The organism is Lentibacillus halophilus (genome assembly GCF_039522485.1).
Taxonomy (GTDB): domain Bacteria; phylum Bacillota; class Bacilli; order Bacillales; family Amphibacillaceae; genus Lentibacillus; species Lentibacillus halophilus.
This window is the reverse complement of the sequence record NZ_BAAADM010000030.1, coordinates 92,174-137,052: the sequence shown is the minus strand read 5'-3', so window position 1 is coordinate 137,052 and position 44,879 is coordinate 92,174. Positions and strand designations below refer to the sequence as shown.

Here is a 44,879-nt window from a genome sequence, read left to right as displayed (position 1 = left end):
TAAGTATCCACTGCTGAATCCAGTGTGTTTGTATCTTCCTCACTTACAAGGTCTTTCTGAGCGTCAGTAAGATTCTCATAAGCTTCCTGTGCATCTACAAGGGCATCGCCATTTTCAAGTGGGTTGCCATCAGGAAGGCTAGTAATCTTATCTGCCACTTTGTTAGCTGCTTTTTTATCTTCTACTGTTGGATCAAGATCTGTTGCAGCTGTTTTGAATGTCCACTCACCATCAGCATACTCTGCTGTGACTTCAGCATCACCATCGTCGAATGCGAAGCTGTCCACATCATATGGTACATCAAACGAACTGCCTTCAAATGACACATTTTTATTGGAAATATTTTCGACTTCAGTAACCTTTTCATATTTAGTTTCAGCAGATACTTTATCATTAACATCTTTAACTAGATTCTTTACATCACTAACAGATTCTACAGTTTGATTACCAAAGGCAATAAGGTAGTCAGATGCGTTATCTTCATTGAAAGTATCCATATTAAATTTAGCATCATCTTCATTATCCGAAGTGATATCAGCTAATTTTTGAAGTGTTGGTTTAACTTGTTCTGGTTTATTAGCATCACTTAAAGAATCAATTGTATTTAAAATGGCTTCTTCTTGTAGATCCTGGTACGCATTCTCCGCATCTGTTAACTTGTCGACGTTTTTAACTAATTTTTGTTGAGCATCTGATAAATCATCATAGGCACTTCTTGCGTTTTCTATTTGCTCTTTATGCTTTGTTTGTACGCCTTCAGCTTCAGGCAGCTCTTTGATTAATGAGCTCACTTCATTTGCTGCTTCAAAGTTTTCAATTTTGTCAGCCTCTGTGTTAACAAGATCACTTAGAGCATCTTTAATATCGCCATCAGATAGTGACCCAACAGCACCTTCAGCTGACGTTAATTTGATATTTGCATCAAAAATGTTGTCGGCTGTTAATTCACCAGTTTTATCTTGTAATGAATTGATGTGAGATGTCGCAAGGATAATATCATTCGCTGCATTAGAACGATCCATCAAGTCATCATGCTGTTCACCTATTACCTTCTGGATGGCGTTTGAAGCCTCGCGGAATGCTTCTGATGCCTCCTGACGCTTATCACCATCATTTACAAGCGTTTCAACTTTATCTGTTGAGGCAACCAAGTCTTCTAAGTCACTTGTTGCTTGTTTTGCATTATCTAAAGTTTCCTGGAGATCCTTAATTTTAGCTTCAGCATCGTCTAACTTCCATACGTTACGGAAGTCGTCTTCTTTAACAGATTCATAGCCTGTGGCTTCATTTAGTGCTTTACGCGCTTCATTTACCTGCTCTTCATCATTCAATGTGATGTTTTGCTTGATTGGTAAGTTGGTTAATGCAGTTTTAGCATCAAGACGTGCTTGTTCTTTTGCTTCCATTTTGTCTTTAAGCTCATCAATTCTGTCTTGAGCAAGCTTAAAGTGGTCATAGTTGCCGATGTCTGATTCTTTAACACCGATGTCTTTGGCGTCTTTAACTTTATCAGCTGCATTTTGTACTTTTGCTGCATCATCTTCTAAATCATCTAATGAAAAGTTAGCAGGATCACCGATTTTACTAATAGCATCTTGTGCCGTTTGGATTGCTTTTTCTTTTGCTTCTTGAGCAGCTTCTATCTCAGCAATCTTGTCTTCCAATTGGTCCATTGGATACGTGTAAAAGACGACGTTACTATCAAGGTTGTGCGCTTGCTTAACAAGATCTTTTGCGTCGTTAACTTGATCTTTTGCGTCTTGTAAATTGTCAGCTGTTACATCTTCGGGTTTAGGTAACTCATTAATAGCATCTTGTGCTTTATTGACGGCTTGATCAATTTTTTCATTCTTTTCTGTTACTAACGCTGTAATCTTGTCTTCCAATTGGTCCATTGGATACGTGTAAAAGACGACATTTTCATCAAGTTCTTTGGCATCTGCCACAAGTTCTTTGGCATTTGCAACCTCATCTTGAGCTTCTTCCAGATTATCTTGCGTTACATCCTCTGGTTTTGATAAGTTATTAATCGCGTCTTGCGCTTTATTGACAGCTTCGTCTATCTTTTCCTGTTGTTCCGACTGCACATCAGAAATTTTACTTTCTAATTGATCAATTATTTTCGTATCAAAAGATGCGTCTCCATCAAGTTCTTTAGCATCAGCAATCAGCTTATTTGCCTCTCCTACTTGATCTTGCACATCTTCAAAATTCTCTAATGTGACATCTTCAGGATTAGGTAAAGCGTTGATGGCCTTTTCAGCTTGGTCAACAGCTTTGTCGACATCGTCTTGTGCATTATCGACGAGTTTCTGGCCTTCTTGAACAAATGACATATAATGATCATACGTATCGTCATCCATACCTAATGCTTTAGACGTTTCAAGGTTCTTTTCGGCTTCAGTTACAACGGATTGCATATCTTCCACTGTTTCTGCATTATTAACAGCTTGCACTACGCCACTGGCTTCACTCTTAGTGAGGGTTTGGAATTGGCTGACTTGACTGTCAAGTTTCTTTTGAGCATCATCGTTTACAGAGTTCTGACCCTCATCTGTCAAGTCATTAAATGCTTTTTGTGCGGCTAAAATGGCGTCACCATTTTCAAGTAGATTGCCTTCTGTTGTTAAGTCTTCAATTGTTTGTTCTACATTAGCAATATCTTCCTCAGAGTCACTTTCAGTATAAGTAACTGTCATACCTTCGATATCGAAGTCATCACTTGATACAGTGTATTTTGTACCGGAGACTAATGAATTATCTTTAGATAAAACAAAAGAAGCCTTATTTCCATTAAGACTTTCAGCTTTGTATGTAGCTTTCGTGGTGTTTTCATCAACTGATAATGCGATTGTTGTATCTTCAAGGTCTGTTTCTTCTAAAGAAGCATCTTCAGCAAATGTTACTTCAACTGTTGTAGCGTTAATCGCACTTACAGATTCAACTGCTGGTGACTCAACAGTTACTGTTTTAGTAGTAAATTCAGTGACATGCTCTCCATCTTTCATACCCATAACTTTTACTGTATTTTCACCAGCATCAAGGGCCTTGGTTGTTAATTCAAAGTTCCCTTCTTTATCAAGGTCAACAGAAGCATTGTTTAATACTTCGTTGCCATCAGCATCTTCCACGACAATGTGAGCTGCCGTACCATTATTAACTTGGCCAGAAACAGTTACTGAATTATCATCATTTACATTCGCACTCACCGAATCAACTGTTATTTCTTTTTGTACTGGATCTAATTTTTTAATAGCTTCTTCAACGGAATCACCGGCAGAAAGATAGACAAGAAGAGTCGAATAATCATACTTATCCCCATTAATTTCAATTGTATTAGGGGTTTCAGCTAATGAGCCATCCGTATTGAAGTATTTGTCATATGCATCGTTATTAGGTTGTGTTATTAAAATATTTAAATAATCATAACTTTGATTATCTAAGGAGTTAAATGTAACTTGACCAAATTCTGTATCATCCGATTCTGCAGAAACGGGTGAAATAAGACTCGTACCAGCTACTGCAACAACTGCTGCTGCTGAAATACCTTTAAATGAATTTCTCATATTTTATAAAAAACCTCCTAGATTTTATGAACAGATATATCTTGTAGAGAAGTAATCTTGAATTATTATCAAGATTACTTCTCAAATTTATTTAATAGTGACTAATTACTTTTTCGGGTTAATCACTACAAGTTCTGCTTTATTGATTTCCTCTTCACTATGTCCACTGATTGTATCACCAGCAGTAGAGAACGTAGGAGCAAGACCTTCCTTATCGTAATAGTCAAGTTCTACTGTTTCACCATCTTCAAATTCTATAGTGACTTGGGAATCCTTTGAAACATTATCAAAATGTTTATTTAAATCATCCACTTTAACCCCTACTGTAAAGCTATTACCAACCGGTTCTTTTTCAATGTTAGCTCCGGACTCTTTAACAGTAACTGAATCGCTATTCTCACCTTATCCACATCTCTATTAAGTGGTTTATAATGAGCCTACACCGTACAAGCGACTTTCATCACATACGGCGTGCCATCAGTTTTATTCGATAAACTTTCTTAGGGAAATAAGTCTTCGAATAATGATTACTGACTGGGTCCCTTCGTTACGGCTAGTTTTATCCTCATCGTATGTTACCACACAACTACAAACGGCTAACCATTGTCACTACTACGAACCCGCTGCCATCTTATTAGCATCACTGGTGCTAACACACCTCTTCTAATAAGACTTCAAACGTTCCATTGTTTCCATCCCTTCGTTTGATGACCGTAGATCTCCACTATTCAGGGATGAGCAAGTCCCGTTTAATAGTTAATTGTGCGGAACTCCGTTCCACCATTTCAGATGGAAGGGTGAACACTAAACCCCTAGCTTAATTTTTCCTAGTATTCACGGCATCACCCTGGATCAACATGGATTCGTCGCCTGATCCTAGTCACCTTTTAAGGAACCCCGCCTCACTTTTGTGAGTACGTCTTCACCTGACTTCGCCCCTTTGGTCTGTTAGAACCGCATTGGACGCAGGAGGATTAGGTCTTGCCGGTAACTATTCGGCAAGAATAGGAATTCCACCCATACACTGGAAAGACAATAGTTTAAAAGAAATCCCCAAGAAACTTATACATCTTCACCATTGAATAATACAATGTTGTCGTTTCTTGGGGTAGTTTCTTCACTCATTTCGCCTTAATAGACTTATAGAGTACCGTTTCGTTTATTTTTCTTCAGAGGTGTTCTTGTTTACAGTAACTGTAACTTCTTGGTTATTATCGAATTCAACAGTTGGATAATTATCTCCATCTTTCACTTTTACTTCAGAGATGGAAATAGTCGTTTCGCCTTCGTTGGTAATCACTGAATTGGATGCCTCATCTGCATCGTTATTTTTCTTAATCACATTTTCATCGTTTGTAGTGAATTCTACATCATTAATATTCGCGGAATCAGCTTCAGTTCCTTCAATTTTTGTTATATTGTCAAGTGCTGAAGTTAATTGATAAAGACCAGCGCCACTATCTAGTTCAATTTCGGGTTTATTTGAAGTAAATTGAACATCTGCTGATTCTTCTGCTACAGTTACTACAAATTCAACATCGGTTGTAGCGTTGCCGTCGCTAACTTCGACAGTTACAGTTGATTCGCCTGCTTCTTCAGCAGTCACTTCCAACTCACCGTCAACAGTGTCAGCAGATACACTTGAACCGTCGACATCTACTGATTCAACAGTTAAGTCATCACCATCTGCATCAGTAGCAAGCTGATCAACAGTAAGTGTTACTGAACCGTCTGCTTCTAGTTCTTGATCGGAAGCATCAGCCTCTGGTGCATTGTTATCCGATCCATCATTAGAATCGTCACTATTGCCCTCATTAGCAGGCACGTCATCAGAGTCAACCGAGCCAGTCATAACAACGGCGTCAGCAAACTTGCTGCCTTTGTCAGGAAGAGCAATCGTTACTTCGTCGCCTTCTTCAACATCGCGAAGGTTCTCGTCTGAGTAGTCGGATGCATCAGAGTCGGTTGCATCGTAAACGTTGCCGTCATTGGCAAGTTCATACGTTTTTTGCGTGCCATCCATTTCAATCCGGACTTCATTGTCGCTGACACTGACGCCGTCCTTAACAACCGTACCTGTAACTAAACGATCATCTTCATCGTTTGTATCAAGATTGGTGAATCCAGTTACAAGGTCACCGGAGGAGCTTATGCTGATTTCAACAACGCTGCCTTCTTCAACATCAAAGCTTGGATCTTTCTTGTCGACGTCATACGTGACATCTTCACCATTAACCAGTGCTCTGATACGAGTGATGTCGTCATCGGACGTATCAACACGCTTAATGAGGGCTGTTTCGTCTGTATCATCATCGACGACATCTTCATAAGAAACAATGTGGGTGACGTAGCCATCTTCATCAGAGTAGACAACCGCGTCGGAAATATCGATGCCTTTTTCTTTAAGATCACCCCATGTCGTCGCACTGACGTCTTCGGTGTCCGGATCGCTATATTCGCTTTCTTTTGCATCCGATACATCATAAACCAATGTTGAGTTCTCAAGAAGATTGCCGTTTGCATACTTGGAATCTTCATCGATGGAAGACTTCAGGTCTGCAGTGTTCTTAAAGAATTCAAGCTCATCAATGTTGTTATTGTCATCTTCCACGAGATTGATGAGATTTCCGTTGTCCTTGAGGTACTCAGAAACGCTCATAACATCGCCAATGACGTTATCATCTTCATCCAATGCGATGATCGATGCATTACTCAGATCAGCACCTACATCTTCACGATCAACCGCTACGAAGCCATCCTTACCTTCAATGCCCAATGCAAATTCATCAATTTCGGTGCCATCAAAGTCTTCATCAACTTCGAATTCTTTCTTTTCACCATCCTGGATAGCTGTTACCTGATCAAGGGAGCTGACTTTTAGATCATAAAGCTTGGATGATCCTTCAGAGTCGACACCTTCAACTTCAATCATGCCATCGCCTTTGTTATCGATGTACGGTGTCAAGTCGCCTTGGAGATAGAGTGAATTATAATTCTTTTCAAAGTCGCCGACTTCACCAGTTACATAGACGATATCATTTTTATGATTCATGTGAAGTTTCACAGCGCCAGCATCCTGAAGCTGCTTAGCATCGTCATCATCAATGGTTTCAAAGTCGCCATCTTCATTTAAGAATTGAATGCCGCTGTAACTATAGTTTTTGCCGTCAACATCGAATGAATCATCGTAAACGTTGTCGATTTCGCCCTTAACAGTATTGGTGTTAACTACGGCAAGGCCATCGCCACTGTATGCATCTTCGTTGAAGAATACAACGTCGCCTTTTTCGATGTCATCGATGGAAATTTCTTTGCCATTTTTAACAATGGTGTAATCCTCAAGATCCAGATCATTGGAATCTTTTCCAAGGATGTAATTGTCATCCACTTCGTCAACCAGAACAGGGTCATCTGTGAAGTCGAATGCATAAACGCGTGCTACATCGCCGTTGTCATCAAAAATGACTTTAGCATAGTCATATTCGTTATTAACAAGGGCTTCAACGTCTTCCTGACCGTCAGCCTCAACGTTGCCATCGTCCGAGTCAGCACCGTCATTAACGATGAATTGTACATCTTCAGCAAGGTCAAATTCTGTTCCCTCATCAACGGTCTCGATTTCATCTTTTGCTGTTACTTCAATAGCGTCATAAACGACTTCTTCATTTGTGATAAGGTTGAAGTCCTGTACATTGTCGTCACCGTCATACCAAATAGCGATTTCTTGACCCAGTGCTTCCTGGAAGTTGAAGTCCATGTCTTCAGGAACGTCCAGATTGACTTTCGTCTGAGCACCTTCGCCATTATTTTCATTGTATTGAACGGTTACGTCACGCTCGCCGGAATCAACGTCTATGACACGGGCGTTATCATCATCATCGAGATATTCCGGACGAGTGAAGTTTGTCTCTAAATCACCGATTTGCAGCGTGTATTCAGTCAGACGCTCAACTTCATCCGGAGCATTGTCGCTTGTGTTGTCATAAAGCATGATTTCAGCCGACTTGCCATCAGCTGCAAGGTCAACACTTTGAACACCCGCACGATTCAAGCTAGCTGTTTCATATAGAGAAACCTCAGACTTATCAATGGAAGCCATTGGTTTGTTGAATTGGACTTCAAGCACATGACCATCGTCTGTAAGCGCACTTACGTTAGTGATCTGTTGTTTAGCGGATTCCGGATTCAGTGCACCATGAAGCATGGTAGCGAATGCACCGCGGGAAATCTCTTCGTTTGGACGGAAGTTATCCAGTTCAACTGTCAGGCCAAGATTGGCCATTACTTGCACACTGCTTTCATGGGATGGGCTAACGTTGCTCAGGTTAACGTCAACATCCTCACCATTGTCATCTTCGTCCAAGCCTAATCCACTGACAAGAACGGTAGCCATTTGTTCACGGCTGATCTCATCATTCGGGTTGAACATGCCATTGTTGCCATCGAAAGCGCCTGCTTCCGTTACAGCAGCAATTTCTTCAGCATACAGGCTGTCCGCACCGACGTCGTCATACGCTTGCAAAGCGCCCTCAACGTCAGCCGGTGTGTTCAAATCCAGTGCTTGGAAAAGCATAACAGCTACTTGTTGACGCGTAACATTGTCATAGACGCCGAATGAGCCGTCTTCATAGCCGGCTACAATGCCCTGTTCGGCCAGAGCCATAATCCCTTCGTAGTGTGAGTCACCTTCCTGAACGTCAGTAAAAGATACTGAATCTGCTGATACAGCAGGTGCAACAGCTGCGACCGCAGCGGTTGCCGCCAAAGATGACGCAGCAAACTTACGATAATTCTTCTGTTCTGCCATAAAGCGTTATCCTCCCTTTAATTAATCACATTATTAATACTATCTTCCGGACCATATACATTCGGATATGTAAAACCCAGAAAATAGAATTTCACCTAGCAATCTATTGATTCCATTTCAGTATAGACATTTCTGCGATTCTTGTCAACAATAATCAAACGACTTTCTAAGCTGCTTGCTACACGTTCATAGTTTCATATGGGGTGGCACCCGAACCGCTAGGCTGATTGCTACTTTACTAGACTATTGGAGTCAATGCAAGCTTGTTGCGTGCTTTTCATTATTTACCTCCCTTACCATTGTCATTCCGGTGTTTTTTGCCAATTTCGATTTCAGCTTATGCCCGTTTATTAAGATCATCACACCACAGGAATATATGTGGTGTGATGATCGGTTATGACTCTTTTTTTTGGCGTTTTCGAACAACATGCAACAGGAATCTCGGGAGAACGATCTGCCGTTTCCATCGCCACGGTTCGACAATCAATCGGTACAGCCATTCCAGCCCCAGTTTGCGTGTCCAGGCCGGTGCGCGTTTTGTATGCCCTGCGATAACATCGAACGAGCCGCCGACACCCTGGAAAACAGATGCATGCAGACGGGACTTGTTGTCGTTGATCCATTGTTCCTGCGCCGGACTGCCCTTGGCGACAAATACAATGTCGGCCTGTGACTGATTGATGGCCTCAATAACAGCGTCGTTGTCATCGGTGTAGCCATGCATCACACCGGCGACGTGCACATTCGGGTCATCCTTCTGCAGTTGCGCTTTGGCTTCTTCTGCGACACCCGGTTTAGCGCCGTACAGAAAGATCCGCTTCTGCTGTCTGGATGCCTCCCGGATAATGGCCATCATTAAATCAACGCCGGTAATCCGATCGGTGATACGACCGCCCTGTAACCGGGAGGCGAGCAGCACGCCGATGCCATCCGGTATTTGGTAATCGGCGGCATTAATCAGTTCCCGTAAATCGGCGTTTTGCTCTGCCTTCATGATCTTTTCCGGATTAACAGCAACGATAAAAGAATGCTGTTGCTCCTCAATCCGGTGGAACAGCTGCGGGATGAGACTATCGTATGTTTCATTCGATACATCGACGTTCAATATGGTTTCTTTGTCAGCCATTGGTTTCCTCACCTGTTCTTTGTATCTCCCAGACGGATGAAGTCAAATCCGGCGGCACGCCATGTTGCTTCGTGGAGACAATTTTTCGTATCGAGAACAATTCGTTCCGTCATCGCTTGGCCTATTTCCGCCGGGTCATAGGCCTTGAACGCATCATGGTCCGTTACGACGACGACGATGGATGCGCCGTCGATCGCGTCTTGAAGGTCTGTCACCTGATGCGGGACGCGAACATCGGTCATGTGCGGATCATACACCGTATAATCGATCTGCATCCGATTGAAGTGTTCCATAATCTTAAGCGACGGACTCTCCCGCATGTCGTCGACGTTTCCTTTAAACGACAGGCCAAGTAGCGCGACCCGTGGCTGATCCAGCTGATACTCGTTATGAAGGATGTGCCAGATTTTGTCCGCTGTGAATGCCGGCATGTCATCATTGGTATGTCGTGCCTGTGTAATCATGCGGGCGGTGTCGGGATGCCGTTCGGCCAAAAACCACGGATCGACTGCAATGCAGTGCCCGCCGACACCGGGACCCGGCTGATGGATGTTGACCCGGGGATGGCAGTTCGCTAATTGGATCGCTTCCCAAACGTTAATGCCCATCGCCTCACTCAGCTGCGCCAGCTCGTTCGCGAAGGCGATATTGATATCGCGATAAGTGTTTTCCATCACTTTCGCCATCTCAGCTGTTGTGGCATCGGTCACGTGTATGGCCCCCTGAACAAACGACTGATAAATCTCTTTCGTCCGTTGTCCGGATGCGTCGTTAATGCCGCCAACAATCCGGTCGTTGGCTTCCAATTCTTTGAAGATCTTTCCCGGTATCACCCGTTCAGGGGAATGGGCGACGTATACATCACTGCCGATGGCCAAGCCTGTCTCTTTTAACTCCGGCAGCATAACGTCTTCCACGGTCCGCGGTGGGACGGTGGATTCCAGCACGACAAGGTTGCCCGTCTGGACATACGGCACAATGCTTCGGGTGGCGGATCGGACATAATCAAGGTCAGCGGTTTTATTGTCCATAATCGGTGATGGAACGGCAATAATGAACACGTCCGCTTCAACCGGTGTCGTACCAAACGTCAGATGGCCACTGTCCACCGCTGCGGTGAGCGCCTCGTGGAGCCCCGGTTCCTCGATATGCAACTGTTTCTGATGAAGGTTACGGACTGTTTCCTCGTTGACGTCCATCCCGTGTACGTGAAACCCGTGTTTTGCGAAAATAATCGACGTCGGCAAACCGATGTAACCCAAGCCTATGACACAGATGTTTTTCACGATGTCTGCTCCTTTCCGTTTGTTGTGCCGGATAGCGAGTCACTCCGGCCGCGCCTTACTGTCTCCATCCAGGCAAGCAGGGCGAAGAAGAACATAGGGAATACCTGGTTTTCCCAAACATTATAGACGGCACCGACCAATCCGGTGAATATCCAGACATACAACATGACATGTGCGAGCGTCCGGTCCACTGGGCGCGTTTTGGCCATTCGATAAGCCATGTTCAGCATAAAGATGGCAAACAGTATCGTCCCGATGGTGCCGGTCTGCACGATAATCTGAATATATTGGTTGTCCGAGTAAAAATCAGTTCCCATATAATCATAAATATCGTTGAGCCCGTAGTCATCATAAATCGGTGATGAATAAACAAGCGCTGCCGAGTCACCGAACGTACCAAAGCCTGTTCCGATCACAGGGTAATCCGACCAGATATCCAGGCCGACTTTGACGAAGAAAATGCGGCCGGTGTTCAAGCTCCGTTCGAATTGTTCCTGATCAAACGACGAACTGAACCGGTCTCCAAGCGAGTTGCTTCCCTGTCCTTGCTGACCGGCATCCCCCCACATCGACACTATGAAGCGATCCATATAGTGAACGGATGAAAACACGAGCACAAACCCTGCTACGGCAGCAATGACAACTTGTTTGGTTAAATGTTTATCTCGTGCCAGGATTAAATAAATCACACCGGCTATGACGATGCCGATGATACTGCCCCGGGAATAAGTCAAGAGCAGCGTGCCGACTTCCAGTATGAGCGGTATGTACCATGCTTTGTTTTTGGTCACCCGCAGCAAGGCAAAGCTGGCTGCGATCGCTATGAACATATACAAGCTCATGGAGTTCGGGTTGGACAGCAAGCCGTAAATCCGTTCGAAATTGGCCGGTGAAATAAACATTTCTTTCCATGCCTGTGGAATCAGCCATTGTCGCTGTGATAGTTTTTCCACAAACCCGTGCGCGATGAGTACCATGGCGACACCGGTGATGACTTTCAGGACGTTGAGCATCTCCCCCCGGCGCCACGACAGGCGTTTAACACCGTAGTACAATAGATACATGGTGAGAAATTTACGCAGTTGAAACACGATGGCGACGAGCGAGACGCCTGTTGTCAGCGCCGCTATCGCACCCACCAGACAGAATAATAGATACGCCCATTCATACCATTCGAGCCGGATGATGGATCGATAGTCTTTTTGTTTAATCGCATCGGTGAGCACTCGGATGACCAGGACGAGAATGCCGACATCGCCTGCGTACGTCAGGCCATCACTGATCTCCACGAGAAACGGCCGGAACGGAAAATAAAGGATGAGCAGTGGTATGAGTAGTTTCGGTTTATACCATGTTACAGCTGCGAAATAGATGACTGATAGAGCGATGGCAAGACTTTTGGGCAGGAATAGGCCGACCAACAAGACGGCCACCGTGGCTATCGTAATTTGTATTAGTTGTTTGTTATCATCCATCGATGTTCAACCCCACATTTTTTAAATCGTTTTTTTGAAACTATACCTCTGTTATCATAAAGGGTTGCTGTCCTGTTATGCAAGAGGAAAATGCATGCACGTGGCTATGAATCATAGGTTAGGACAAAACCAAAACATGGTGGAATAGGTTTTAACGGCCGCTCCGGAAAAACACTTCGCTTTCCGCGGGCGCTGATAAGCCTCCTCGTGCTTATCGCACTGCGGGGTCTTATCTAGGCTTTTCATCCCGCTGGAGTCTCCGTGTTTTTCCTACGCTAAGTGTAACATCCGGGCCGAATCAGATTAGTTATCAATCGTCATTCGGGTTTTTCGTTATGCTACGAAAAAACACTCCGCTTGTGTCGTTATGCAAAAATCCGAACCAATTCAATTGTTATGAATTGCCGTTCGGATTTTCGTTAGCGAAACGTCGTTTGTCCTAGTTTCTTAAAGGCGCTTTTTTCTGACGTTCATGAGTTTCAGCAACGGCCGGTAGTTGTCACTGATCAGTCCGGTGGCTTCGACGACTAGTTCGACAAGGAGGATCAGGCCGAATAGAATCATAGTCGACCCCCAAATCGTTGCTTCCGTGAAGATAATCGCTGCGGTGCTGAAGATGCTGCTCAGCGCGTAAATCATAATAACGGTTTGCCGGTGCGAAAAGCCGAGCCGTAATAAACAATGATGCAAGTGCAACTTATCCGGCGCTGATAACGACTGGTTGTTCAGAAAACGGCGGATAATGGCAAACAGTGTATCAAGAATGGGGACGCCCAAAATGATAATCGGCACAATCAATGAAAAGATCGCAACATTTTTAAACAGTCCGATAACGGCGAACACACTGATCATGTAGCCGAGAAATAGCGCACCGGTATCCCCCATAAATAGTGTCGCCGGATGAAAGTTGAAAATGAGAAATCCAAGCGTGCTGCCGAGCAGTATAAAGCCTAACAGTGCGACGAGCGGATTACCCATGGCGATACCGAGTCCGGAGATGGTCAGTATAACGATGGCCGATACACCTGCGGCCAGTCCGTCCAGGCCATCAATCAGATTAATCGCATTGGTGATGCCGACAATCCATAGAATCGTAATCGGAATGGCGAACATGCCAAATTCGATCCGGTCAGCGAGCATACCGAACGGCAGTGTGACAAAGTCAATCTGGACCCCACCCAATACGGTTGTTGTTGCGGCGAGCAGCTGCCCGCCGAGTTTAGCCTTTGCCGACAGTTCATATAGATCGTCGAGGACACCGACGCCTGTAATGATAACGCCTCCGACCAGTACCGGCCAGGCGCTCATTGTCTCAGGCAGAAACAGGAGAAATCCGAGCAGGAATGTAAAAAATATGGCAAGCCCGCCTAAACGGGGCATAATGTTTTGATGCACTTTCCGGTCGTTTGGCTGGTCAACCGCCCCGATACGGATGGCTAATGTTTTGACGAGTGGTGTCATGAAAAATGAGACAATGATACAAACTGCTAGAGCGACGTATACCATGTCAGGATCCTCCCACCTTTTCCCTTTTAGAATCATTGATTTGTGCTTTATATATGTACTAGTTTTATAGACGTTGTGCGTGATTGATACGTTTCACTTTTATAGCAACCTTTTTTCATTATACCGTTTATAAAACAGAAATCAACATGTATCATGTTACAATTTATGTACAAGCGTGAAACAATGGCTTCCAGTGAGCGACGTGCGGCGTACGGAGATGACGGACATCGCGGGCCGCTTGAGCCGGATGTGGCTTACGTTTCTTAGTGTATCAGACGTGTATCAGAACGAGTCAACGTCGCCCTGGGTCAGCCACCAATCGCTAAGGTGATGACCGGTGTCTGCGCCCAAGTCGTTCACTACCAATGGCATCGGTCGGTCATGTTCTTTCACGCCGATACGTGCAAAAGCGTGGGCCGCTGTCGCATCAGGAGACGCCCACAGCTGGATAACGTCGGCTGCGGCGAGGGTTGCCACGGCGCCTTTGGCCAGGTATTCCCAGACGGAGGCGTCGTCATAGGCCAACGCGTCCACGACGTGTCCGATCACCGCCTGCCCCTTTTTGAACGGGACGGTTTCCGTCGTCAGCACGACATAGCCTTGTAAGTGGCCGTCCTTGCTGAGAGCGATCAATCGATACGTCGCCTCCGGATGACGGAGGTAGCGCCATTGGAGGTACGCCGCATCCCGCTTCAGCATGACCGGTTTCATCTGTTGACAGGCGTCCGCTAATTCGTCGAACTGCTCATCACACGTAGTGACCTCCCTCAACGTCCACCCTTCCGGCAAAACGTCGCCGCTCGCATGGCGCCGTTTCCAGCGTTTATACCATGTTCCTAACGTCTTGAGCGGCTTCAGAAACGAGAACACGCACGCCGCCAGGGCGACAGGGTCAAGGATCACCCGGTGCCGTGCGACATCCCCGGCATGCACCGCGTTCGTCGTTTTTAGCAGCTGCTCTTTAGCTTGTGCAGCCGGGAATCCATACAGCAGTTTGATCCCTTGATCGGTCGCAGCGGTGAGCATGGCGTCATTCAACTGGCGGTAAATGCCGCGCCCCCGGGCATCAGGGTCAACCATTGTATCGACGCGCAAGGCGATGGGCTCGGTGACACCGTTGATATAGGCATCGCTCACCCATAAAGCGATGTGGCCGAGCAGCGCCCCGTCGTCCTCATACACAAAAATAAACGGATTCAGCGCATTCGGAGGATCTCGGAACTTCCACGCCCATTCGTCCCGGGACCGGTCTTTCTCGAATACCTTGTGATATAACGCTTGTATTTGCGGCTCATCGCCGGTTTGATACGCTCGAACTGTCATCGCTTAAGCTCCTTACTGCTTCAGGCTCTGTGCATACAGCCGCCGTTTCCGGTTGATGTTTTTATAGATGGCCCATAGCAATGTATCCGTCCGGTTGGCCTGTTTAAATAGATGGGGAAACGCATGTTTATACGCGCTCAAATAGTCACAGTGTTGAATAAATGCGGCGACGGACGGCTCGAAAAAAACTTCCACCGCCCGAGCGTCCGCACGCGTCAAATGGGATTTCAGCCTGTTCAGTTCCAGAAATCCGTCAAAAGCAATCGCCTGGGATGAAAATGTGCTGATGGCTCGTTCTTTGTCCGATACGGTCGTGGAGATGTCCATAACAGCATTAATATAGTCCGGTGGTATGGGACAATTAATTTCGTATAAGCGAATGGTCACATCCGGCGTGTCAGTCGCTTTCAGGACATCGGCCAGAATCCGGGCCGTTTCGGTATGGTCCGGGTGGGCATCAATAAACGATGGGCAATAGATGACATCCGGCTGCAATGAATCGATCATGTCGTGAAAAAGAGCTCTCGCTTCGTCACTGCTCGTCACCGCTCCGTCGGGGAGGCCGAGATAACGAATGTCTGTGATGCCGAGAATGTGCTGCACCTGCTCCATTTCCTGCATACGCACAGACATGAGGCCTTCTTTGCTGAGGTCACTGACACTGTTGGATCCGTCTGTTACGAAGACACAGTGCACGTCGGCGCCTTCATTCGCATGCCGTCGAATAACGCCGCCCGGTCCAATGGTTTCGTCATCCATGTGGGGGGCCAATACGAGCACGCGCCCGGCCTGTTTCGTATCAGAAAGGGTTTTTGAGCCGCTGTAATGGCGCTGCAGCACATATCTCGTCAGCGGCCTATTTATGGGTTTCAGAATTGTCATCAATAGTTCTTTTGCCTTCATTTAAGAGACCCCTTTATGCCTTTCTCTTTGTCTTAAACAAATGATTAAGAAGAAACCGCAACGCTTGGGAACGGAGCACGTAAGCACTGATGACATAAACAACGGCACCTGTGAGCGCAATAACGATGATCTGTGTGAGATGATGCCAGTCCATCAGGTGCAGCAGCGGATAGACGACGGCGGCCATGATACCGGTTGCTGCCGTTATTTTCATACATTCGACGGCCAAATACGTCAATCGCAGGCCGTTCACCACTTTATAAAACACGATAAATTGGGTGCCGACATAGGTGAATGCCATGATTGAGGCAGCCAGCGGAATACCGCGATAGCCGATCCAGCCGGTCAGTATCACGTTCAAAATAATATTCAGCCCGATGGACAGGCTGCTGATCACCAGGATAAGGTGTCCTTTTTTTAACGAATAAAAGCCTTTGTTAATCATTTGATTTAAACTGAAAAACACGACCGACCCGACATACAGATAAGCAACGTGGGTCGTCGCCATGGTTGCCTCCGCTGTAAATTCCCCGCGTTCATACAGCAATGAAATAATATTCGGCATTAATATGAGCATACCGATGACCGATGGCAGGAGAATCAAATACATTGATGTCAGCCCTTGTTCGATGCCGCGCTTGAACAGGTGACGGTCATCTGTCGTAATCGCTTTGGAAAGCAGCGGAAAAACAATCGTCCCAATCGTGACACCGAAAATTCCCTGCGGCATGTGAACAAGGTTTTTAGCATAGTTAATATAGGTGACCGCACCCTCTTCAAAGTAACTGGCAAACATCGTACCGACCATTAAATGGACTTGACCGATCGCGGCCGACAGTGCAACCGGGATAAACACCCAGTAAAAACGCCGGATTTCCAGCCATTCCAATCGGGGCCGGAATGCCATCATGTTCCGCGATAAAACGATTGAGAGCATCACGATCAAGGCGACCACCGTGCCGGCGACGTAGCCGATCGCCAGTGAATAAGCGCCGATCCGTTCTGCAAACAGCAACGCACTCCCGATCGAGGACGCGATAACAATGATTTGCGATATCATCGACATGCTGAAGCGGTTTTGCGCGTCAAAAAAGGATTCGAGCACCGCATTCATGCCGATGAACAGGATGGACGCAAAGAAAATAGCGGAAATGCGGATGGCGATGTCGGTGGCTTCACCGCTGAAGTCCGGATAAAACAATGGAATATAGACCGGGGCCAGTGCCACACCGATCAGCGCTGTCACCAGACTGAAGACGATGGTGCCTTTGAATATTTGACCAAGGTGCCAGTCGCCCCGCTGTTTGTCCAACGCGTCGATATAACTTGGTACGAAGGCGTTCTTCATACCGTTTCTCATAAACAGAATGAACATATTCGGAATGATGAATGCCGCCAAATACGCATCGGCTACAAAACTATCACCGAAATAGTATGCGATAACCATGTCCCGGATGAGTCCGGACACTTTTAACAAAAGCGATGCCCCAATAAAGAGAACACTTGCGAGTCCCAGCTTCGATTTCAAACAACCTACCTCTTTCAGGCGTCATAGATATATCGCACTTATTTTATCATATTTTTAGGTCATGCATAAGGGAAAATGACATGTAAAAAACAGGGGAGCCGGGACATAACTAAACAAATCACTTCTAAACACGAACAATATAGTTAAGACGTAGTCACCGCTCCGGAAAAACACTACGCTTTCCGCGGGCGCTGATAAGCCTCCTCGTGCTTATCGCACTGCGGGGTCTTATCTAGGCTTTTCATCCCGCTGGAGTCTCCGTGTTTTTCCTACGCTAAACGAAAAATCCGAACTTATTCAGATTTTTCGCGAATCATAGTTCGGATTTTTTGAATAAACGTCTTCTGTCCCAGCCTCCACTGTTCAGGACGTGTGTGCGGGGATGCCTCAGCGGGTCAGACTCTGAAAATAGGCATCCGACCATTTATACAATTGCAGCATATCGGTATAGTCGTCTTCGAAAGACGCTGTCGGGTCGGTGGTGCCGTCGACGCCTTCGTCTTTTTTGATGTCATATGTTCGGACGTCGTGTTTCGCCGTTTCCGGAACAAACAATACATCATCATTGAAAAACGCGCCGGTCGGTAAATAATACCGCATGCCGAGCAAATTGCTGTCATATTGCAGAAGATCCTGACCGAAATACAGTCCTTCCGGCTCGACACCGACCATATTGAGAAGGGTCGGCATCATGTCGAGCTGGCCACCCACCGTATCATTCGTCTTGTCGCTCAGTGCCGGTTTGCCGGGGACGTCCATGATGAACGGAATGTTGAAGCGATCAAGCAGTGAATACGGATGACCAAGAAGATCATCCAGCAGTTGCACGTCTTTGTCCGTGACGAGTTGCCCGTGCACGCCGGAGTGATCGCCGTACAATGTGATCACCGATTCATCCCAAATACCGGCCTGCTTGAGGTCATCCATAAAGTCACCGAGGACACGATCCGCATAGTGAACCGACTGCAAGTAATTGCCTGTCAGCGTTCCCTGGAATTTTTCCGGGAGATCCAGTCCACGCTTATCCTCCGGCATTTTAAATGGGGTATGACTGGTCAACGAAATCACATGAGCATAAAAAGGTTGCTCGCGGTCAGCGAATGTCGTTAATTTGTCCATTGTTTTGTCATAGAAATACTCATCGGAAGGCCCAAAGCCGATGACGTGTTTATTGTCATAAAGGTTGTCGAGATGATAGGCGTTGTCAAAGCCCAATACCGGATACATCGTCGACCGATTCCAATAGTCGCTCTCGCCGGCATGAAAGGTCGCTGTCCGGTACCCTTTTTTGTTCAACAGCTTGGGCAGAGCGGGGATGGCTTTGTCTGCCAATTCCTCGGATGTCGGTGTATCGCCGACCGGATAAATCGACGTATTCATCATGAACTCGGCATCAGACGTATTGCCGGAGCCGATCTGCTGATACATATGATCAAAGTAAAGACTGTCGTCCAGCCACGCGTTGATATTTGGGGTGATTTCCTGGCCGTTCACCTCGAGATTAATCACAAAATCCTGCAATGATTCAATTTGTAAAACGATCACGTTCCTGTCACGGGCGATACCGTGGTAGTTATGCTCCGAAAACGGGACGGGTTCATTTCCTTTCAGACGAATGATGTCATTGACGGAAACATCGCTTAACACGTCGTCAGGGTCGACCCCGCCGACAGAGTCCCCATATAGTTTAATAGCTTGTGCGTTTAACATACCATGGTCCTCGGAAAACAGCGTCTGATCCAATATGCGTGCGTCTTTGTTCGCTGCGAAGTTTAAGGAAGCAATGATTAGGCAGGCGGCGAGCACGGGGATCAGAAATGCTTTCGACAGCCGGCGATTAACCGGATAATGGCCCCACTTCCGGAAGACAAGACATATTGCGAGTATAAGGAAATCCGCAAAGTAAAGCATGTCCTGACGCGCCACAAGCATCATAATACTATCACTGACCGAGCCGACCTGGTTGACTTGGCCAAGGTCGTGATACGTTGGAACGGTCCCGAAGTAGCGTTCATAGACGGTCATGCTGAAGAAAAGAACGGACAATAACACATCCAGCGCCACATAGATTGGTAGCTTAGCTTTGCCGCCCAGCCACTCGATCAAAACGAATAGAATAAGTACGATGCTCAGTTCATACCAGAATGTATGTAATATATTAATATCACCGAATACGTGATAGCGGAAAAAGAAAAATTTCAGAGCCACCATAATGGTGAAAAAGCTAAAATAAGATATCAACACGCGTTTAACCTGCCCCATGACAAAAACTCACCTCTACTGAATCATAATAGCGCACCATAGATTTGTAAAGAATTTTGCCGGTGCCTGGCACGAACACAATTCAGAATTGTCTTGGTGCCTGGCACTTGCATAATTCAGAATTGTTTTGGTGCCTGGCACCTGTTAGTATTAATCGTAATAAGGGGGATGATGATGAAGAAATCTGTGGCTATTTTTATCGTTTTGGCTATTGTTCTAGTGATATTTTTTGTGGCGATCGAGTTTATGGGTACGAATGAAACGGAGACGACAGAAGGTTTTGACCATAATGGCCGTGTGGAGCAGGTGTCCTCGATCAGTCAGGATCGGTTGAACCGGCAAGCTGAGGTGGACAAGCGGCTTAAAAATGAATACACTGATGGGTCGTATTCGTTTCAGGATCCGTTTATTGAATTGGATCCGTACGACGCCACGCCTCTGGCAGCGTTGGCGAAATTCAGCACGCCGGAGCCGGCAACGATTAAGGTGACTGTTGAGGGGAAAGATGGCGGTGGCGACATCCAGCATACATATGCCGCATATAATAAGGAGCATTCCGTCCCTATTCTGGGGCTGTACCCGGACTATGACAATACGGTAACCATCGCGGCGACGACGAACGATGGTGAAACGATGACGACCAAGCTCACCATCCAAACGGACGCTTTGCCGGATGATTTTTTGACGATTGATCAAGTGGATGCAGAACCGAAACGCATGGAAAGCGGCTTAACGTTTATCGTGCCGAGCGGGATGTACGCGTACGCCTTGGATCATAATGGAGATGTCCGGTGGTACTCCTCGATATGGAACCGCCATGTTTTCAAACGTCTGGAGAACGGTCATCTGTTGTTTTTGACCCAGGAAGACGGGCAGGATCAATACAATGAATTGTTGGAGATGGATATGCTAGGCAAGGTAACGGCCGATTATCATGTGGATTTGGAAGGATTTGAAAACAATAATCCTGTCCACCATGATGTGATCGAGCTGCCGAACGGAAACTTCCTGGCGACCGTCCACGATACAGATACCGCATTCGTGCAGGATAAAATGATCGAAATAGACCGCGACACCGGGGAGACAGTTCGCGAATTCAGCTTTGAGGATGTTTTCCCGGCGTCATTTTATGATGACTATGACGGGACACAGGCAGATGACGGCGACTGGTTCCATCAAAATGCGATCCAGTATATGGAAGAAGACGATGCGATTCTCGTCTCCAGCCGTCATCAGAGTTTGACCATGAAGATGTCTTATCCGAGCGGTGACATCCATTGGATATTGGCCTCACATGACCATTGGCCGGAGTCGTTTGAAAAGTATTTGCTGGAGCCACAGGGGGATGATTTTAAATTTCCCGGCGGCCCGCATTCTGTTGTGACGTTGCCTGATTTCGATAACAATGCGGAAACGACCGATTATTTGCTGTTTGATAACAATATTGCGCTGGCACGCGGTAATGAGGACTTGAGCAAAATGTTTAGCCGGGGCGTTCAATACCGTGTCAACGCTGACGACCGGACCGTTGAGGAGGTATGGTCCTACGGGGAGGAACGCGGTTACAGCATGTACTCCAACATCGTCGGGGATGCCAACTACGATCCCGGGACAGGCAATCGACTGATAACGTCCGGCTACACACCCGATCCGGACGATAGTGACAAGCGTATTAGCCGGATTGTGGAAGTCACCGATGACCAGCCGGCCGACGTAGTGTACGAAGTCGCCATTTCCGGCTTTGAAACCGGCAGCTATCGTCAAGCCTACCGCGCCCTGCGCATGCCGATATACCCAAGAAAAGAATGGCACTGAATTGTTTCGGTGCCTGGCACTTGCATAATTCTGAATTGTCTCGGTGCCTGGCACTAAGGAGGTGGATCACATGACAGAGTCGAATTCGGGTGGGCATATCCAAGGTGTGCCTGCTTATTTTCAATACCCGGAACTGCCCACTGGGTGCGAGGCAACGTCGCTGGCGATGCTGTTGAGTTGGGGGTGTGGCCGGGATGTGAGCAAATATGACGTCGCAGATGCATTGCAAAAAGGCGACAACGTTCAATGGACGGATGGCGAATGGACGGGAGCGAATCCGGACAAGGCGTTTGTCGGGGATCCTTATACCGACTCGAATGATGGCAGTTTCGGTGTTTTTGAAGGACCTATTCTGGAGGCGCTTGAATGGTTTATGCCCGGGCGCGGCGTTGATTGGACCGGTGCGTCATTTGATGCGCTGCTTGCTGTTGTTCGTTCGGGGGCACCCGTGCTGGCGTGGACAACGCTTGAGCAGCGTGAGACATTTTACGGATTATCGTGGACTGCCCCGGATGGCGAGACGATTGACTGGTATGAAAATGAACATGCTGTCGTGATGGTAGGTGTGGACGGAGATGACGTGATCGCCCATGATCCGCATACCGGAAAAGCGGAACATTACGAAAGGACGCTGTTCGAACGGAACTGGCGCTCGTTGGGCGGGCGTGCCGTAGCATTGGACGTGTAGTGAGTGTGCTGGGATCAGGGGATGACGCTTCGTTTGGTTTGCTGTCTTTGTGTGGCTCAAGACGGGGAAGTCGCGCGCGTTTCGGCTCGAGCTGCGCGACCTTGACGGATGACTGCGCAAGTTTCGGCCCGAGCTGCGCGAGCTCACTCCATTACTGCGCGAGTTCTCGACTGAGCCGCGCGACCTCACTCCATTACTGCGCGAGTTCTCGCCCAAGTTGCGCGACCTCACTCCATTACTGCGCGAGTTCTTGCCGGAGTTGCGCGACCTCACCCTTTACTGCGCGCGTTTCCGGCCGAGTTGCGCGACCTACCTTCATTACTGTGCGAGTTCTCGACTGAGCCGCGCGACCTCACCTTTTACTGCGCGAACTCACACGTGGTTCACTTTTTCCATGAAGCAACGATAATAGAAGGCTGATTTTCGGCAGCAGCCGAAAATCGTCTTTTGAATAGAATTAAAAAAGGTCAAATGAACTCTATGTTTTCAGCACAAAAACAGAAGAATTCATTTAGACCTATGTTCGTTTAACCCGATATGAAATTTTTAAATATGATCGTCCGTTCCTATACAAACGAAAGCTGTTGGTCAATCATCTGACAACGAACGGAAGGGATACTTACCATTTTCATCCCTTCACGCGTTCTCTTGTGCTTCCAGCAGCTTCCTCAAATTTGCCAATTCGTCTTCGGTGAGTGTTGTGCCTTTGCCCATTTTTTCCTTATCAGGGGACCAGTCCCGCAGATCATACTTGGGATCCCGGCCGTTCCAGCTGACGAGATTCAATTCTTTCGTCCAACCTTTGGGGGATTCGGATAAGACACCGATTGTTTTTTTTATGTCATAGTTAATCGAAGCCATGTTGATGTCTCCTTTTTATCGTTATCGTTGCATGCGGATGATTCGCTGGGATGATTGTGCATCTTGCTGTGCGCCCCGTTCCTTCTGCCTGATGACGAGCAATCCGACTATTATACTGTAAATGAAATGCCCAAGAGTCCAATATAGCCAGGATGTCAAATCACCAAGTTCCGGCGGGTGATTGGATAGACCTGTCAGCGGATACAGCATTGCACTGCCCATTGTATAAATGAGTACATAAGCCGTAAGCGACCGTTGCAGGTGCACCATTTTCAGCATGGCATACAGAAGGATAACACTTGCTATACAGAAGATGATATGAAAAATGACGCCCACAACAGGACGCTGGTCCCATGCTTTCAATAAGGGGATATAATCAATGTTGTACAATAAAATATAAGCATTGCTGCCTGTTAGAGAATGAATGGCTTGTAAAAAAACCGCCAGCACTGCCGCGCCGATGATTCCGATGAGAGTAAGTTTGCCATATGTGCGCATCCCGATTCCGCCTCCCCGTGAACTGATATATTGGTCTTTTTCCGCCAAAGCAGGATGGCAAACATATCTAATGATTGATGGGCGCACAGACTGGTTTGCGCACGTGTCACGGTTGATTTATCCCAGAACGGTCTCCACATGGTTCGTTACGTTATAGCGATTTCTGGGGAACGTTTTGAATATGGCACGTCGATTCAGCGACCATTGTCCAATTCATTAAAACCACCATTAATCGTCCTGCCGCAACTTTTCAATTTCGTCCTCATCCAGTTGCGTGATCTTAGCAATAAATGCCGTCGACAATCCCTCGCTTATCATAGCAAGCGCAACTTCCTTGATCCCTTTTTCTTTCCCCTTTTCCTCAAACGAAATCGGCAGGTCCATGATCTTCTCCACATCTGGTGAGTTTTTAACGTCTTTCATCAAGCTTGCCTCCTCCTCTTCGTTTACCTCCATGACGATATCGAGCCGTTTTGCCTCGGCCTCATGCATGTCGGAAAACACTTCTTCGGACAGTGGTTTGATGGTGTGAAAGTCAATATACTCATGCACTTTCGGGAAGAATGCTTGCAAAAACTCCTCGAAAAATGTGTGAATTAATTCCTTGAATAAGTGGTCGTGATGAATGTAGGCGGGTGTGTTTGATTCTTCCCGCACACATGTCGCTAGTTTCATTTTAACACATCCTTAATGGGGGATGAAGGGCGTCAAGGTGGGGGTCTGCTTACACAATACCATAACAGCATAAAAAGAACAAGTGTTCCCGTTCATTTTTTAAAAAAATTGGGAGCCGGCCTGTCACCCAGCTATTTCTGTTTCGGTCGATAGTTCGGGTGGATGTGTTTGCTTCCGAGAATCCGATAATTGAAGTTTTCCGGCGGTATGCTGGTCAGCTTTTTGCGGTTGGCAAGGTAACATGCGACACCAAGTGCGATCCAGACGACGAGAGCAATAAGTGATTTGGAAGAAAAATGAAATTCCCCTGCTACTTGTGGAGCATTGTCAAAACCGACATACGCCCACGGTGCGATCGCGACCATCGACAAAATCGCGGCAAAAGCAGTCGTGTTCGCTAGGAAAAGCGGTGTGACATGGGACAGTCCGGAGCCAGGCTGGACGCCCTCTAACAAAGTAATGACAATGACGCCGACAACCATGATGGAATAAACTATAAACTGCTTATATGATTGGTTAGGTCCTGGTTGTATGGGGCGTCGCGCGAGTTTTGGCCTGAGTTGCGCGACCTCGCCCTTTATTGCGCGAGTTGCCGCACGAGCTGCGCGACCTCGCCCTTTACTGCGCGAGTTGCCGCACGAGCTGCGCGACCTCGCCCTTTACTGCGCGAGTTGCCGCACGAGCTGCGCGACCTTGTCCTTTATTGCGCGAGTTGCCGCACGAGTTGCGCGATCGGCCGCTTCAGTTGCTTGCTTTTTCCTCTTGCTCCAAACGCAGGGTGTTCAAATAGTTGAGCAGTGGTTCGCGCAGGTCCTCGCGCATGAGCGCCATTTCAATCGTTGTCTGGATAAAGCCGAGCTGTTCGCCGACGTCATAGCGGTACCCGTCCATTTCATAGGCGTAAACGGGTTGGGTTTCAGCGATCTCCTGGATGGCGTCGGTCAACTGGATTTCGCCGTCAGCGCCGATTGTTTGCTTCTCTAAACAATCGAATATGTCCGGTGTCAGGATGTAGCGGCCGATAATGGCCATGTTGGATGGCGCTGTTCCTTGTTGTGGCTTTTCCACTAGACGGTTCACTTGATGCAATTGGCCTATTTCCTTCGTTGGATCAATGATGCCATAGCGGTGTGTTTCGTCGTCGGGAACATTTTTAACACCGATAATAGAGGACCCGGCTTGATCGTATTGGGTCATCATTTGCTTCAGTCCAGGGGTCTCATTTTGGATAATGTCATCGCCCAAGAGTACGGCGAAGGGCTCGTCGCCTATAAATTTCCGGGCGCACCAGATGGCATGTCCCAGTCCTTTTGGCTCTTTTTGCCGGATGTAATGGATGTCGACGTTGGCTGATTTGCGGATCTGCTCCAGTTGCTCAAATTTTTCCTTTTTCATCAAGGTGTCTTCCAATTCCAATGAGTGGTCGAAATGGTCTTCAATCGCCCGCTTCCCTTTTCCGGTCACAATAATGATGTCTTCAATACCGGAACGAACGGCTTCGTCGACGATGTATTCAATCGTTGGCTTGTCCACGATCGGGAGCATTTCTTTCGGCATGGCCTTGGTCGCCGGCAAAAATCGGGTACCGAGTCCGGCTGCCGGTATAATCGCTTTTCTGATGTGCTGCATCATTCTCCTCCTTTTGCGTCTATTATAGCGAAAATCGTTTCCTTGGTGCATGGAATGACGTTTCATCCTCGTATTCGGAGCATTTTTCCAAACGTACGAATGACGGGTTTTTTTCCTCCTGCGACGGCACCGCTGATTTCGGCAAACATTTGCAACAGAAATAAAATGACGAAGGTGATGATCAGCGCGGTGGACAGGCTGGCATAGGAAAACAGTACGGCCAGTGTCCCGAACAGAATGCTGAACGCATAGATGATCAGGACGGTTGTTCGGTGGCTGAACCCAGCGGCGAGCAGCTGATAATGGACGTGCTTATTGTCCGGCATCATGATGGGCTGTTTGCTGATAGCGCGGCGGATGATGGTGAACAGCGTATCGAAAATGGGCACCGCCAGGACGATGACCGGGATGATGAAGCTGAACAGGGCGATGTTTTTAAACAGTCCGACAATGGAAACGACGGCGATCATGTAGCCAAGAAAATTGGATCCGGTATCGCCCATGTAGATGTTTGCCGGATAAAAATTGTGATACAAAAAGCCGAGATTCGCACCAATCAGGACGATGCATAAATACACCGGAATAAGCTCCCCGTCAATGATAGCCATGACACACATGCTGGCGAGTGCAATGGTCGAAACACCTGTCGCCAGGCCATCGAGCCCGTCCAGAAGATTGATGGCGTTGGTGATCCCGACGACCCAGATGACGGTGATAAGCACGCTCATGAAACCGAGATCAACCATGCCGAAGACCGGAATCGTAATCCGCTCGATGATGAGGCCCGATGAAATAAGGAACGACGATGCAATCAACTGACCGGTCAACTTCACCACCGGGCGTATGGCGAGGCGATCATCCAGTGCCCCAGTGATCAGAATGACGATCGCGCCGAGCAGAATTTCCGGGAGATGTTCGTGGCGCGGTTGTAAATACAGGCTACCAAGCAGAACCCCTATGAAAATAGCCAGGCCGCCCAATCGCGGTGTCACGTTGGTATGGATTTTTCGATGATTCGGCAAGTCAACCGCCTTGATGCGGATGGCGAATGTTTTGACGGGATAGGTGACAAGCAATGCCGACAGCAGCGCAATCGCAAACGCTATCGCCAAATCGGTATACGCAAACATGGTGTGTCTCCTTGTACGAATGTCATTTGGTCGTTGGTGTGTTGACCTACATTATAGCCGATGGATGACGGAAAAAGCAACTATTGGTCCCGCTGGAAGTGAGTTCTTGATCGTGCATCTTGGTGGAAAAGGGCTGTATGTGCGTGAACGAGGGAACCGTACCCGGAATGGTGGCCCCGCGGATTCATCAAGCGAAGTGTTTTTCTCGCCTAAAGCATGACCATCAACGCACAAGCATACGTATGAGAGGTATGGACTTTGATTTTCTCAGGAAGGGGATTGAACGGCGATGCAATTTTATTATGGTGGTCAAATGCCGCTGCGGGTGCTGGATGAGGCGGAGTTTTGGAAAGAGCAGGAAGCCGAGCATACGGTTGTTATACGGGAGTTAGTAGACTTGGAAGACCATTTTGTCAAAACATTGAAGCAATGGGAAGACGTCTTGGAAACGACGCACCAGCATGTTAAACGATTTATTGAATCGGTCGCGCGGAGCAACTACCACGTATCGCACGCGCTCTATCAACAGGTGCTGGAACTGGTGTCTTTCTGTCTGCAGGAAAGTCAGGCTTTCATCCAATTTTGCCGGCAGATCAAGCAGGAAAGTTCAGCGGTATCAGGCAACCACACCGCCAAAGTGGTGATTAATCATATTATCGACGAGTCCGAATATTTTATCGGCATCGCTCAAACCATTTTATATGAGCAATGATAGAATGCCCTCACGCGGGTGTTCTTTTTTTATTGGAGGTGGGGGGGTGTCGCTTGGGGAGGTGCTGCGCGAGATTGGGGTGGAGCTGCACAAGATTGGGTGGGGACTGCGCGAGCTTAGGTGGAGCTGCGCGAGTTGTGCTCTAAGTTGCGCGACCTTAGGGTGGAATTGCGCAAGATTGGGTGAAGACTGCGCGAGTTGCGCTTTGAGTTGCGCGCCTCACCCCCGAATGGCGCGACCCTGACCCATGACTGCGCGAGTTCCAGACGGAATTGCGCGACCTTGGGGTGGAGCTGCGCAAGATTGGGTGGTGACTGCGCGAGTGGCGCTTTGAGTTGCGCGCCTCACCCCCGAATTGCGCGACCCTGACCCATGACTGCGCGAGTTCCAGACGGAATTGCGCGAGTTGTGATGGAGCTGCGCGACCTTGGGGTGGAATTGCGCAAGATTGGGTGAAGACTGCTCGAGTGGCGCTTTGAGTTGCGCGACCTCACCCCCGAATGGCGCGATTCTGGGTGGAGCTGCGCGACATCGGTGATTATTTCTCATGGGTAACCGCATCGATCAGCAGGACGATAGCTGTAATAATATGCATCGTGATACCGATAAACGGAATCACGGCTACAAACGACGTGACCATACCCAGGATGCTTCCCGCCATACTTCCTTTGGCGCTGCGGGCAATCACCAATGTGACGAGATGGGCAATGAACATGACAAACAAAATACCCCAGGACGTGCTAAAAACGAACGCAGCACCGATAAACGGGATGCCAAGAAACGCCTCGCCACCGCCAGTGATAAACTTCATGATTCGTGATAATGACATGATGAAAAATCCTCTCCTGAGCATAGCTTAGTTTTAAACGGAATAACGATTGTCATGCGAAGGTAAGAAAGACTTTGACGCGTTGCCCCACAGAAGCATCGTACCATCCGTACAAAAAATAAGCGTTTTCGTGTTTCGTGTCCACTCTTAATTCTTATACGTTGTCATGCTCCAAAGTATCCTTTATGACGGCAGGTGGTATGGTCGTCGCGCCGGAGTTGATACGTTCGACGATTCATTTGTGAAAAGTCGCACGAATGGTGATACCTTTCAAACGGATTTTTGAATCATTCGCCCATACGCCTTGGGGCCGCATTCGATGCCCCTAATCGACCAATCCTTTCAAGCATTCCTTAGTAGTTCTATTGTACACGTTCCATTACGTTTTTTCCAGCCAAATAACGATGGTACACTTCTGTCTGCTTATTTATTTCAAGGACTTGCATTCTTTGTTGCTTATGGAGCCGTTCAATAGCACAAAGTCGTCTATATCGTTTTTATGTGCGTAACGGCTGGTATGGTTGCACGATTGACAGAACCATTTGCCAAAGATTCGTTTCATCCCCCGTTTGGCGCATTCTGGACAGAAAACGCCCGGCAGCAGATGCATGAGGTCACCAAAGGGGAGTTTTTGTGTTTGAACAATCAAAAAAATAGTGTTTCCCACTCTTTTAGTGGGTCTACTACTTTTGACGTTTAGTACTCAAGTAGCTTTTGGTGAAAAAGGGGATTACAAGCTTGATGATGGGGAAGTTGTAAACATTAGAACGGATAAAACTTATTCAAATGCGATAAAAGTAGACAATGGAGAAGCGAGGGAACTGACCCTTAAAGAATTAAAACAACATTTAGAAGAACAGAGCGAAAATCAGTCCAAGGTTAATACGAATATTAATAATGAATTAACTCAACTGAGTGATATAAAACCACAAGCAACAGTTTATAGTTACGACGAGTATAATAATTCAACAAATTATTATAAACCTGGGGATGACCGGAAAGTTAGCGCTGAAGTTAACTGTTCTGGCTCAGCAAAGCCTTGTGGTATAACAAGTACACAAGGTTGGAGTATATCTGAATCGCCAACCAGATGGCGTGTACTATTTACAATAATGTAAACATTATAATAAATCCCCATTTCCCATGTATGGGGGTTTTATAATGAAGAAGAACAAAGGTCTAAAAAATTTTAATAATAACATATTATTATGAGCACACATCAAAACTAATTTTTTGAAAGGTGATATAAATGTTTAAAAAGATGCTTTTATTTTTCATCGTGGCTGTTGTACTATATGGATGTGATAATATTGAACAAAGTACATCGGATCAAGAAAAATTTTCTACATTTGAAAGCGCTCTAACTAACTTTAATGAATCAGCAGGAAAAAACTTAGTATTCGTGAATACAACGAAAGGTGATAATTTATTATTAGCCGAAGATAATGGAGAATTTTTTTATGTGGGAGAAGTGCGTGAAGAAAATGCTCAATATATATCAAGAAAAATAACATCTAGGTTGGATATAAGTACTGGTGGTGGTGGTGTAGAAGTTTTGCTACCTGAAGCAGAGATGAATTACTATATAGCCATTAAAGAAAATTCTATGATAGATTCTGATAAACAAAGTTTCTTCCCATTTTCGGATAATAAATCATTTCAGGTTCTTTCGAAAAAAGATGGTAAAACGATGATTGAATCATATGAGAAAATAAAATAATTAGGGGTCGCTGAATAATTAAAAATCACTGTTCTGACAGGAATTTTGTGCTCTTTTGTCGAAATAAGATGCAAGAGGAAAACCCGAATTGGGTAAAAAACCTTGCACCTGGAGGCTTTGACAATGTATGAACATAGGAGGTAATGGATTATATTTTCGCAATTTGACGGTCATCATATTTTGCATCAATTGTTAAAGGCGTATCTAAAGCACGAGAAAGGGATAGAAGTGTTTGATAATTTGGCTGTGTTAGCCCAGCCTCTAATCGGCCAATTGTAGACTTAGCAACATTGATGGCTGCTGCCAGTTCGTGTTGAGTCATTTGTTTGTTATGACGATGACTCACAATTTGCGCTGCTAAATAGCCTCGCTGCTCGATTTCTTCAACACGATCTTTACCAACGATATCCGCCAACTTCTTATTAAAATCATCATTCACTGTAAAAGACAACAAGATCACTCTCCTTTTTGGATAGGATAAAGGGAAGGGCTATGGACACAATATTCTAAATAGCGTTCTTCGGCCGGTTGAATATCCTGCCTTTGAATATCCCCATTATATTGCTTATCAAAATAATGGACTAAAATGACCTTATGATAATTATGAATAGCATATAAAATCCGATGATTACCCGATGATCGGCCGGAGACGCCCCAACGATACAAATTGGTGATTGTTGTGTTTCGCACAATATGCTTCATAACAGGCGGGAATTCTTCTTCTGGTGTTTGGTCATTAAATTCTTCAGGCCAAGGGTACAATTTCAAACGTTCTTTTTGGGCTAAATAACGTTCGGCAACGTTCAACCGATCACCTTTCCCTTTCGTTCGTTTCTCCTAGCCAGCCTTATCTAATAGCATTTCCTCAAAGCGTTTAATTTTATCATGAAGCACCAATTCAAAAACCATTACATTCAGCCTTTATAAAACAGTTTATATAACCATAATAGCATTAATGCTACTTAATGTCAAAATACACTGAGACTGCGCAGAAAACGGCCAGCCTGGGACGTTACTCAAATGACTCTCTTCCCTAATACATAAGTTGATCATTCCCTGTTCAGCATAAAAATGAGAACTCGTTATTAATCAAATCGCTCGGTAAATTCCCAAAATCGCTTGTTCCACGTCAACTGTTGTCATGGCTATCTTGCTCCTTTTTCAGATGGTTTTTCAGTCTTTTCAGTGCTTTTCGATGCAGCTTGAATACGTTTTGCGGTGAATCGTTGAATAAAGCAGCTATTTCGTTGTTTTGTACGCCATGCACGTATTTGTGCGTTAAAATGCCTTTCTGTTTGGGCGTCAGGGTTTGGATAGCTTGATATAATTGGCAGGGACGGAATGGAAGCGAGATGGTGGTGCTGAAGCCAATTTTGAAGGTGAAATTTTTGATTTTCGACTTGGGTAATGGGGTACTCAAAACCGGATTCGACCTCTCCGTCACTGCGCGTGAGCTGATGAAGAGCGGTATCAAATGTCAATTGGTCTCTGTAATGTTTGGCATCAACGATAAACATACTGTAATCAGCAATGACGAGTGAGTCGATTTGACTATTTTTGCCGTTGGTGCGCAAGGAAACATCGTCCAAAATGGTATACCGGCTGGCGAGCATGTCGAGATAGTAATCGACTTTTAATTCACCTGCATAGCCGGCGCCCTGTTTTCGGGCATCGTCTTTCATTTCCGGAAGACGCGGAAATGATGCAGGCATTCGAGGGATGAGCGCATCAAGCTTTTGGAGCGGAAGGGGTTTGGAACGATTTTTTATTCTCATAAAAATCTCCTTTATTTTATTTTTAGAGGAATATACTTAATATAGCACATTATTTGTGAAAAGTAATGGGTTTAAAAGGGAAATGTCGGCAGGGGCCGACATTTTTCATTATATTTTTTGTATTGAGGATGCGTTGCGCTGGAAGATGGCGCGAGTTTTGACCGGGATTGCGCGACCCTCGCTCTGAACTGCGCGACCCTGACGCATTATTGCGCGAGTTCCCGACGGAGTTGCGCGTGTTGTGTGGTTATCGCGCGAGTTAGGCTCTAAGTTGCACAACTTCACCCCATGACCGCGCGACTCTCACTCTGATTTGCGTGACCTCACCCCATAACCGCGCGACTCTCACTCTGATTTGCGCGACCTCACCCCATAACCGCCCGACCCTGCTGCATAACTGCGCGAGTTCCCAATGGAGTTGCGCGCGTTGTGTGGTTATCGCGCGAGTTGCGCGACCTCACCACGTGACTGCGCGACCCTCCCCCAAATCGCGCGACCCCCCACAACTACGCGATCCTCCAACAAAAAAGCTTCCTGCCGCGGCAGGAAGCTTCCTTTCGTTCGTTAGCGTCGTGTGAATTTGGCGGTCAGGTCGTCAAATAAGGTATAGACGACCGGAATGAGCAATAGCGTGAATATGCTCGATACACTCAGGCCGAATATGATCGTAATGGCCAGTGGCTGCTGCATGGCGGAACCTTGGCCGAGGGCGAGTCCGAGCGGTACCATGGCGAGAATGGTCGTCAAGGTGGTCATCAGGATGGGGCGCAGTCGGCTTGGGCCGGCCTCCAGAATGGCCTCGTGACGGTCGCTCCCTTTACGCCGGACGATATTAATGTAGTCGACGAGTACGATCGAGTTGTTGACGACGATTCCGGCGAGCATGATGACCCCGATGAATGCCGGGATGCTGAGCGGTAAGCCGGTGACATACAGGCCGCCGAGCACGCCGATGACGGTTGCCGGCAATGAAAACATAATAACGAACGGGAACAAGGCATTTTCAAACTGCACCGCCATGACAGCATAGACGAGAAAGATCGAGAAGACGAGCGCGACGGCCAGCTGACCGAACGATTCGGCCATATCTTCCACTTGGCCGCCCATGTCGTAAGTGTATCCGTCTGGCATGGCCATGTCATCCAGCGCTTGCTCCACATCGCTGCTCACTCGGCCGAGGTTGCGGCCGGCAAGCTCACTGGTAATGTTGACTTGCGGTTCCTGATTTTCACGCTGCAAGGTGACAGGGCCTTGTGCTTCGTTTAAATCAGCCAGCGAGACGAGAGGTATGGTTGCACCGCTCGGCGAATGGATGCTCATATCCTCCAAATCGCTGATGGTGCTGCGTTCCTCTTTCGGAAACATCAGCGTGACATTCATTTCATCGCCGTCTTCCCGGTACGTCGAGGCAACCCGGCCGGTGAATTGCAACCGGATTTGGCTGATAATTTGCTGTTTCGTCAGGCCGTATTGAGCTGCTTTTCCATTATCAACTTCGATCTGCATTTGCGGGACACCGGTTCCTGCAGATGATTCGGCATTGCGCACCCCGTCAATACGAGAGATGGTGTTTACAACGTCATCGGCGAGGTCGCGGAGCACTTGATGTTCCGGACCGTTCAAGCTGAGTTGAATCGGGTCGCCCATCCCGGCAGCACTATTTGACGCCGAGACCGAGATTTCTGCTCCAGGCACTGTTTCCAAATCATCGCTCATATCCTGAACGATCGCACTGGTGGACGCGTCCCGTTCTGCTGCCGGAACGAGTTGAATTCGATACGTTGCCGAACCCCCGGATGATCCGCCCATTCCCATGGCACCGCCGCCTCCACCAGCATTTAAGTAATTTGTTTCCACGACAGCATCGTACGTGTCCAATTTGTCACTAACGGTTTCCGTAATGTCGGTCGTATGCGCAAACGAACTGCCCGGCCCGGTTTGCACGTTCACTTGCACTTTACCCTGATCCGTCGATGGCATAAATGATGTCCCGATCTGTGGAATGAGCGCCAGACTGCCGGCAATGATCACGACGGTTCCGAATACGGTTGTTTTCCGGTGACCGAGCACCCAGCGAAGCATACTGCGGTAGACATTGTTCACTTTGTCCAGAAAGCGATTGAACCAGTAGCGGCGTCCGCTGTCACCGGTCGCCTTGGCAAGCAATTTCGACGACAGCATCGGCACGAGGGTCACCGCTGCAACCAGCGATGCAATCAGCGAGAACGACACGGCCAAAGCCAGCGGTGTGAACATGTCCGAGGCAATTCCTTCGACAAACACCATGGGCAAAAAGACGACCAATGTTGTTGTCGTGGATGCGATGACAGCAGATGCGAGTTCGGACGCCCCTTTAATGGCGGCGTCAACCATTGCATAACCGTGCTGTCGGTACGAGTAAATGTGTTCAAGTATCACAATTGAACTATCGACCATCATCCCGAGGCCGAGCGCCAGTCCGCCGAGAGTCAACACGTTCAACGTTTCTCCGGTAAAATACATCAAGGTGAACGTCGAGATAATCGCGATGGGAATCGACAAACCAATAACGATTGTCGCCCGGATGCTTTTCAAAAACAAAAGCAATATGAAAAAGGAAATGATGCCGCCGATGATAATGTTTTGCACGACGGATTGGATCGACATTTTAATGTATTCCGACGTATCAATAATGACATCGGTCTGAAGCTCTGCTGGCAAATCGTTTTTCATATCGGTCATGCTCGCGTTCACGTTATTGGCGACGTTGACCGTGTTGGCGTCGGTTTTTTTCATGATAGAGAGAACGACCGCTGATTCGCCATTGACGATCGTTTTGCTGTCTGATTCTTTGTACGTATCGCGCACATCCGCCAGGTCGCTCACGTGAACGGTCGCCTGCCGCTCGGTTTGCACAATGGTTTCTTTAATATCATCGACCGATGCCAATTCCCCGGTCACTCGGAGCTGTAAGTCTTTATTGCCTTTTTCTATCGTTCCAACCGAGGCTGATTGGTTGGCATTATTGAGCGCCTCGATGATGGAGCGGGATGTGACACCGTATTGATTCAACTTAGCCTGATCAAGGATCAACTGAATTTCCCGTTTTTTCGCACCTTCCACAGTGACCGACGCGACACCGCTCTGCCGTTCAAAATACGGCACAATCTCATCATTAGCAACCTGTGTCAGTTTGGCCGGTTCATCCCCGGTCAACCCCACCCACATAATCGGCATTTGTTGCGGATTAAACCGTAATATACTCGGGTCACCGGCGTTCTCCGGCAAAACGCCTCTCACTTGATCAACACTTTCCCGGACGTTCAGCAACGCTTGATCGAGGTTGGTTCCGCTATTAAACATCAAAACAACAAGAGATGACCCTGCCTGAGACTGGGATTGAACCGTTTCGATGCCCTCCACCGAACTGACTGAGGACTCGATTGGCTCGCTAATGAGTTTTTCCACTTCTTCCGGTGCAGCATCGCCATAAGACGTCGCAACAACGGCAACCGGCAAATCAATTTCCGGCATCAAATTAACGTTCAAATTGCGCAGAGAGACAACACCCAGGGCGATAATCGCAAGCACAATCATGATGACACCGACCGGGCGCTTGACGGATGATGTTACAAGTTTCACGAGTCATCCCTCTCTTTCACGACGTTGACACTTGCGCCGTCCGACAGTGTTAAAAGTCCGTTGACAACAACGTGGTCCCCGTCCTGGATGACCCCTTTCACCGCTGTCTTCTTGGACTTTGTCTCGCGAATGACGACGTCCGTTTTGACCGCTTTGCTGTTCTCAACGACATAAACAAACGGGTCACCGCGTCCGGTCACGACCGATTCCGTCGGCACAATGATGGCGTCACTGACGCGTTTTTCCGGTATGTGCATCGTCGCTGTCATGCCGGTCAGCACCGTTTCCGCATCATCCGGGTTCGGGTTGATGGTTGCTTTAATGGGATATAGGCCCTTGTCTCCCGGCATGGCGCTGCGTTCGGTCAGTTCGGCGTCATAATCCTGTTCACCAATCGTGACCGTATATGTCGTGCCTTTTTCCAGCAATTGGCGTATGTCCGTCGTAACGGATGCCGTTATGATCATGGGGTCAACATTCGAGATAACCATGACCGGATCAGATCCAGAAACCCGATCCCCTTCTTCGGCATCCAATTGAGCGATGTTTCCCGCTGTCGATGCACGGATATTCCGGCTGCCAGCTGCTGTTTTTATCGTCAGCAGAGAGGCGTTTTCTTCAACGGTATCGCCATTAGCCACGTTCAGCTCGGTTATTTCCCCGGAGTTTGGCACCATTACCGGTGTCGTCGCGGCTGGCTGCACCTGGCCGTACAACGTTTTTTCCACTACCAAGTCCCCGATTGTCGCCTCCGATGTCTCGACAGATACAACGTGGTCCTCCGTATCATCGGATTCATTTTCGTTTTGATTGCATGCGGCAAACACACTGACGATGGCCACCATTGCCGCGATTACAAACAAATGTCGCATGACTCGATTCCTCATTTCATTAATCCGGTCCATTGATGTCTTCGTTTCATAGTTGTCCCACCGGTCCGGAAAAATATGCCGAATTGAACGAACAAAGCCCGACCGGTTGCGATCATCCTTGGTGATGTCGTCCGGTGTGCCATCACATCTCTCGACAACAGCAACGGCCATCGATTGACGGAGACAAGGGGGCATCTCTTTGAATTGTCGGGTTTGTGAAAACGTTTTCATTTGTGGGCAGCAACGACTCTTTTGGTGCCGGACACCACGTTAATCGGCCGCACGAAGGGAGAGTGAGCGACCCCCTCCCCATTGCTCAACGTCAATACGGCGGGTTCCACGGAATGGCATTTTTCCCGAAAAAAATCGAGCGATTCATCTTAGCAATAATTTGACTGGTTCGTTTAAACTGCAAATCAAATGCCTTTACCGACGTGTTAACGAACAAGCCAGAGCCGTCATGAAACATTACATACGTCCTGTCGTCACGCTGTTCAAACGAATCAATCTGGTAAAAGGAAAGCCAGACATTATCTTTCTTTTTAGACGAAGCTGTGGGCAGCATATACACGCCTTGGTCCGGAATAACAGGAACCGGAACCTTGCTGCTTACATTCAACAGTTTGCGCACCGATTTCCGTCTCCCTTCCAACGTCGAGCCGTTAAGCACGCATGCATGATCAATAATCTGTTCAGGCCGGTACGCCGAATGCTTTTCTTTTGACGTTTCCAAAATAAGTGAGCGATAATACGCGGAATCCTTTGTGACAATCGCTTTCGTTTGTTGTGAAATCAAATAAATCGGTGACGCATACCTTCCTCCCATACACAATCCCCCCGATACGTCGACAATAAGCTTATTGTACTATGTTTTTCACCGATAAGCCATTCGTATCAGTAAGGTTTATCCGTTGATATCAAAAATTATGAGTTAGGAGACGGGTGTTGCCATATGTATGGCATGGTTCCCGTGGTTAAAAAACATAAAAAAATCCCCTGACCACGAGGGGATTTTTGACTTTCTCTGCCACTGTTTATTCCGAATAATCACTGGCCATCTCTATTCATGTTATCGTCGTCATCGGTCATGTTGTCTTCATTGTTATTGTCTTGGTCTGTATTGTCGCCATCCCCAGTTGTACCATCAGGGCTGTCATTATTCGGTTGCGAATCGCCCTGATTACCTTCATTCATATTGGGGTTTTCTTCGTTGTTATTATTGGGATTGTCATTGTCCAGCTGCGGATCGTCTTGATTATCCCCATTCATATCCGGATTTTCTTCCTCCTGATTTAACGGGGCCTCATCGCCACCGTTATTATTATTATTAGCCGGATCATCGTCGTTATCCGTTCCGCATGCTGCCAGTAATGACAACGCTAAAATGGGTGTGCCCAATTTGAAAAGCCATTTTTGCATGATGGTTCCCTCCTTTGACGTTTTTCGGTATCGTTTATAGCGTTACCAATTTGGGAACCACCATGCATATTTTTTAAAAAATTGTAGGAAGAAAATGGCCATAGCATACAGCGGTCGTGCGAATCGACTGCCATAATTCTTATCACGTGCCATGCTCGGACACGGACCGTTTTAAGGCAGCTGTTTATTGAATGGCAAACGTGATTTCCGCTTCACAAGCAACCTCGCCATCAACTGTCGCCACTCCTTTTCCCTTGCCGACGGAGCCTTTTATTCGCACAATCTCCACGTCCAGATGCAGTTGATCGCCCGGTTGAACCTGGCGTTTGAAGCGGCACTTATCAAGCCCGGCAAGAAAGCCAATTTTTCCTTTATTTTCCTCAATTCCGAGCACGCCAATCGCCCCGGTCTGAGCCAATGCTTCGACAATGAGAACCCCCGGCATCACCGGATAATCCGGAAAATGCCCCTGAAAGAAAGGCTCATTGGCTGTGACATTTTTGACCGCCGTGACCCGTTCACCTTCCGTTATGTCCGTCACCTTATCAACAAGCAAAAAAGGGTACCGGTGCGGAATGGTGTCTTTGATTTGTTGAATATCCATCCGAATCTCTCCTTATCCTATGTAGGGTACATCCATTATAGCAAAAAATACAGCCAAATGCGGACCAGCTACCGGACGAGGTGGAATAATTGACCGTGTGGCAGGCGGTATCGACCGGATTGGTGGACTTATCAACCGGGATGGAGAGGATATCGACCGGAATTGTGGACTTATCAACCAGGATGAGGGGGTTATCAACCGGATTTGAAATTTATCAACCGGGATGAGGAAGGTATCGACCGGATTGGGATTTTATCGACCGGTATGAGGGGGATATCGACCGGATTTGAAATTTATCAACCAGGATGAGGAGGATATCGACCGGATTTGAATTTTATCAACCGCATTCCGGAGATATCAACCAAATCTTGAATGTATCGACCGCATCACATTCCGGTTTCACAACCGCACAGCCATAAAAAAAGCATGCCCGCATGTTGCGGAGATGCTTATCGAGGTTTGGTCACGATGTCAATCATGTGTTGCCATGTTTTCCATTGAAGAGCGTCGATCGGGTTGCCGTCGCCGACCACGCCATAGCCAACCATCAATCCGACAGCGAGTGCGACGACCGATAGCGCCAGTACGACAATCATGCGAAGCCAAATGGGAAACATGCGGCGGTGTGGTTTTTGATGACGGCGTTTTTCTTGCTTTCGTTTTTTCTTATGCTCTTTACGCGTCACGTCATCCGTTTCAACCCCGGTCCTGCGTTGTCTCCGATTCGGTTCCGACTCTGTTTCATCCGGAGCTGAATCGTCTGTCTGGACCCCAGTCATTTCCTCTTGGTCGTGAACCGATTGCTGCTGTGCAACAGTTCCCGCGTCATCCGTTGCTGTTTCGCCGGTGGTCTGCTGTTGGGTTTGATCTTGAACAGCGACCTGTTCGTCCCTTGTCATCCTGTCGTTTTGCTCTGTTTGGTCCTTCTGATCTATTGGCATGGCTTGTTTCTCCTTACTCCGTTGTTGCAAGACACGGTCGGTCATGCCTTCATAAACGTCTTCATCCATACGGGAGACCGGGATCGTCGAGTTATCAGGAAAACACCGCGTGCCCGGTCGTTGGATTGTTGACCTAGTATACCCGGTGCCATCCCGGTTTATGTTACCACCGGGTCGTCATAACAACTGTCTGGAATCATGGTTTGTGACATTGTCCATTGTCTGCATCACCGGCCCGCAAGCCGCTGATGGCTTTGCCCATGCGTCTATCATAAGCTTTCAGGACGCGCTGGTTCGCAACCATCAGGGACGACGCCATCTGAGCGTCATGGGTTACGCTTTATCGACATTGGATCCCTTGAGGAGTCCTTGACAAGTGGTATAGCCCGCTCCAACCGGAAGATGATCGTTACACAATCTTTTTCCGTTCAACTTTATCAATATTTTCCAACATGATGCCCGTTCCTTTGGCGACACAGTTCATCGGTTCCTCGGCCAAAAACACCGGTACTTTCAATTCGTCGGCAAGAAGTCGATCAATGCCATGCACGAGCGCGCCCCCGCCAGTTAATGTCACACCGCGGTCAATGATATCTGCAGACAATTCCGGCGGTGTGCGTTCCAGAACTTGTTTAGCACTGTGTGTAATCAAGGCAACCGACTCACGCAACGCTTCCTCAATTTCCGGGGAGCCAACCGTGATGGTCCGTGGCAATCCGCTCACCATATCCCGGCCGCGGATGTCCATTTCCTCGTGACGACCGTCTTTGAACACCGTTGCGACATTGATTTTTATATCTTCGGCTGTACGCTCACCAATTAGCAGGTTGTATCTCTTTTTAATGTATTGCAAAATTTCTCCATCAAACGTATCCCCGGCTAATTTAACCGTTTCCGATGTGACAATATTGCTCATCGATAGAACCGCCACGTCAGTTGTGCCGCCGCCAATGTCCACGATCATATTGCCGCTCGGATGCTCGATTTCCATTCCGGACCCGATAGCTGCCACTTTCGGCTCTTCCTCAAGATAGACTTTTCCGCCACCAGACTTTTCTGCCGCTTCTTTAATCGCCTTTTGTTCCACTTTCGTAATATTGGTCGGGCAACAGATGAGCATTTTCGGTTTGGATAAAAAGCCTTTTACATTAATTTTATTAATAAAATATTTCAACATTGCTTCGGTGACATCAAAATCGGCAATCACACCGTCTTTTAACGGGCGAATCGCTTCAATATGTCCGGGCGTTCGCCCCACCATGCGGCGTGCCGCTTCCCCAACCTCGAGCACGCGGCCAGTATGACGGTCCATGGCCACGACAGAGGATTCATCCAAAACAATGCCTTTTCCTTTGACATGGATCAGCACATTCGCTGTTCCAAGGTCAATCCCGATGTCCCTCGCAAACATGCATGCAAGCCTCCCTGCTATGAAATCGTTCTCGTATCCAACATAAACTATTCCTACTAATCTCCTATTCTATCACAAAATCCATCATTTAACCGCCTGTTCAAGAAAAAAGATAGCAAAAAATAGTCGTCGTATCAGTCACAAATTCGTCACAAATTCATGCAGGAACGAGCGCCATTTTATCGAAATAGTGTTTAGAAGCCTTAAAAGGAGTGATACCACTGCATCGAAAAAAGACGTATGACTTACTGGCGTATGAAGCGCTTTTCCGGTGTATGCACCCAACGCACCGGCACCATGAGTCCATTGTTTCGGTCTACAAAAAAGAAAAGGCCGGTTTCGACGGCGAACGAAATGTGGACTACAAACTTTCCGCCTATCCACGGGACGACCTCTTCCTCATTAAGGGACTGCGCTTGGACAATCCCCCTTTTTATTTTCAAATCGACACACTCATCCTGACAAAACAATTTATAACCCTATTAGAAATTAAAAATCAGCAAGGAACCTTTATGTATGATGCGAAACTACGGCAATTGACCCAGGACGTTAATGGTCAAGTCAAAGCTTACAAGGACCCCATTTTACAAGTTGACGCCCAAAAGATGCATTTACAGGCATGGCTGGAACGGCGCGGAATCTACGGCATCCCAATAGAAACGCTGGTTGTCGTCGCCTTCCCTTCCACAGTCATCGCCAACGTCAGAGAAGATCCGGACGTTTACAACCAAATCATCCATACTGAAAGCCTGCACCAACATTTGGACCGCATTCACGCCAAGCATGAAAAGGACGTGTTCACCAAGAGAGAGATGACAAATCTGCACCGGCAATTCCTCCGTGCCAATCAACCGCTGCGCACCCATATTTTAAACACGCATCACGTTGAACAGCACCATTTGATTCCAGGGATCCCGTGCTCGCAATGCGCACGTTATCCGATGATTCGAAAACGCGGAAAATGGCAGTGCCCCGCCTGTTCCGCCACGGATGATGACGCCCATAAGCAACGTATTCTGGATTATTTTCTTCTTCACGACGACACAATTACCAACCGGACATGCCGCAGCCTTCTGCAAATTGACTCGCCAAGAACCGCATACCGATTGTTGAACGGCATGAACCTGAAGCATACCGGCACAAACAAGGGCCGAAAGTACATGGCTCCGGCATTAGGGGACTTCCCGCAACAATCAAGCTTCCCGGAACCGCCCAAAAACCACACACGGAACCCGATGCGTTAATAACCGGTTGATATCCATCTCGATCTGGTCGATATATTCTGAATGCGGTTGATACCTGCCTCGATCCGGTTGATATTTTCTGAATCTGGTTGATACCTGCCTCCATCCGGTTGATATGTTCCGAATCTGGTTGATACCTGCCTCGATCTGGTTGATATCTGCCTCCATCCGGTCGATATTTTCTGAATCTGGTTGATATCTGCCTCGACCTGGTTGATATATTCTGAATGCGGTTGATATCTGCCTCGACCCGGTTGATATGTTCCGAATCTGATTGATATCTGCCTCGACCTGGTTGATATATTCTGAATCTGGTTGATATCTGCCTCCATCTGGTTGATATTTTCCGAATCTGGTTGATATTTGCCTCGATCCGGTTGATATATTCCGAATCCGGTTGATATCGACCTCGACCCGGTTGATATTTTCTGAATCTGGTTGATATCTGCCTCGACCCGGTTGATATTTTCCGAATCTGGTTGATATCTGCCTCGACCCGGTTGATATATTCTGAATCTGGTTGTATCCCTCTCCATCCGGTTGTATCACCACTTGCTATCTGCTAGCGTCGTGCTCGCACACCCGCGTGTCCGCTCGGTAAACGCTTTCAACAATTGAAAGACCCAACCGTTTGCCGGCTGGGCCGTTCGTTGGCGACTATCAATTTGTCGGAATCGTTCAGTGGACGATTACCGCCTTCGTCACCATTTTTTGGATAGGTGCAACCGATTATCCGATTGGTTTGGCACTTGCCTCCTCCTCTTCTTCATCATCTGGTCGGTATTTACTCCGGGTTGCTTCGCCTCCGCGAAGATGGCGGATCGATTTGTTGTAGCTGAGCACATGTTTAACTTCATTGTAAAGTTCGGGATTGATTTCCGGCAGTCGTTCGGTTAAATCTTTGTGAACGGTACTTTTGGAAACGCCGAATTCTTTGGCGATCAATCGGACAGTTTTTTTTGATTCGACCACATATCGCCCTATCCTGGTCGTCCTCTCTTTGATGTAATCGTGCACACCGTTCGCCTCCCTAAGTTGGATATTTCCGAGGTGTGGGTTGAGACAAACAAGGTGATTCCTCTCACGCTGTTCACTCATCTTTTGGCAAAGGGCATCTGTGCAGCTGTGGCTATGGTTTCCCTGCAGATCAAAACAAGACAAAAAGCGCACTTCAAAGGTGATATGTAAACCGTTACACTGGTGAATTGACTGGATGGAAAGCTACACAAGCGCTCACCTCAGACTTTTCTGAATGCTTGATTACTTCATTTTATTATCGTTTGCCTTGAATTATGATGACTTTTTGACGCTGACGACCGCGGACATGCCGTTTGTTGAGGATTCTTTATAACGTGCGGCGCGCGAGGGACGTTTGAGGGCAGCTTGTTTATGCGCACGAAAAACAGCTCCAGCGGGGTTGCTGGAGCTGTATCTATTGGCTTTGATTGATCCATTGTTGGAATCGGTATCGCTTTTATGCCAGATGTTATGGCATTTCCTTATTTTTATCCGATTGATCATCGCTGGAGCTGTTGGAATCACTGTTTTCCTCAGATGGCGCGTCGCCTGATTGACCTGAGTCATTGTTTTTATCGGATGATGAGTCGCCTGACTGATCTGAGTCATTGTTTTTGTCGGATGATGTGTCGCCTGACTGATCCGAGTCATTGTTTTTGTCGGATGATGCATCACCTGAGTCGGCTCCTTCTTCCTCAGTGCTGTCCGATTCACTGCTGGATGAGTCGTCTTCGGTGTTCATGCTGTCGTCTTCCGATTTTTCCGCCAGCGCGTCGTCAATGGCGCTTAAAGGCTGGTTGAAAAAGTCTTCCGGATTGACCTCGGTCCCGTCTTTTCGAATCTCAAAATGAACATGGGTACCATTCTCTTTGCCAAATGTGTTCTTTCCGGCGGTTCCCAGGACATCACCCTGCTCCACGTTATCGTCAGTGGATACATTGACATCGCCGAGACTGGCGTAATGCGTTGTTACGCCATTGTCATGCGTCATAGTCACAACATTGCCCATCAACGGATCCTCTTTGATTTCCGTAACGTTACCGCTTAATGACGCCTGAACATCGAATGTTTCGCCATCAGCAGAAGCGATATCCACGCCTGTGCTTTGATAGTAGCGGTTATTCAAGACGACCAAGGCATCCTCCTGCTCTTTTTGATCGGCGTCATAGTCATAGTATTTAGTTACGATTTCTGCTTCAAGCTTGTCTTCAACAGGCTTTTGAATGATCTCCTGCTGATCCACGACGGGCTTTGCTTCCTGATCATGTTCAATCGGGGAATAGTCTTCGGTTTTCTCCTCCTGGGTCTCGTCAATCTGGTTGCCAATATTCTGATACCATACCACCAACGACAAGAGCAAGGCAGCAATCGTCAGATATACGGCTGGAAAGAACCACTTCTTACGGAAAATGCGACTCCATTTATTTTTTGGAGTTTTGTTTTCTTCTGTCATATGTCATCACCTCAGCAACATTCTGAGCAGAAAAATCCAAAACTATACATTAAATTTCTAAAAAAGTCCTATTTTGCTGCATTTTTTTGCGTTAATGGGGAATCATAAGCTGTTTTTTGGTAAAAACGATCCCTTTCATGCGGCGGGTGAACCACTCGTGCCGCCCTGGCCGTAACGTCTCCC

At 47.2% G+C, this 44,879-nt stretch carries 36 protein-coding genes and 1 pseudogene; 6 read left to right on the top strand and 31 right to left on the bottom strand.

Annotated elements, in window-relative coordinates; translation table 11 throughout:
- The 11 genes from ABDZ72_RS05985 to ABDZ72_RS05935 form a co-directional block, all read right to left on the bottom strand.
- Positions 1–3,566: hypothetical protein (locus ABDZ72_RS05985; RefSeq protein WP_343751773.1), on the bottom strand; the 3,566-nt coding region annotated here is incomplete at its 3' end.
- A gap of 105 nt (positions 3,567–3,671) precedes the next feature.
- A complete protein-coding gene (locus tag ABDZ72_RS05980) occupies positions 3,672–3,878 on the bottom strand; it encodes a hypothetical protein (RefSeq protein ID WP_343751772.1) in 207 nt (68 codons plus the stop codon).
- An 847-nt stretch (positions 3,879–4,725) separates the two neighbouring features.
- On the bottom strand, positions 4,726–8,373 hold the full coding sequence (locus ABDZ72_RS05975) for an S-layer homology domain-containing protein (RefSeq protein ID WP_343751771.1): 3,648 nt from the start codon (positions 8,371–8,373) through the stop codon (positions 4,726–4,728).
- 394 nt (positions 8,374–8,767) lie between these two features.
- Positions 8,768–9,499, bottom strand: a complete 732-nt coding sequence (locus tag ABDZ72_RS05970) for a WecB/TagA/CpsF family glycosyltransferase (RefSeq protein ID WP_343751770.1) — start codon at positions 9,497–9,499, stop codon at positions 8,768–8,770.
- An 8-nt stretch (positions 9,500–9,507) separates the two neighbouring features.
- Entirely contained in the window at positions 9,508–10,788 is a 1,281-nt protein-coding gene (locus ABDZ72_RS05965) for a nucleotide sugar dehydrogenase (protein WP_343751776.1), read from the bottom strand.
- Positions 10,782–12,260 carry an O-antigen ligase family protein gene (locus ABDZ72_RS05960; RefSeq protein ID WP_343751769.1) on the bottom strand — a complete coding sequence of 493 codons (1,479 nt, stop codon included), beginning with the start codon at positions 12,258–12,260 and terminating at the stop codon, positions 10,782–10,784. The genes ABDZ72_RS05965 and ABDZ72_RS05960 overlap by 7 nt, the downstream gene beginning before the upstream one ends.
- A gap of 447 nt (positions 12,261–12,707) precedes the next feature.
- Positions 12,708–13,766 carry a glycosyltransferase family 4 protein gene (locus ABDZ72_RS05955; protein WP_343751768.1) on the bottom strand — a complete coding sequence of 353 codons (1,059 nt, stop codon included), beginning with the start codon at positions 13,764–13,766 and terminating at the stop codon, positions 12,708–12,710.
- A 282-nt stretch (positions 13,767–14,048) separates the two neighbouring features.
- The gene (locus ABDZ72_RS05950; protein ID WP_343751767.1) at positions 14,049–15,089 is read right to left on the bottom strand and encodes a GNAT family N-acetyltransferase; all 1,041 of its coding nucleotides are present in this window, start codon (positions 15,087–15,089) and stop codon (positions 14,049–14,051) included.
- 12 nt (positions 15,090–15,101) lie between these two features.
- Entirely contained in the window at positions 15,102–15,992 is an 891-nt protein-coding gene (locus ABDZ72_RS05945) for a PIG-L deacetylase family protein (RefSeq protein WP_343751766.1), read from the bottom strand.
- 13 nt (positions 15,993–16,005) lie between these two features.
- Positions 16,006–17,520, bottom strand: a complete 1,515-nt coding sequence (gene murJ, locus ABDZ72_RS05940; protein WP_343751765.1) for a murein biosynthesis integral membrane protein MurJ — start codon at positions 17,518–17,520, stop codon at positions 16,006–16,008.
- 387 nt (positions 17,521–17,907) lie between these two features.
- Complete coding sequence (locus ABDZ72_RS05935; RefSeq protein WP_343751764.1) at positions 17,908–19,782, bottom strand: LTA synthase family protein; 1,875 nt, start codon at positions 19,780–19,782, stop codon at positions 17,908–17,910.
- A gap of 174 nt (positions 19,783–19,956) precedes the next feature.
- Between ABDZ72_RS05935 and ABDZ72_RS05930 the strand changes: the two genes are divergently transcribed.
- Together ABDZ72_RS05930 and ABDZ72_RS05925 are read left to right on the top strand one after the other, a co-directional pair.
- Positions 19,957–21,597 carry an aryl-sulfate sulfotransferase gene (locus tag ABDZ72_RS05930; protein ID WP_343751763.1) on the top strand — a complete coding sequence of 547 codons (1,641 nt, stop codon included), beginning with the start codon at positions 19,957–19,959 and terminating at the stop codon, positions 21,595–21,597.
- A gap of 70 nt (positions 21,598–21,667) precedes the next feature.
- Complete coding sequence (locus ABDZ72_RS05925) at positions 21,668–22,285, top strand: C39 family peptidase (RefSeq protein WP_343751761.1); 618 nt, start codon at positions 21,668–21,670, stop codon at positions 22,283–22,285.
- 636 nt (positions 22,286–22,921) lie between these two features.
- Here ABDZ72_RS05925 and ABDZ72_RS05920 read toward each other — a convergent pair.
- The 6 genes from ABDZ72_RS05920 to ABDZ72_RS05895 form a co-directional block, all read right to left on the bottom strand.
- Positions 22,922–23,146 carry a YdbC family protein gene (locus ABDZ72_RS05920; RefSeq protein WP_343751760.1) on the bottom strand — a complete coding sequence of 75 codons (225 nt, stop codon included), beginning with the start codon at positions 23,144–23,146 and terminating at the stop codon, positions 22,922–22,924.
- A gap of 21 nt (positions 23,147–23,167) precedes the next feature.
- Positions 23,168–23,644 (bottom strand): hypothetical protein, encoded by a 477-nt coding sequence (locus ABDZ72_RS05915; RefSeq protein ID WP_343751759.1) that lies wholly within the window; start codon positions 23,642–23,644, stop codon positions 23,168–23,170.
- A gap of 228 nt (positions 23,645–23,872) precedes the next feature.
- A complete protein-coding gene (locus tag ABDZ72_RS05910) occupies positions 23,873–24,319 on the bottom strand; it encodes a hypothetical protein (protein ID WP_343751758.1) in 447 nt (148 codons plus the stop codon).
- A 131-nt stretch (positions 24,320–24,450) separates the two neighbouring features.
- Positions 24,451–24,801 carry a hypothetical protein gene (locus ABDZ72_RS05905; RefSeq protein ID WP_343751757.1) on the bottom strand — a complete coding sequence of 117 codons (351 nt, stop codon included), beginning with the start codon at positions 24,799–24,801 and terminating at the stop codon, positions 24,451–24,453.
- A 259-nt stretch (positions 24,802–25,060) separates the two neighbouring features.
- A complete protein-coding gene (galU, locus tag ABDZ72_RS05900; RefSeq protein ID WP_343751756.1) occupies positions 25,061–25,948 on the bottom strand; it encodes a UTP--glucose-1-phosphate uridylyltransferase GalU in 888 nt (295 codons plus the stop codon).
- 62 nt (positions 25,949–26,010) lie between these two features.
- On the bottom strand, positions 26,011–27,078 hold the full coding sequence (locus tag ABDZ72_RS05895; protein ID WP_343751755.1) for a glycosyltransferase family 4 protein: 1,068 nt from the start codon (positions 27,076–27,078) through the stop codon (positions 26,011–26,013).
- Between the two features lie 289 nt (positions 27,079–27,367).
- On the opposite strand from ABDZ72_RS05895, the gene ABDZ72_RS05890 reads away from it, so the two are divergent.
- Positions 27,368–27,790 carry a DUF2935 domain-containing protein gene (locus ABDZ72_RS05890; RefSeq protein WP_343751754.1) on the top strand — a complete coding sequence of 141 codons (423 nt, stop codon included), beginning with the start codon at positions 27,368–27,370 and terminating at the stop codon, positions 27,788–27,790.
- Between the two features lie 538 nt (positions 27,791–28,328).
- Here the strand turns inward: ABDZ72_RS05890 and ABDZ72_RS05885 are convergent.
- On the bottom strand, positions 28,329–28,619 hold the full coding sequence (locus tag ABDZ72_RS05885) for a hypothetical protein (RefSeq protein ID WP_343751753.1): 291 nt from the start codon (positions 28,617–28,619) through the stop codon (positions 28,329–28,331).
- Between the two features lie 689 nt (positions 28,620–29,308).
- On the opposite strand from ABDZ72_RS05885, the gene ABDZ72_RS05880 reads away from it, so the two are divergent.
- Both ABDZ72_RS05880 and ABDZ72_RS05875 read left to right on the top strand, forming a co-directional pair.
- Positions 29,309–29,737: a hypothetical protein gene (locus ABDZ72_RS05880; protein ID WP_343751752.1), complete on the top strand. Its 429-nt coding sequence runs from the start codon at positions 29,309–29,311 to the stop codon at positions 29,735–29,737.
- Positions 29,738–29,868: 131 nt separating this feature from the next.
- Complete coding sequence (locus ABDZ72_RS05875) at positions 29,869–30,339, top strand: hypothetical protein (protein WP_343751751.1); 471 nt, start codon at positions 29,869–29,871, stop codon at positions 30,337–30,339.
- 148 nt (positions 30,340–30,487) lie between these two features.
- On the opposite strand, the gene ABDZ72_RS05870 is transcribed toward ABDZ72_RS05875, so the two are convergent.
- From ABDZ72_RS05870 to mreB, 11 genes and pseudogenes are all read right to left on the bottom strand, one after another.
- Positions 30,488–30,793 carry a helix-turn-helix domain-containing protein gene (locus tag ABDZ72_RS05870; protein WP_343751750.1) on the bottom strand — a complete coding sequence of 102 codons (306 nt, stop codon included), beginning with the start codon at positions 30,791–30,793 and terminating at the stop codon, positions 30,488–30,490.
- A 2-nt stretch (positions 30,794–30,795) separates the two neighbouring features.
- Positions 30,796–31,146 (bottom strand): type II toxin-antitoxin system RelE/ParE family toxin, encoded by a 351-nt coding sequence (locus ABDZ72_RS05865; protein ID WP_343751749.1) that lies wholly within the window; start codon positions 31,144–31,146, stop codon positions 30,796–30,798.
- A 322-nt stretch (positions 31,147–31,468) separates the two neighbouring features.
- Positions 31,469–31,783: a sigma-70 family RNA polymerase sigma factor gene (locus ABDZ72_RS14410; protein ID WP_425542355.1), complete on the bottom strand. Its 315-nt coding sequence runs from the start codon at positions 31,781–31,783 to the stop codon at positions 31,469–31,471.
- Positions 31,692–32,021: pseudogene (locus ABDZ72_RS14405) on the bottom strand (nuclease-related domain-containing protein); the annotation flags it as partial. The pseudogene ABDZ72_RS14405 and the gene ABDZ72_RS14410, both read right to left, overlap by 92 nt.
- Before the next feature lie 657 nt (positions 32,022–32,678).
- Entirely contained in the window at positions 32,679–35,735 is a 3,057-nt protein-coding gene (locus ABDZ72_RS05855; protein ID WP_343751747.1) for an efflux RND transporter permease subunit, read from the bottom strand.
- On the bottom strand, positions 35,732–36,838 hold the full coding sequence (locus ABDZ72_RS05850; RefSeq protein WP_343751746.1) for an efflux RND transporter periplasmic adaptor subunit: 1,107 nt from the start codon (positions 36,836–36,838) through the stop codon (positions 35,732–35,734). Before ABDZ72_RS05850 ends, ABDZ72_RS05855 begins: the two co-directional genes overlap by 4 nt.
- A gap of 91 nt (positions 36,839–36,929) precedes the next feature.
- On the bottom strand, positions 36,930–37,433 hold the full coding sequence (locus tag ABDZ72_RS05845) for a competence protein ComK (RefSeq protein WP_343751745.1): 504 nt from the start codon (positions 37,431–37,433) through the stop codon (positions 36,930–36,932).
- A gap of 221 nt (positions 37,434–37,654) precedes the next feature.
- A complete protein-coding gene (locus tag ABDZ72_RS05840; RefSeq protein WP_343751744.1) occupies positions 37,655–38,026 on the bottom strand; it encodes a hypothetical protein in 372 nt (123 codons plus the stop codon).
- A gap of 184 nt (positions 38,027–38,210) precedes the next feature.
- The gene (fabZ, locus tag ABDZ72_RS05835) at positions 38,211–38,630 is read right to left on the bottom strand and encodes a 3-hydroxyacyl-ACP dehydratase FabZ (protein ID WP_343751743.1); all 420 of its coding nucleotides are present in this window, start codon (positions 38,628–38,630) and stop codon (positions 38,211–38,213) included.
- 449 nt (positions 38,631–39,079) lie between these two features.
- Entirely contained in the window at positions 39,080–39,571 is a 492-nt protein-coding gene (locus ABDZ72_RS05830; protein WP_343751742.1) for a DNA-directed RNA polymerase subunit beta, read from the bottom strand.
- A 409-nt stretch (positions 39,572–39,980) separates the two neighbouring features.
- Complete coding sequence (gene mreB, locus ABDZ72_RS05825) at positions 39,981–40,982, bottom strand: rod shape-determining protein (RefSeq protein WP_343751741.1); 1,002 nt, start codon at positions 40,980–40,982, stop codon at positions 39,981–39,983.
- A gap of 212 nt (positions 40,983–41,194) precedes the next feature.
- On the opposite strand from mreB, the gene ABDZ72_RS05820 reads away from it, so the two are divergent.
- Entirely contained in the window at positions 41,195–42,226 is a 1,032-nt protein-coding gene (locus ABDZ72_RS05820) for a nuclease-related domain-containing protein (protein WP_343751740.1), read from the top strand.
- 729 nt (positions 42,227–42,955) lie between these two features.
- Here ABDZ72_RS05820 and spoIIID read toward each other — a convergent pair.
- Both spoIIID and spoIIQ read right to left on the bottom strand, forming a co-directional pair.
- Positions 42,956–43,243 (bottom strand): sporulation transcriptional regulator SpoIIID, encoded by a 288-nt coding sequence (spoIIID, locus tag ABDZ72_RS05815; RefSeq protein WP_343751739.1) that lies wholly within the window; start codon positions 43,241–43,243, stop codon positions 42,956–42,958.
- A gap of 469 nt (positions 43,244–43,712) precedes the next feature.
- On the bottom strand, positions 43,713–44,696 hold the full coding sequence (gene spoIIQ, locus ABDZ72_RS05810) for a stage II sporulation protein SpoIIQ (RefSeq protein ID WP_343751738.1): 984 nt from the start codon (positions 44,694–44,696) through the stop codon (positions 43,713–43,715).
- Between the last annotated feature and the right edge of the window lie 183 nt (positions 44,697–44,879).

Excerpts from the sequence above, each read along its gene's own strand:
- ABDZ72_RS05840 (WP_343751744.1), bottom strand. The coding sequence starts at position 38,026 with ATGCAAAAATGGCTTTTCAAATTGGGCACACCCATTTTAGCGTTGTCA.
- ABDZ72_RS05850 (WP_343751746.1), bottom strand. The coding sequence starts at position 36,838 with ATGAAAACGTTTTCACAAACCCGACAATTCAAAGAGATGCCCCCTTGT.
- ABDZ72_RS05950 (WP_343751767.1), bottom strand. The coding sequence starts at position 15,089 with ATGACAGTTCGAGCGTATCAAACCGGCGATGAGCCGCAAATACAAGCG.
- ABDZ72_RS05845 (WP_343751745.1), bottom strand. The coding sequence starts at position 37,433 with ATGGGAGGAAGGTATGCGTCACCGATTTATTTGATTTCACAACAAACG.
- ABDZ72_RS05935 (WP_343751764.1), bottom strand. The coding sequence starts at position 19,782 with ATGGGGCAGGTTAAACGCGTGTTGATATCTTATTTTAGCTTTTTCACC.
- ABDZ72_RS05885 (WP_343751753.1), bottom strand. The coding sequence starts at position 28,619 with ATGTCATTATCACGAATCATGAAGTTTATCACTGGCGGTGGCGAGGCG.
- ABDZ72_RS05895 (WP_343751755.1), bottom strand. The coding sequence starts at position 27,078 with ATGTTTGCGTATACCGATTTGGCGATAGCGTTTGCGATTGCGCTGCTG.
- fabZ (WP_343751743.1), bottom strand. The coding sequence starts at position 38,630 with ATGGATATTCAACAAATCAAAGACACCATTCCGCACCGGTACCCTTTT.
- mreB (WP_343751741.1), bottom strand. The coding sequence starts at position 40,982 with ATGTTTGCGAGGGACATCGGGATTGACCTTGGAACAGCGAATGTGCTG.
- ABDZ72_RS05925 (WP_343751761.1), top strand. The coding sequence starts at position 21,668 with ATGACAGAGTCGAATTCGGGTGGGCATATCCAAGGTGTGCCTGCTTAT.
- ABDZ72_RS05910 (WP_343751758.1), bottom strand. The coding sequence starts at position 24,319 with ATGAAACTAGCGACATGTGTGCGGGAAGAATCAAACACACCCGCCTAC.
- ABDZ72_RS05905 (WP_343751757.1), bottom strand. The coding sequence starts at position 24,801 with ATGGTTGTCGGCGTCATTGTCATTACTTTGTTAGAGGGCGTCCAGCCT.
- ABDZ72_RS05970 (WP_343751770.1), bottom strand. The coding sequence starts at position 9,499 with ATGGCTGACAAAGAAACCATATTGAACGTCGATGTATCGAATGAAACA.
- ABDZ72_RS05960 (WP_343751769.1), bottom strand. The coding sequence starts at position 12,260 with ATGGATGATAACAAACAACTAATACAAATTACGATAGCCACGGTGGCC.
- ABDZ72_RS05830 (WP_343751742.1), bottom strand. The coding sequence starts at position 39,571 with ATGCCAATAGATCAGAAGGACCAAACAGAGCAAAACGACAGGATGACA.
- ABDZ72_RS05975 (WP_343751771.1), bottom strand. The coding sequence starts at position 8,373 with ATGGCAGAACAGAAGAATTATCGTAAGTTTGCTGCGTCATCTTTGGCG.
- ABDZ72_RS05890 (WP_343751754.1), top strand. The coding sequence starts at position 27,368 with ATGCAATTTTATTATGGTGGTCAAATGCCGCTGCGGGTGCTGGATGAG.
- ABDZ72_RS05875 (WP_343751751.1), top strand. The coding sequence starts at position 29,869 with ATGTTTAAAAAGATGCTTTTATTTTTCATCGTGGCTGTTGTACTATAT.
- ABDZ72_RS05930 (WP_343751763.1), top strand. The coding sequence starts at position 19,957 with ATGAAGAAATCTGTGGCTATTTTTATCGTTTTGGCTATTGTTCTAGTG.
- ABDZ72_RS05920 (WP_343751760.1), bottom strand. The coding sequence starts at position 23,146 with ATGGCTTCGATTAACTATGACATAAAAAAAACAATCGGTGTCTTATCC.
- galU (WP_343751756.1), bottom strand. The coding sequence starts at position 25,948 with ATGCAGCACATCAGAAAAGCGATTATACCGGCAGCCGGACTCGGTACC.
- ABDZ72_RS05945 (WP_343751766.1), bottom strand. The coding sequence starts at position 15,992 with ATGAAGGCAAAAGAACTATTGATGACAATTCTGAAACCCATAAATAGG.
- ABDZ72_RS05955 (WP_343751768.1), bottom strand. The coding sequence starts at position 13,766 with ATGGTATACGTCGCTCTAGCAGTTTGTATCATTGTCTCATTTTTCATG.
- ABDZ72_RS05915 (WP_343751759.1), bottom strand. The coding sequence starts at position 23,644 with ATGCGCACATATGGCAAACTTACTCTCATCGGAATCATCGGCGCGGCA.
- spoIIQ (WP_343751738.1), bottom strand. The coding sequence starts at position 44,696 with ATGACAGAAGAAAACAAAACTCCAAAAAATAAATGGAGTCGCATTTTC.